General features: G+C 59.5%; 56 protein-coding genes, 2 pseudogenes and 1 other annotated feature (2 of these 59 cut by a window edge). Of the genes and pseudogenes, 33 read left to right on the top strand and 25 right to left on the bottom strand.

Annotation, left to right across the window (positions count from 1 at the left end; all coding sequences use genetic code 11):
• From yidA to N438_RS18995, 4 genes are all read left to right on the top strand, one after another.
• Nucleotides 1-393, top strand: partial view of a sugar-phosphatase gene (yidA, locus tag N438_RS19010; protein WP_008806746.1) — the end only. The gene continues 420 nt to the left of window position 1, outside the view; the window shows 393 of its 813 coding nt (coding positions 421-813); its start codon lies off the left edge, out of view; the stop codon is at nt 391-393.
• A gap of 149 nt (nt 394-542) precedes the next feature.
• Nucleotides 543-1,625, top strand: coding sequence for a hypothetical protein (locus tag N438_RS19005; RefSeq protein ID WP_116696417.1), 1,083 nt, complete (start codon nt 543-545; stop codon nt 1,623-1,625).
• Nucleotides 1,622-2,755 (top strand): BamA/TamA family outer membrane protein, encoded by a 1,134-nt coding sequence (locus N438_RS19000; RefSeq protein WP_008806748.1) that lies wholly within the window; start codon nt 1,622-1,624, stop codon nt 2,753-2,755. The genes N438_RS19005 and N438_RS19000 overlap by 4 nt, the downstream gene beginning before the upstream one ends.
• A gap of 77 nt (nt 2,756-2,832) precedes the next feature.
• On the top strand, nt 2,833-4,059 hold the full coding sequence (locus N438_RS18995; protein WP_016162020.1) for a DUF3748 domain-containing protein: 1,227 nt from the start codon (nt 2,833-2,835) through the stop codon (nt 4,057-4,059).
• A 1-nt stretch (nt 4,060) separates the two neighbouring features.
• On the opposite strand, the gene N438_RS18990 is transcribed toward N438_RS18995, so the two are convergent.
• Nucleotides 4,061-4,393, bottom strand: coding sequence for a YceK/YidQ family lipoprotein (locus N438_RS18990; RefSeq protein WP_004151524.1), 333 nt, complete (start codon nt 4,391-4,393; stop codon nt 4,061-4,063).
• A 245-nt stretch (nt 4,394-4,638) separates the two neighbouring features.
• Nucleotides 4,639-4,714: a sequence feature (ROSE (Repression Of Heat Shock gene Expression) occurs in the 5'-region of heat shock genes and acts as an RNA thermometer to modulate expression.), on the top strand.
• On the opposite strand from N438_RS18990, the gene ibpA reads away from it, so the two are divergent.
• The 3 genes from ibpA (at nt 4,708) to N438_RS18975 (ending at nt 7,473) form a co-directional block, all read left to right on the top strand.
• Entirely contained in the window at nt 4,708-5,121 is a 414-nt protein-coding gene (gene ibpA / locus N438_RS18985) for a small heat shock chaperone IbpA (RefSeq protein ID WP_004151523.1), read from the top strand. It overlaps the preceding feature by 7 nt.
• Before the next feature lie 116 nt (nt 5,122-5,237).
• Nucleotides 5,238-5,666 (top strand): small heat shock chaperone IbpB, encoded by a 429-nt coding sequence (ibpB, locus tag N438_RS18980; RefSeq protein ID WP_008806750.1) that lies wholly within the window; start codon nt 5,238-5,240, stop codon nt 5,664-5,666.
• A 145-nt stretch (nt 5,667-5,811) separates the two neighbouring features.
• Nucleotides 5,812-7,473: a putative transporter gene (locus N438_RS18975; protein WP_008806751.1), complete on the top strand. Its 1,662-nt coding sequence runs from the start codon at nt 5,812-5,814 to the stop codon at nt 7,471-7,473.
• Here N438_RS18975 and N438_RS18970 read toward each other — a convergent pair.
• A complete protein-coding gene (locus N438_RS18970; protein ID WP_008806752.1) occupies nt 7,441-8,187 on the bottom strand; it encodes a GntR family transcriptional regulator in 747 nt (248 codons plus the stop codon). The genes N438_RS18975 and N438_RS18970 overlap by 33 nt on opposite strands.
• A gap of 298 nt (nt 8,188-8,485) precedes the next feature.
• On the opposite strand from N438_RS18970, the gene N438_RS18965 reads away from it, so the two are divergent.
• From N438_RS18965 to N438_RS18945, 5 genes are all read left to right on the top strand, one after another.
• The gene (locus N438_RS18965; RefSeq protein ID WP_008806753.1) at nt 8,486-10,108 is read left to right on the top strand and encodes an alpha-glucoside-specific PTS transporter subunit IIBC; all 1,623 of its coding nucleotides are present in this window, start codon (nt 8,486-8,488) and stop codon (nt 10,106-10,108) included.
• On the top strand, nt 10,105-11,427 hold the full coding sequence (locus N438_RS18960) for a 6-phospho-alpha-glucosidase (RefSeq protein WP_008806754.1): 1,323 nt from the start codon (nt 10,105-10,107) through the stop codon (nt 11,425-11,427). Before N438_RS18965 ends, N438_RS18960 begins: the two co-directional genes overlap by 4 nt.
• Before the next feature lie 100 nt (nt 11,428-11,527).
• On the top strand, nt 11,528-11,875 hold the full coding sequence (locus N438_RS18955; RefSeq protein ID WP_002923305.1) for a DUF202 domain-containing protein: 348 nt from the start codon (nt 11,528-11,530) through the stop codon (nt 11,873-11,875).
• A complete protein-coding gene (locus N438_RS18950) occupies nt 11,865-12,227 on the top strand; it encodes a DUF202 domain-containing protein (RefSeq protein WP_012967012.1) in 363 nt (120 codons plus the stop codon). Before N438_RS18955 ends, N438_RS18950 begins: the two co-directional genes overlap by 11 nt.
• A gap of 74 nt (nt 12,228-12,301) precedes the next feature.
• Entirely contained in the window at nt 12,302-12,724 is a 423-nt protein-coding gene (locus N438_RS18945) for a hypothetical protein (protein WP_032731525.1), read from the top strand.
• Between the two features lie 3 nt (nt 12,725-12,727).
• On the opposite strand, the gene dsdA is transcribed toward N438_RS18945, so the two are convergent.
• Together dsdA and dsdX are read right to left on the bottom strand one after the other, a co-directional pair.
• A complete protein-coding gene (dsdA, locus tag N438_RS18940) occupies nt 12,728-14,056 on the bottom strand; it encodes a D-serine ammonia-lyase (protein ID WP_049163550.1) in 1,329 nt (442 codons plus the stop codon).
• Between the two features lie 16 nt (nt 14,057-14,072).
• Nucleotides 14,073-15,410 carry a D-serine transporter DsdX gene (dsdX, locus tag N438_RS18935; RefSeq protein ID WP_032741473.1) on the bottom strand — a complete coding sequence of 446 codons (1,338 nt, stop codon included), beginning with the start codon at nt 15,408-15,410 and terminating at the stop codon, nt 14,073-14,075.
• A gap of 94 nt (nt 15,411-15,504) precedes the next feature.
• Between dsdX and N438_RS28305 the strand changes: the two are divergent.
• Together N438_RS28305 and dsdC are read left to right on the top strand one after the other, a co-directional pair.
• A pseudogene (locus tag N438_RS28305) lies at nt 15,505-15,621 on the top strand (hypothetical protein); the annotation flags it as partial.
• 13 nt (nt 15,622-15,634) lie between these two features.
• Nucleotides 15,635-16,558 carry a DNA-binding transcriptional regulator DsdC gene (dsdC, locus tag N438_RS18930; RefSeq protein WP_116696416.1) on the top strand — a complete coding sequence of 308 codons (924 nt, stop codon included), beginning with the start codon at nt 15,635-15,637 and terminating at the stop codon, nt 16,556-16,558.
• A gap of 151 nt (nt 16,559-16,709) precedes the next feature.
• Here the strand turns inward: dsdC and emrD are convergent, their stop codons facing one another.
• The 5 genes from emrD to N438_RS28300 all read right to left on the bottom strand — a co-directional run bounded on the left by emrD (nt 16,710) and on the right by N438_RS28300 (nt 20,250).
• Complete coding sequence (gene emrD, locus N438_RS18925; protein WP_012540264.1) at nt 16,710-17,894, bottom strand: multidrug efflux MFS transporter EmrD; 1,185 nt, start codon at nt 17,892-17,894, stop codon at nt 16,710-16,712.
• A gap of 175 nt (nt 17,895-18,069) precedes the next feature.
• Complete coding sequence (locus tag N438_RS18920) at nt 18,070-18,903, bottom strand: DMT family transporter (RefSeq protein ID WP_012967016.1); 834 nt, start codon at nt 18,901-18,903, stop codon at nt 18,070-18,072.
• 70 nt (nt 18,904-18,973) lie between these two features.
• Nucleotides 18,974-19,420, bottom strand: coding sequence for a GNAT family N-acetyltransferase (locus N438_RS18915; RefSeq protein ID WP_012540266.1), 447 nt, complete (start codon nt 19,418-19,420; stop codon nt 18,974-18,976).
• 90 nt (nt 19,421-19,510) lie between these two features.
• On the bottom strand, nt 19,511-19,630 hold the full coding sequence (gene tisB, locus N438_RS18910; protein WP_004145059.1) for a type I toxin-antitoxin system toxin TisB: 120 nt from the start codon (nt 19,628-19,630) through the stop codon (nt 19,511-19,513).
• A gap of 452 nt (nt 19,631-20,082) precedes the next feature.
• Nucleotides 20,083-20,250, bottom strand: a complete 168-nt coding sequence (locus tag N438_RS28300) for a hypothetical protein (protein WP_162535969.1) — start codon at nt 20,248-20,250, stop codon at nt 20,083-20,085.
• Between the two features lie 12 nt (nt 20,251-20,262).
• Between N438_RS28300 and ivbL the strand changes: the two genes are divergently transcribed.
• The 7 genes from ivbL to uhpT all read left to right on the top strand — a co-directional run bounded on the left by ivbL (nt 20,263) and on the right by uhpT (nt 27,567).
• Nucleotides 20,263-20,358: an ilvB operon leader peptide IvbL gene (ivbL, locus tag N438_RS18905; RefSeq protein WP_002923286.1), complete on the top strand. Its 96-nt coding sequence runs from the start codon at nt 20,263-20,265 to the stop codon at nt 20,356-20,358.
• A gap of 104 nt (nt 20,359-20,462) precedes the next feature.
• A complete protein-coding gene (ilvB, locus tag N438_RS18900) occupies nt 20,463-22,151 on the top strand; it encodes an acetolactate synthase large subunit (RefSeq protein WP_012540267.1) in 1,689 nt (562 codons plus the stop codon).
• Between the two features lie 3 nt (nt 22,152-22,154).
• Entirely contained in the window at nt 22,155-22,442 is a 288-nt protein-coding gene (ilvN, locus tag N438_RS18895) for an acetolactate synthase small subunit (protein ID WP_002923283.1), read from the top strand.
• Between the two features lie 152 nt (nt 22,443-22,594).
• Nucleotides 22,595-23,188 (top strand): transcriptional regulator UhpA, encoded by a 594-nt coding sequence (uhpA, locus tag N438_RS18890; protein ID WP_002923282.1) that lies wholly within the window; start codon nt 22,595-22,597, stop codon nt 23,186-23,188.
• A 17-nt stretch (nt 23,189-23,205) separates the two neighbouring features.
• On the top strand, nt 23,206-24,690 hold the full coding sequence (gene uhpB / locus N438_RS18885) for a signal transduction histidine-protein kinase/phosphatase UhpB (RefSeq protein WP_163613483.1): 1,485 nt from the start codon (nt 23,206-23,208) through the stop codon (nt 24,688-24,690).
• 11 nt (nt 24,691-24,701) lie between these two features.
• Entirely contained in the window at nt 24,702-26,030 is a 1,329-nt protein-coding gene (locus tag N438_RS18880) for an MFS transporter (RefSeq protein ID WP_012967017.1), read from the top strand.
• 145 nt (nt 26,031-26,175) lie between these two features.
• Nucleotides 26,176-27,567, top strand: coding sequence for a hexose-6-phosphate:phosphate antiporter (gene uhpT, locus N438_RS18875; RefSeq protein WP_004202242.1), 1,392 nt, complete (start codon nt 26,176-26,178; stop codon nt 27,565-27,567).
• Between the two features lie 47 nt (nt 27,568-27,614).
• Here uhpT and N438_RS18870 read toward each other — a convergent pair whose 3' ends face one another.
• The gene (locus N438_RS18870) at nt 27,615-28,520 is read right to left on the bottom strand and encodes a LysR family transcriptional regulator (RefSeq protein WP_022064559.1); all 906 of its coding nucleotides are present in this window, start codon (nt 28,518-28,520) and stop codon (nt 27,615-27,617) included.
• Nucleotides 28,521-28,625: 105 nt separating this feature from the next.
• On the opposite strand from N438_RS18870, the gene N438_RS18865 reads away from it, so the two are divergent.
• From N438_RS18865 to nepI, 3 genes are all read left to right on the top strand, one after another.
• Nucleotides 28,626-29,078, top strand: coding sequence for a DUF1198 domain-containing protein (locus N438_RS18865; RefSeq protein WP_032691299.1), 453 nt, complete (start codon nt 28,626-28,628; stop codon nt 29,076-29,078).
• 102 nt (nt 29,079-29,180) lie between these two features.
• The gene (locus tag N438_RS18860; RefSeq protein ID WP_016162009.1) at nt 29,181-29,705 is read left to right on the top strand and encodes a hypothetical protein; all 525 of its coding nucleotides are present in this window, start codon (nt 29,181-29,183) and stop codon (nt 29,703-29,705) included.
• 230 nt (nt 29,706-29,935) lie between these two features.
• The gene (gene nepI / locus N438_RS18855; RefSeq protein WP_032736569.1) at nt 29,936-31,129 is read left to right on the top strand and encodes a purine ribonucleoside efflux pump NepI; all 1,194 of its coding nucleotides are present in this window, start codon (nt 29,936-29,938) and stop codon (nt 31,127-31,129) included.
• Between the two features lie 164 nt (nt 31,130-31,293).
• Here nepI and N438_RS18850 read toward each other — a convergent pair whose 3' ends face one another.
• The 4 genes from N438_RS18850 to N438_RS18835 form a co-directional block, all read right to left on the bottom strand.
• A complete protein-coding gene (locus tag N438_RS18850) occupies nt 31,294-32,673 on the bottom strand; it encodes a carbohydrate porin (protein ID WP_116696415.1) in 1,380 nt (459 codons plus the stop codon).
• 144 nt (nt 32,674-32,817) lie between these two features.
• Nucleotides 32,818-33,120: a PTS lactose/cellobiose transporter subunit IIA gene (locus N438_RS18845; RefSeq protein WP_004205145.1), complete on the bottom strand. Its 303-nt coding sequence runs from the start codon at nt 33,118-33,120 to the stop codon at nt 32,818-32,820.
• 97 nt (nt 33,121-33,217) lie between these two features.
• On the bottom strand, nt 33,218-34,540 hold the full coding sequence (locus tag N438_RS18840) for a PTS cellobiose transporter subunit IIC (RefSeq protein ID WP_008806769.1): 1,323 nt from the start codon (nt 34,538-34,540) through the stop codon (nt 33,218-33,220).
• Between the two features lie 11 nt (nt 34,541-34,551).
• Nucleotides 34,552-34,866: a PTS sugar transporter subunit IIB gene (locus N438_RS18835; RefSeq protein WP_004145041.1), complete on the bottom strand. Its 315-nt coding sequence runs from the start codon at nt 34,864-34,866 to the stop codon at nt 34,552-34,554.
• Nucleotides 34,867-35,159: 293 nt separating this feature from the next.
• Between N438_RS18835 and N438_RS18830 the strand changes: the two genes are divergently transcribed.
• From N438_RS18830 to N438_RS18820, 3 genes are all read left to right on the top strand, one after another.
• Nucleotides 35,160-36,101, top strand: a complete 942-nt coding sequence (locus N438_RS18830) for a LacI family DNA-binding transcriptional regulator (RefSeq protein ID WP_032691298.1) — start codon at nt 35,160-35,162, stop codon at nt 36,099-36,101.
• 211 nt (nt 36,102-36,312) lie between these two features.
• Nucleotides 36,313-37,683 (top strand): aromatic acid/H+ symport family MFS transporter, encoded by a 1,371-nt coding sequence (locus N438_RS18825; RefSeq protein ID WP_008806771.1) that lies wholly within the window; start codon nt 36,313-36,315, stop codon nt 37,681-37,683.
• Nucleotides 37,684-37,696: 13 nt separating this feature from the next.
• Nucleotides 37,697-38,959, top strand: a complete 1,263-nt coding sequence (locus N438_RS18820; protein ID WP_008806772.1) for a gallate dioxygenase — start codon at nt 37,697-37,699, stop codon at nt 38,957-38,959.
• On the opposite strand, the gene N438_RS18815 is transcribed toward N438_RS18820, so the two are convergent.
• On the bottom strand, nt 38,956-40,182 hold the full coding sequence (locus tag N438_RS18815) for a LysR family transcriptional regulator (protein WP_116696414.1): 1,227 nt from the start codon (nt 40,180-40,182) through the stop codon (nt 38,956-38,958). The genes N438_RS18820 and N438_RS18815 overlap by 4 nt on opposite strands.
• 127 nt (nt 40,183-40,309) lie before the next feature.
• On the opposite strand from N438_RS18815, the gene galB reads away from it, so the two are divergent.
• From galB to N438_RS18795, 4 genes are read left to right on the top strand one after another with little or no spacing between them, the layout of a single operon-like run.
• Nucleotides 40,310-41,050, top strand: a complete 741-nt coding sequence (gene galB, locus N438_RS18810) for a 4-oxalmesaconate hydratase (RefSeq protein WP_008806774.1) — start codon at nt 40,310-40,312, stop codon at nt 41,048-41,050.
• Nucleotides 41,047-41,760, top strand: a complete 714-nt coding sequence (locus N438_RS18805) for a 4-carboxy-4-hydroxy-2-oxoadipate aldolase/oxaloacetate decarboxylase (protein WP_008806775.1) — start codon at nt 41,047-41,049, stop codon at nt 41,758-41,760. The genes galB and N438_RS18805 overlap by 4 nt, the downstream gene beginning before the upstream one ends.
• A complete protein-coding gene (locus tag N438_RS18800; protein ID WP_016162004.1) occupies nt 41,761-42,846 on the top strand; it encodes a 4-oxalomesaconate tautomerase in 1,086 nt (361 codons plus the stop codon).
• A gap of 2 nt (nt 42,847-42,848) precedes the next feature.
• Entirely contained in the window at nt 42,849-43,712 is an 864-nt protein-coding gene (locus tag N438_RS18795; RefSeq protein ID WP_044649852.1) for an NAD(P)-dependent oxidoreductase, read from the top strand.
• Nucleotides 43,713-43,715: 3 nt separating this feature from the next.
• Here the strand turns inward: N438_RS18795 and N438_RS18790 are convergent, their stop codons facing one another.
• The 8 genes from N438_RS18790 to eefA form a co-directional block, all read right to left on the bottom strand.
• Nucleotides 43,716-44,006, bottom strand: coding sequence for a YicS family protein (locus tag N438_RS18790; RefSeq protein ID WP_002923120.1), 291 nt, complete (start codon nt 44,004-44,006; stop codon nt 43,716-43,718).
• A 106-nt stretch (nt 44,007-44,112) separates the two neighbouring features.
• Entirely contained in the window at nt 44,113-45,015 is a 903-nt protein-coding gene (locus tag N438_RS18785; RefSeq protein WP_002923118.1) for a DMT family transporter, read from the bottom strand.
• Nucleotides 45,016-45,166: 151 nt separating this feature from the next.
• On the bottom strand, nt 45,167-46,597 hold the full coding sequence (gene murP / locus N438_RS18780; RefSeq protein WP_116696413.1) for a PTS N-acetylmuramic acid transporter subunit IIBC: 1,431 nt from the start codon (nt 46,595-46,597) through the stop codon (nt 45,167-45,169).
• Between the two features lie 24 nt (nt 46,598-46,621).
• A complete protein-coding gene (gene murQ / locus N438_RS18775) occupies nt 46,622-47,524 on the bottom strand; it encodes an N-acetylmuramic acid 6-phosphate etherase (protein ID WP_039102660.1) in 903 nt (300 codons plus the stop codon).
• Nucleotides 47,525-47,686: 162 nt separating this feature from the next.
• Nucleotides 47,687-48,850: a multidrug effflux MFS transporter gene (locus N438_RS18770; protein ID WP_022065830.1), complete on the bottom strand. Its 1,164-nt coding sequence runs from the start codon at nt 48,848-48,850 to the stop codon at nt 47,687-47,689.
• Nucleotides 48,851-48,895: 45 nt separating this feature from the next.
• Entirely contained in the window at nt 48,896-50,260 is a 1,365-nt protein-coding gene (gene eefC, locus N438_RS18765; protein ID WP_004889164.1) for a multidrug efflux RND transporter outer membrane subunit EefC, read from the bottom strand.
• Nucleotides 50,261-50,263: 3 nt separating this feature from the next.
• The gene (gene eefB / locus N438_RS18760) at nt 50,264-53,371 is read right to left on the bottom strand and encodes a multidrug efflux RND transporter permease subunit EefB (protein ID WP_004151514.1); all 3,108 of its coding nucleotides are present in this window, start codon (nt 53,369-53,371) and stop codon (nt 50,264-50,266) included.
• Nucleotides 53,371-54,495, bottom strand: a complete 1,125-nt coding sequence (gene eefA / locus N438_RS18755; protein WP_064143084.1) for a multidrug efflux RND transporter periplasmic adaptor subunit EefA — start codon at nt 54,493-54,495, stop codon at nt 53,371-53,373. Before eefA ends, eefB begins: the two co-directional genes overlap by 1 nt.
• A gap of 206 nt (nt 54,496-54,701) precedes the next feature.
• Between eefA and N438_RS28295 the strand changes: the two are divergent.
• Nucleotides 54,702-54,823 (top strand): annotated as a pseudogene (locus tag N438_RS28295) (hypothetical protein).
• Here the strand turns inward: N438_RS28295 and N438_RS28290 are convergent.
• A complete protein-coding gene (locus tag N438_RS28290; RefSeq protein WP_046882556.1) occupies nt 54,783-54,899 on the bottom strand; it encodes a hypothetical protein in 117 nt (38 codons plus the stop codon). The pseudogene N438_RS28295 and the gene N438_RS28290 overlap by 41 nt on opposite strands.
• On the opposite strand from N438_RS28290, the gene N438_RS18745 reads away from it, so the two are divergent.
• Nucleotides 54,874-55,290, top strand: a complete 417-nt coding sequence (locus N438_RS18745; protein ID WP_008806784.1) for a GNAT family N-acetyltransferase — start codon at nt 54,874-54,876, stop codon at nt 55,288-55,290. The two genes, N438_RS28290 and N438_RS18745, sit on opposite strands and share 26 nt — an antisense overlap.
• A 621-nt stretch (nt 55,291-55,911) precedes the next feature.
• Here the strand turns inward: N438_RS18745 and N438_RS18735 are convergent.
• On the bottom strand, nt 55,912-56,136 hold the end of the coding sequence (locus tag N438_RS18735) for a TetR/AcrR family transcriptional regulator (RefSeq protein WP_023298366.1). Its footprint extends 423 nt past the window's final position; only the last 225 of its 648 coding nucleotides appear in the window; its start codon lies beyond the right edge, outside the window — the gene reads right to left on this strand; its stop codon occupies nt 55,912-55,914.

Raw genomic sequence — 56,136 nt, 5'->3', positions numbered from 1 at the left:
GAAGCGGAAAAAATGGACCCTGAGATCCAGCTGCTGAAGGTGATGATGATCGATGAGCCGGCGATCCTGGATAAGGCCATCGCCCGTATCCCGGCGGAAGTGAAAGAGAAGTACACCGTGCTGAAAAGTGCGCCGTACTTCCTCGAAATTCTGGATAAACGCGTCAATAAAGGCACTGGCGTGAAGTCCCTGGCCGATGCGCTGGGTATCAAACCGGAAGAGATTATGGCGATTGGCGATCAGGAAAATGATATCGCGATGATTGAGTTTGCCGGCGTCGGCGTGGCGATGGATAACGCCATTCCCGCGGTCAAAGAAGCGGCGAACTTCATCACCAAATCTAACCTCGAAGATGGCGTCGCCTTCGCCATTGAAAAATACGTTTTAGCGTAAGCGTTCTTCAGGCCCGGCGTTGTCCGGGCCGATCTTCTCTTTTTTCATGAACAGATGTTAATCCGCATTTAAATCCCTTATTCCGTACAGGGGATTCTATAAGCTACCCGCCCTCTTTTTCGCCATGCTTCACTAACATCATAATTTTCATGAATATATACCACCGTTTGATGTTGGTTGCGCTGCCATTCGCCTCTGTACAGATTTGCGTGGCCGCGGAACCAACGGCGCCGCTTGAGCCGGTATACGCCTATCACGGCGCAGAACCGGCGGATCTGTCTGCGCCGGTCAAAACCGAGACCGCAGTAGCGGAACCAACCGCGATATTGCCTTTTTTAGGCGATGAGGCCAGAAAACGCGGCTACGTCCTGCCGCTGCCGTTCGGCGTCAGCATGAACTATATGGATATGCGGCAGAATATTAATGTCGACAGCATTAACTTCACCGGGCTGTCGCTGCATGGCCGTAACATCGATTGCGGTAAGGATCCTGTCTGCAAACACGCCGTGAATAACATTTTCGCTAATGGGCCGGTCTCGCTGGATAACGCCTTCCAGATTGGCGTCGGTAATACGCGGGAAAGCAGCAAAACCGAGACGCTTAAGCTGGATGCCTGGCTGCTGCCATTTATGAACGTTTATGGCCTCGTCGGACACACCGAAGGACATTCGATTTCGCAGATTGCCGTCGGCCTGAAGGGGCCGAATGGTAAAGTGGTCCCCCTGCCGGGGATGCAGGATCTCGACTTTCGTCTCGATTTTAAAGGCACCACCTACGGGATGGGCACCACCCTGGTGGGCGGCGTCGGCAACTGGTTTACGGTGTTCGACGCCAACTACACCCAGACGCGCTTTGATATCCTCGACGGTAGCATCGACGCGTTTACCTTTTCGCCGCGCGTAGGCTATCGTTTTAATACGCCATCGGTCGATACGCTGCATCTCCCCGCCGGAAAGCTGAACCTGTGGGTCGGCAGCATGTATCAGGATGTGCAGCAGGAGTTTAAGGGCAGCCTTAACGATCTCTCAATGCCGTCGCCGATGCTGCAAAATATGGTCAATCTGGCCAATCAGGACAATAACGGCCGCTTCGATGTGAAACAGCATTTACAGTCGCCGTGGAACGTACTGGTGGGCGCGCAGTACGAGCTGACGCAGCATTTCAATATTACTACCGAGTTTGGCTTTGCCGAACGTAACAGTTTTTTTATCGCCGGTGAGTATCGCTTTTGAGCCGACTGTTTATCCTTTTTCTGCTGCTGTTAACCTACCCGATCTGCAGCCAGGCCGAGACGCTCAGCCGCGAGAAAATCGACGGCTGGCTGCAGCATCTCGGCGCCAGCGATAAGTTCGACGCCAGCAAAGGCATCGACTGGGGCGTGATGCCCGGTCCGTTCTATACGCCGGAGCTGGGGCTGGGCATCGGCACCGCGGTCGTCGGCATGTATCGCCCCGATCCGCAGGATACCACCAGCCAGAATTCCACCCTGACGCTCAGCGGCTACGCCAGCTCCACCGGCGCGTTTGGCCTCAGCGTGAAAAACTACGCCTTTTTCGACAACGATCTGTGGCGCGTATTTGTTGAAGGGTCGATGGCCAATACCCCGACTTACTACTGGGGGCAGGGTTTTCACGCCGGAGATAAAGACAACGAGAAGGAAAAATATACCGCCCAGGTGCTGACCCTGCGCCCGACAATCTACCGGCAACTGATCGACAATGTTTATCTCGGCGCGGGGTGGTCGCTGGCGGCGCAGAATGCCGATGAGATGGACCACGACGATTTACCGAAAATAGAAAGTACCCCACAGGGACCGTCGGTATTCAGCTCTGGCGCCAGCATCGATATCAACTGGGACGATCGCGACTTTGTCCCCAACCCGCGCCGGGGCCAGTATGCCAACTTCCGCTACACCCATTACGCCCCCGGGTTAGGCAGCGATACCCGTTTTGATGAATTTCAGCTGCACTATAGTCATTATCATGCCCTGAGCGAGAAAAGCGTGCTCGCCTGGGAGGCCGATGGCGCCTTCACCCAAGGGGATGTACCGTGGAGCATGATGCCCCTGCTGGGCAGCGACGAGCGGATGCGCGGCTACTATCAGGGGCGCTACCGGGATAAAAACGTCGTTAGCAGCCAACTGGAATACCGTCGGCAGCTCACCTGGCGGCACGGGATTGTGGCCTGGGTCGGGGCGGGAACCATGGGGCCGTCGCTGTCATCGCTGAACAATGGCCGCTGGCTGCCTACCGGCGGCGTTGGCTATCGTTTCGAGTTCAAGCCGCGGGTCAATATCCGTCTTGATTACGGCATCGGCAAAGGCAGCAGCGGGTTCTATTTCCAGGTTGGAGAAGCGTTTTAAGCACATTGTCGGGCATTCAACCCCGCGCGGATTGCGGTATGCTAACGCCACTCTTATATCGTCCCGGTCAGCACGCCATGAAACAAGTTACCTTTGCCCCTCGCAACCACCAGCTCACTAACACCCGCACCTGGACCCCCGACAGCCAGTGGCTGGTGTTCGACGTCCGCCCGTCCGGCGCGTCGTTCACCGGTGAAACCATTGAGCGAGTGAACGTAAACAGCGGTACTGTGGAGACCGTCTATCATGCCACGCAAGGCGCGCGCGTTGGCGTGGTGACCGTGCATCCAACCCAGGAGCGCTATGTGTTTATTCATGGCCCCGAGCAGCCGGATGCGCAGTGGCAGTATGATTTTCATCATCGCCGCGGGGTGGTGGCCTTTCAGGGGGCCGTCGAGAATCTGGACGCCATGGACATTACCGCCCCTTACACGCCCGGCGCGCTGCGCGGCGGCAGCCACGTCCATGTCTATAGCCCCAACGGTCAGTTCGTCAGCTTTACCTATAACGACCACGTGCTGCACGAGCGCGACCCGGCGCTGGACTTGCGCAACGTCGGCGTGGCGGCGCCATATGGGCCGGTGACGCCGCAGGGAAAGCATCCGCGCGAATATAGCGGCAGCCACTGGTGCGTGCTGGTAAGCCGCACGACACCGACTCCCGTGCCAGGCAGCGATGAGATTAATCGCGCCTATGAAGAGGGCTGGGTCGGGAACCATGCGCTGGCGTTTATTGGCGATACCCTGGCGGAAAATGGCGATAAAGTGCCTGAGCTGTTTATTGTCGATCTGCCGCAGGATGAAGCCGGCTGGAAGCAGCCTGGCGGGGCGCCGCTGGCCGGTACCGCAACCACAATGCCGGCGCCGCCGGCGGGCGTCAGTCAGCGTCGTTTGACCTTCACCCACCATCGCCGCTACCCGGGACTGGTGAACGTCCCGCGCCACTGGGTGCGCGCCAATCCCCAGGCGACGGCGATAGCCTTTCTGATGTGCGATGACGCCGGCGTGGTGCAGCTGTGGCTTATTTCACCGCAGGGGGGCGAGCCGCGTCAGTTGACGTATCATGCGTCGGGTATCCAGTCGGCGTTTAACTGGCATCCATCAGGAGAGTGGCTGGGCTTTGTGCTGGAGGATCGGATTGCCTGCTGCCATGCCGGCACAGGCGATATCACCTTTTTAACCAAGGTGCATGCGCATGCGCCCTCGGCTGATGCGATCGTCTTTTCGCCAGACGGTAAACAGATTGCCTGGATGGAGGAGGTGGACGGTTATCGCCAGCTGTGGGTCACACAGACCGGACGATAACTTACTGGGCAGGCATCGGCGCTGGCGGTATCACCGAGTTGGTCGCCAGCGTGGCCTTCTCGCTTTTTTCGACCCGTGATTTGATTGAGCTGTCGGTGCGGAACATATCCCACGGCAGCAGCAGGGTATCCATGACGGCGGTGAACGGCATGTCCAGCGCCACCAGTGATTTCACACCCCAGTTGGTATCGCTGTCTCCCAGCGTTTGCGCACTGGATCGCGTGCCCGGATAGGTTCCCTCTTTGCCACCGGTATGTGACATTACGCTGGAGCAACCGCTCAGGCTTATTATCCCGCTGAACAGGACCAGCTTTAACAGTCGTCTGCTTTTCATTGTTCTTCCATCGTCGTTTCGGGCGTTGAGATAACCTTCCAGCGGTTATATCGGGCCAACCCGTGAATGCATAGCGTTATTGCGCCGCACTGTGGCGGGCATCGCACTTTGCTTTTTGTGCTCCTCCCCCCAGTCTAAGCAATCATCGGCAAACTGCAAAAAAATTCGCCCTCAATCCCTTGAAAAGCACGGGGAGAAACCCATTTTATAGGTGTAACCCACTGAGAATACGCCTGAGGGGTATTCCGGATTACCGCGGCCTGTCCACGATGGAAGGTCATTTGATTCTCGCTGATTTTCAGGAGCTATTTACTATGCGTAACTTCGATCTTTCCCCGCTATATCGTTCAGCCATTGGTTTCGACCGCCTGTTCAACCTGCTGGAAAACAATCAAAGCCAGAGCAACGGCGGCTACCCTCCGTATAACGTCGAGCTGGTAGACGAAAACCACTATCGCATCGCTATCGCGGTGGCTGGCTTTGCTGAAAGCGAGCTGGAGATCACGGCCCAGGACAATCTGCTGATCGTCAAAGGCGCCCACGCCGCCGAGCAGAAAGAGCGGACCTACCTGTATCAGGGGATCGCCGAGCGCAACTTCGAGCGCAAATTCCAGCTGGCGGAAAATATTCACGTCCGCGGCGCCAACCTGGTGAACGGCCTGCTGTATATCGATCTGGAACGCGTGATCCCGGAAGCGAACAAGCCGCGCCGCATCGAAATCAACTAATTGTCCGTTTCAGGCCGCGTGGCGGCCTGATGTAACAACCTGCTCGCCGTCAGGGAGCAGATGCGAATTTACAAAATTCGCAGGTATTCACTCGCTTCTTAGAAGGAGAAAACACTATGCGTAACTACGATTTATCCCCCCTGCTGCGTCAATGGATCGGTTTTGACAAACTGGCCAACGCCCTGCAAACCGCCGGTGAAAGCCAGAGCTTCCCGCCCTATAACATCGAAAAAAGCGACGATAACCACTATCGCATTACCCTTGCGCTGGCCGGTTTCCGTCAGGAAGATCTGGATATTCAACTGGAAGGCACCCGTCTGGTGGTGAAAGGCACGCCGCAGCAGCCGGAAAAAGAGACCACATGGCTGCACCAGGGGCTGGTGAGCCAGGCCTTCAGCCTGAGCTTCACCCTCGCCGACAACATGGAGGTCTCTGGCGCGACCTTCACCAATGGCCTGCTGCATATCGATCTGACCCGCAATGAGCCTGAGCAGATTGCCCCGCAGCGTATCGCCATCAGCGAACGACCGGCGCTAAATAGCTAATAAAGTAACCTACTGATAAGGCCCCGTTTTTCGGGGCTTTTTTGTGCCGGTCTGTTTGCTGGTATTGTGCGCCAGGCGGCATACAACCCACCTGGCAGCGGTCATAATCCCTGTAGTTAATGGTGTTATTCACAGGGACGATACCATGAGTGAGATAGCATTGACGGTTAGCGTGCTGGCGCTGGTGGCGGTAGTGGGGTTGTGGATCGGCAATGTCAAAATCCGCGGCGTCGGCTTTGGCATTGGCGGTGTCCTGTTTGGCGGGATTATTGTCGGCCACTTTGTCGATCAGGCGGGTGTCGCCCTCAGCAGCCCAATGCTGCATTTTATTCAGGAATTCGGCTTGATCCTGTTCGTCTACACCATCGGTATTCAGGTGGGGCCGGGCTTTTTCGCCTCGCTGCGGGTCTCAGGCCTGCGGCTCAATCTGTTCGCTATCCTTATCGTTATCCTCGGCGGCCTGGTGACCGCGGTGCTGCATAAACTGTTCAATATTCCTCTCCCGGTGGTGCTCGGTATCTTCTCCGGTGCGGTGACCAACACGCCAGCGCTGGGGGCCGGGCAGCAAATTCTCCGCGATCTCGGCGTACCGTTCGAGGTGGTCGATCAGATGGGGATGAGTTACGCGATGGCGTATCCGTTCGGCATCTGCGGCATTCTGCTGACCATGTGGCTGGTGCGCCTGTTCTTCCGCATCAATGTGGAGAAAGAGGCCCAGCGGTTTGAGGAGAGCAGCGGCAACGGCCACGCGAATTTGCACACCATTAACGTGCGGGTGGAGAACCCCAACCTCAACCAGATGGCGATTCAGGATGTGCCGATGCTCAATAGCGACAACATCGTCTGTTCGCGGCTGAAGCGCGGTGAGCTGTTGATGGTACCTGCGCCGGGCACCCTTATTCAGGCGGGCGACCTGTTGCACCTGGTGGGGCGACCTGAGGATCTGCACAATGCGCAGCTGGTGATTGGCCAGGAGGTGGCCACCTCGCTGTCGACGCGCGGCACCGATCTGAAAGTCGAGCGGGTGGTGGTCACTAACGAAAAAGTGCTGGGGAAGAAAATACGCGATCTGCACGTCAAACAGCGCTATGACGTGGTGATCTCCCGGCTGAATCGCGCTGGCGTCGAGCTGGTGGCCAGCAGCAGCGCCAGCCTGCAGTTTGGTGACATCCTCAACCTGGTCGGTCGTCAGGAGGCGATTGACGCCGTGGCCGCCGAACTGGGTAACGCTCAGCAGAAGCTGCAGCAGGTCCAGATGCTGCCGGTGTTTATCGGCATCGGACTCGGGGTACTGCTGGGGTCTATCCCGTTGTTTATTCCCGGCTTTCCTGCCGCACTGAAGCTGGGGCTGGCCGGTGGGCCGCTGATTATGGCGCTGATCCTCGGGCGTATCGGCAGCATCGGCAAGCTGTACTGGTTTATGCCGCCGAGCGCCAACCTGGCGCTGCGCGAGCTGGGGATCGTGCTGTTTCTGGCGGTGGTCGGGCTAAAATCGGGGGGCGACTTTGTCGCCACTCTGACCCAGGGCGAGGGCCTGAGCTGGATCGCCTACGGCATTTTCATCACCGCCATTCCGCTGCTAACGGTAGGCATTCTCGCGCGCATGCTGGCGAAAATGAACTATCTGACGCTGTGCGGCATGCTGGCCGGCTCCATGACTGACCCACCGGCGCTGGCCTTCGCCAACAATCTGCATGCCACCAGCGGCGCGGCGGCGCTCTCTTACGCCACCGTCTATCCGCTGGTGATGTTCCTGCGGATTATCACCCCGCAGCTACTCGCCGTGCTGTTCTGGGGGCTGAGCTAGCGGGCTTTGCGCCTGGACGCGGCGCAGGTGGTAATCCACCTGATACTCGCTGGCGTTGCGGAACATGACGGAATAGTTAAGAAACTCGCCGCTGTCGCTGTAGGAAAGGGAGGTAATACGCAGCAGCGGCGTCTGCTCAGGGACATTCATTGAGCGCGCCAGCTGCTTGTCCGCCAGCACTGGCGTCAGCGTTTCATAATTCCCGCTGATGATGATCCCGCACTCCTTCTCAATATAATCAAATTTCGAACCCTCCAGATGGCTCAGCGACAGGTTGCGGAACAGCTTCACTGGCATATAGCTATCCTCCAGCATCAGCGGCTTGCCATCGACGTAGCGCACCCGCCGTGAGAAGTAGATCCGTTCATCAATTTTAATCCGCAGCAGGCTGGCGATGGCCGGCGGAGCAGGCATCACCTCGAAGGCCAGCACCTGACTCACCACCTCTTTACCCTGCTTGCGCAGCACTTCCGCCAGGCCAGTGAGATTGCTGGTTTCATGATGGACGTCCTTACGCGCCACGAACGTCCCCGAGCCGTGGCGACGCACAACCAATCCCCAGTCCACCAGCAGGTCGATGGCTTTGCGGATAGTCATGCGCGCCACCCCGAACTCCTCGGCCAGTTTTTTCTCTCCCGGTAGCGGGCTACCGATGGCGAAGTCGGCGGAATTCAGCCGCAGCCGCAGGCGGTCAGCAATGGATTTGTAGATCACCAGTAGTCCTCTTGTGCAGGAAAGTGGAATGTCGCTGTCTTCTCTTTTCGTTAAAAAAATAGATTTATTACAAGTAATTAATACTCATTCATTTCGTTAATTCCACTGTCTGACTTATCGATGTCTAACTTTGGTTATCGAAGTAGACGACTTTGGCCAAATTAAAACCATGAATGGGATCACGAATCGCAACGGCGCGGCATGTTGTCGGACGGGCAAATTTCTATTCTCGAGTCAGGCCGGTAATCAAGAAAAAGAAGGCCACTCACCCTACGAGTTGTTACATGAGGATTTTCAAATGCTCAGTCAAATACAACGCTTTGGCGGCGCCATGTTTACTCCGGTTTTGTTGTTTCCTTTTGCCGGGATCGTGGTCGGTATCGCCATCATGCTGCGCAACCCGATGTTCGTCGGCGAAGCGCTGACCGCACCCGACAGCCTGTTTGCCCAGATCGTTCACATCATTGAAGAGGGCGGCTGGACCGTCTTTCGTAATATGCCGCTGATTTTCGCCGTCGGTCTGCCGATCGGCCTGGCGAAACAGGCCCAGGGCCGGGCCTGTCTGGCGGTGCTGGTGAGTTTTCTCACCTGGAACTACTTTATTAACGCCATGGGGATGACCTGGGGCCACTTCTTCGGCGTCGACTTTTCCGTTGAACCCACGGCAGGCAGCGGCCTGACGATGATTGCCGGGATCAAAACCCTCGACACCAGCATTATCGGCGCCATCGTCATCTCCGGTCTGGTGACGGCCCTGCACAATCGCTATTTCGATAAACCCCTGCCGGTGTTCCTCGGCATCTTTCAGGGATCATCGTTTGTGGTCATTGTCGCCTTCCTCGCGATGATCCCCTGCGCCTGGTTGACCCTGCTCGGCTGGCCAAAGGTTCAGCTGGGCATTGAATCGCTGCAGGCCTTCCTGCGCTCAGCCGGGGCGCTTGGGGTGTGGGTCTACATCTTCCTTGAGCGCATTCTGATCCCCACCGGTCTGCACCACTTCGTCTATGGCCCGTTCATCTTTGGCCCGGCGGTGGTGGAGGGCGGTCTGCAGGTCTACTGGGCGGAGCATCTGCAGGCGTTTAGTCAGAGTACGGAACCGCTGAAGACGCTGTTCCCGGAGGGCGGCTTTGCCCTGCACGGTAACTCGAAAGTGTTTGGTTCGGTGGGGATTGCGCTGGCGCTCTACTTCACCGCCGCGCCGGAAAACCGCGTCAAGGTCGCTGGCCTGCTGATCCCTGCCACCCTGACCGCGATGCTGGTCGGGATCACCGAACCGCTGGAGTTCACCTTCCTGTTCATCTCGCCGCTGCTGTTCGCCGTTCACGCGGTGCTGGCGGCGACCATGGCGACGGTGATGTACATCTGCGGCGTGGTGGGCAATTTCGGCGGCGGCCTGCTCGATCAATTCTTGCCGCAAAACTGGATCCCGATGTTCCATCACCACGCCTCGATGATGTTCATTCAGATAGGCATCGGCCTCTGTTTCACCGCCCTCTACTTCGTGGTCTTCCGCACCCTGATCCTGCGTCTGAACCTGAAGACGCCTGGCCGGGAAGAGAGCGAAATCAAGCTCTACAGCAAGGCCGATTACCAGGCGGCACGAGGTAAAACCACGGCTGCCGCCGCGCCAGAGACCCGGCTGGGTCAGGCCGCTGGCTTCCTGCAGGCCCTCGGCGGCGCCGACAACATTGAAAGCATCAACAACTGCGCCACCCGACTGCGCATCGCGCTGGTCGATATGGCGAAAACGCAAAGTGACGACGTCTTTAAAGCGCTGGGCGCCCACGGGGTAGTACGCCGCGGCAACGGGATTCAGGTCATCGTCGGCCTGCACGTTCCCCAGGTGCGCGACCAGCTGGAAAACCTGATGAAAGATTCTCTTTCGACCGAACATACCACCATGACGGAGGCAGTATCATGAAAAAATTCTCAGTTGTTATCGCAGGCGGCGGCAGCACCTTCACCCCGGGCATTGTTCTGATGCTGCTGGCAAACCAGGATCGTTTTCCGCTGCGGTCGCTGAAATTTTACGACAATGACGGCGCGCGTCAGGAGACCATCGCCGAGGCGTGCAAAGTGATCCTCAAAGAGCAGGCGCCGGAGATTGAGTTCAGCTATACCACCGATCCGCAGGCGGCGTTTACCGATGTTGATTTCGTCATGGCGCATATCCGCGTCGGTAAATATCCGATGCGTGAACAGGATGAGAAAATCCCGCTGCGCCACGGCGTGCTGGGCCAGGAGACCTGCGGTCCGGGGGGGATCGCCTACGGTATGCGCTCTATCGGCGGCGTGCTGGAGCTGGTGGATTATATGGAAAAATATTCGCCGAACGCCTGGATGCTTAACTACTCCAACCCGGCGGCGATTGTGGCGGAAGCCACCCGACGTCTGCGGCCGAACGCCAAAATCCTCAATATCTGCGATATGCCGATCGGCATTGAAGGGCGGATGGCACAGATTGTCGGCCTCAAAGATCGCAAACAGATGCGCGTGCGCTACTACGGTCTCAATCACTTCGGCTGGTGGACATCGATTGAGGACCTCGACGGCAACGATTTGATGCCGAAGCTGCGTGAATATGTGGCGAAATATGGCTATGTGCCGCCCTCTAACGATCCGCACACCGAGGCCAGCTGGAACGATACCTTTGCTAAAGCGAAAGACGTGCAGGCGCTGGATCCGCAGACCATGCCGAACACCTACCTGAAATATTACCTGTTCCCGGACTACGTGGTGGCTCACTCCAACCCGGAGCGTACTCGCGCCAATGAGGTGATGGATCATCGGGAGAAAAACGTCTTCAGCGCCTGCCGGGCGATTATTGCCGCCGGGAAATCCACCGCTGGCGATCTGGAGATTGACGAGCATGCGTCGTATATCGTCGATCTGGCGACGGCCATCGCCTTTAACACGCAGGAAAGGATGCTGCTGATTGTGCCAAACAACGGCGCGATCCATAACTTTGACGCTGACGCGATGGTGGAGATCCCTTGTCTGGTGGGTCACAACGGACCGGAACCGCTGACGGTTGGCGACATCCCGCACTTCCAGAAAGGGATGATGAGCCAGCAGGTAGCAGTGGAAAAACTGGTGGTCGATGCCTGGGAACAGCGCTCTTACCACAAGCTGTGGCAGGCGATTACCCTGTCGAAAACCGTACCGAGCGCCTCGGTGGCGAAAGCGATCCTCGACGACCTGATTGCAGCCAACAAAGATTACTGGCCTGAGCTGCATTAATCCCCGCTGTTTGACCGGCGCCCGCGGGGCGCCGGTTCTTCTCCCCGGTTCCTGATTTACGCTATGCTGAAGCCTGCAGCGCGATGAACAAGGAACTGTAATGAAAATCTCCCGCCTCGGCGAAGCGCCGGATTACCGCTTTTCGCTGGCTAACGAACGCACCTTTCTGGCGTGGATCCGCACGGCGCTCGGTTTTCTCGCCGCCGGCGTCGGCCTTGACCAGTTAGCGCCGGACTTTGCCACGCCGCTGATCCGTGAAATTCTTGCCCTGCTGCTGTGTCTCTTTGCCGGCGGCATGGCCATCTATGGCTATCTGCGCTGGCTGAATAACGAGAAAGCGATGCGTCTGAAACAGGACCTTCCCTATACCCGCACGCTGCTGGTGATTAGCATCCTGCTGTTGGCGGTGGTGGCCGCGGTGATGCTGCTGGTGGTGTATGGCGGATAAACGCCGGGCGCGGCGGGAAGGCGATCCGGGACTACAGCCAGAGCGCACCTCGCTGGCCTGGTTTCGCACTCTGTTGGGCTATGGCGCGCTGATGGCGCTGGCGATTAAACACAGCTGGCACCGCGCCGGCCTGCCGTTCTGGCTGTCGATCGGCGTGTTGGCGATAGTGGCGGTGATCCTCTGGGGCTATACCCGCCGTCGTCATCTGATGGACGTCGATGACAGCGATTTTTTTCAGCCGCGGGCGGTTCGTGACAAATTTTTGATCGCTCTCGCAGTACTTTCTCTGGCATTCCTGTTTGCTGTTACTCACCTTCAACCGATCGTTTTATTCATTAGGGATATGTCATGACAGGATGTCCGGCGAATTTGCCTCTCACTCATGCCCCCGGCCAGCAACATGACACTCCCTTTCAGGCTGTCGTGGTGGAGGCGCATCATTGCCATCAGCCGCAGGCGTTCTATGCACAACTGCGTCAACAGGGTCTCACCGCTATCCATTTTATTCCGCAGCTGGCGGCCGGCGACGCCGCGCTCTGGGGGGAGTTTCTCTGCACTGTCTTTCACCGCTGGGTGCGGGAAGATATTGGGCGCATCCATATTTTGCTGTTTAGTGAGACGCTGAGCGCCTGGTGCGGCGAGACGCTGACCCAGCCAGGCGCGCCAGCGGCCAACAGCACCTGCTACGGCTGCCCGTGGTTGCGCCTGTGCCGCTGCGGCGAACAGGAAGACCCGCTGTGCGCGGGTTACCGGCAGTTCTACGATCTTAGCGGGCCCTATATGCGAGTGATGCGGGACTTGCGCCGACAGCAGCGGCCGCCAGAGGCGCTGATGCCGCTGCTGCGCTGAAGATTAGCGCCCCTTCGCCAGATATTGCGCCATCTCCTCTTCCGGCACCATGCCGCCGCCGGTGGCCCACACCAGGTGGGTGGCCTGCTGCAGCTGTTGTTCACTCAGACCTTGTAGCTGATGGTACGCCTGGCTGGCGCAGACCCGCTGCGGCCCGGCCATTCCGGCCAGCGCGGACGGTTCAAGGCGAATGTTTTCCGCTGTCGCCAGCCAGCCCAGCATGTCGTACATCGTCTGATCATCAAGGGTATAGAACCCGTCGAGCAGGCGCTCCATTGCCCGGCCAACGAACCCGGACGCCCGGCCGACCGCCAGACCGTCGGCGGCGGTCAGGTTATCAATGCCTAAATCCTGCACCGCTATCTGGTCGTGGAGCCCGGTATAGACGCCGAGCAGCATGCAGGGCGAGTGGGTCGGTTCGGCGAACAGGCAGTGAACGTGGTCGCCGAAGGCCAGCTTCAGGCCGAATGCCACGCCGCCGGGGCCGCCGCCAACGCCGCACGGCAGGTAGACGAACAGCGGGTGATCGGCATCGACCACGCGCCCTGCTTTGGCAAACTGCGCCTTCAGGCGCTCGCCGGCTACGGCATAGCCGAGGAACAGCGTGCGCGAGTTTTCATCATCAATGAAAAAGCAGTTCGGGTCGGATTCCGCTGCCTTGCGCCCCTGTTCGACGGCGACGCCGTAGTCCTCTTCGTACTCAACGACCGTCACGCCGTGGCTGCGCAGTTTGGCTTTTTTCCACGCCCGGGCATCCGCCGACATATGTACCGTAACCTTAAAGCCGATGCGCGCGCTCATGATGCCGATCGACATCCCGAGGTTGCCGGTGGAGCCGACAGCGATGCTGTACTGGCTGAAGAACTGTTTAAATTCCGGTGTCAGCAATTTGCGATAATCATCTGCGGTGGTGAGCAGTCCGGCCTCCAGCGCCAGCTTTTCCGCATGGGTCAACACTTCATAAATCCCGCCACGCGCCTTAATGGAACCCGAAATCGGCAGGTGGCTGTCTTTTTTCAGCAGCAGATCGCCGCTAATCGGCTGGCCGAACTTTTGCTCAAGGCTGCGTTTCATTGCCGGAATGGCAACCACTTCCGATTCGATAATCCCGCCGCTGGCGGCCGTTTCCGGGAAAGCTTCCGCCAGATAGGGCGCGAAGCGCTGAAGGCGGGCATGGGCGTCTTGCACATCGTTGGCGGTTAGACCGACGTAGGGTAACCCTTGTGCCAGCGTGGTGGTGGCCGGGTTAAACCAGGTGGTTTCTTTCAGAGCGATCAGATCCTGCACAAGCGGGAAGGTCGCGGTTAATTGGGTCAGGTCAGCGTTTTTCATATTACGTCTCGTTCGCTTAGATGATGAAAGAAAGCAGGAAGGTGGCGGCGAGTGCAAGTAAAGAAGCGATAAATGTCGCTGTCGTGTAGTACTTGAACGTTTCGCTGAGGCTGGCGCCGCAGTACTGTTTTACCAGCCAGAACAGGGAATCGGTGACGATCGTGCAGCCAATGGCGCCGGAACCGATGGCAATGGCGATGATCTCCGGGCTTACGCCAGGATAAAGCGGCAGCATCGGCGCAACGATGGCGGTAGCGCCCATCATCGCCACGGTAGCAGAGCCGACGGCGGCGTGCAGGATAAGCGCCACCAGCCAGGCCAGCAGAATCGGATGCATATCGAGGTTCGACAGGATCACCGCCAGGCTATCGGCCAGGCCGCTGGATTTCAAAATCGCGTTGAACGCGCCGCCGGCGCCGATAATCAGCAGAATGTTGGCGATCGACCCAAAGCCGTTTTCAGTATGAGTCAGCAGGACGCCCATCCCCATCTGCCGACGAATACCGAGAATGTAATAAGCGACAAAGACGGCAATAAACATCGCGGTGATGGGGTTGCCGATAAATTCCAGCACTGTATACAGCGTGCCGCCTTGCGCCATATTCAGTTCAGCGACGGTTTTCACCAGCATCAGCCCAATCGGTAACAACACGGTAAATAGCGTAGCGCCGAGCGAGGGCAGCGTCGATTCTTCGCGTACGTCGAGGTTGGAAAACTCGGCTGGCACAGGTTTAAACGGCAGGCGGTTGCCGAGCAGCCTGAGGAACAGCGGGCCGCCGACCAGCGAGGCGATCAGACCGACCAGCAGGCCATAGACGATAACCGTCCCGATATCGGCGCCCAGTTTATTCGCCACGAACAGCGCAGCCGGATGCGGCGGCACCACGCAATGCACCGCCATCAGGGCCGTACACAGCGGAATAGCCAGCTTCAGCAGCGAGGTATTGGTTTTTTTAGCGATGGAGAACGCCAGCGGGATCAGCAGCACCACGCCGACTTCGACAAACAGGGTAATACCGCAGATCAGGCCGACCAGCACCATAATCACGTCCGCCGACAGCCAGCGGCAGCGCTGCAGCGTCAGGCCGATGCGCTCCGCCGCGCCGGAGACTTCCATCATCTTGCCGAGGATGGTACCGAGACCGATCACCGCCGCCAGGAAGCCCAGCGTGCCGCCGATGCCGCTCTCAATGGCGTTGACCATCTCCAGCGGGCCCATCCCCATCATCGCCCCGACGAAAAAGCTCGCCAGCAGCAGCGCCAGAAACGGATGAAACTTCAGTTTGACGATCGTTAAGACGATTAACACGATGCTAATCAGCAGCGTGCTCACAACCCAGATTTGCGATTCCATACCCCACCTCGCCGTAAGTAACGTGTGGTTATTGAACAGAAACTCGGCATGGGCTGACAAACGATATAAATGGCCTTTCAGGTGAGCCAAATTTAATCAAAAAGGTGATTTAGCTCTAAAAGCGACCTATGAATATGCTATGGGTCAAATTAATTCATCCTTGAGCGGAAGTTCTTGCATTATTTTTTTATCATCCAGATCCCCTTTTTTGCCAGGAGCGCATAATGGATGTACTCAAAACCTTAGGTACCCGGTTGCTCAACGGCTGGCAACTCTCCAGGCTGTCGACGTTTGAGGTGGCGGCGCGGCACGAGTCGTTCGCCCTGGCCGCAGACGAGCTGGCGCTCACCCCAAGCGCCGTCAGTCACCGGATTAATCAGCTGGAAGAGGAGCTGGGGATCCAGCTCTTTGTCCGCTCGCACCGCAAAGTGGAGCTGACGCGAGAAGGGAAGCGCGTTTACTGGGCGCTGAAGTCGTCGCTGGATGGCCTCAATCAGGAGATTCTGGACATCAAAAACCAGGAGCTCTCTGGCAGCCTGACGGTCTATTCGCGCCCGTCGATAGCCCAATGCTGGCTGGTGCCGGCGCTGGGGGATTTCACTCACCGCTACCCGGCCATCTCGCTGACTGTGCTGACCGGCAACGATAACGTCAACCTGCAGCGGGCGGGTATCGATCTGGCAATCTATTTTGATGATGCGCCGTCGTCGCAGCTGAGCCATCATTTTCTGATGGATGAGGCGATCGTGCCGGTATGTACGCCGAATTACGCCCGCCAGCTGCAGTTAACGTCAAATCCTGCCAATCTGCGCCACTGTACGCTGCTTCACGATCGCCAGGCATGGAGCAATGATTCCGGCACCGATGAATGGTTCAGTTGGGCACAGCAATTTGGAATTGAATTGCCGCAATCGTCGGGCATTGGCTTCGATCGTTCTGATTTAGCGGTGATTGCGGCGATGAATCATGTGGGGGTAGCGATGGGGCGTAAACGGCTGGTGCAGCAGCGGCTGGAGAGCGGCGAGCTGATTGCGCCTTTTGGCGACATGACGCTGAAATGCCATCAGCATTATTACGTGACGACCCTGCCGGGCCGTCAGTGGCCGAAAATCGACGCTTTTATCGAATGGCTGCACAGCCTGACCTGAAAATGAGCCGGGCTACCCCTCTGTGTTGTTGGCCAGGGCGGGTAAGGCGTGAGCCGCCACCCGGCAAAATGGCGGCGCTGCGCTTGCGCGGGCCTACAGTCCGGTAGCCCGGATAAGGCGTCAGCCGCCATCCGGGGAACGACCGCCGCGCTTATACCGGCTGCTGATGGTGGGTGAAGCGCGAGGCCAGCGGCAGCCAGCACAGCAGAATCAACAGGCCCATCAGCATCATCAGCAGGCCGAGGCTGCCCTGACCGGTTTGCGGCATCATCGCCGACAACCAGGCCAGCACGCCGGAGCCGATATTCTGCAAGCCGCCCACCAGGGCCCCGGCGGTTCCGGCGAGAAACGGGAACGGCTCCATCGCGCCGCTGGTGGCCAGCGGGAATAACATCCCGGCGCCGAAGAAGAACAGCGCCGCCGGCACCAGCAGGGTCCAGACGGTCATGATGCCCAGCAGTCCAGGGATCCACATCATCAAACCTGCCAGCAGGCAGCAGATCACCGACTGCCACATCAGCGTCGGGAAACGCTTGTTCGGCCGGCCGGCAAACCACGCGCCGAAGAACGCCGCCGGGATCGGCAGAATAAACAGAATACTCACCGCCATGCTGCTCAGGCCGAGCACCGCGCCCATCAGCACCCCGGAACAGGCTTCGAACACCGCAATCCCGGCCAGGCCGCCGATCAGCATCAGCAGATAGCAGTTAAACGCCCCGGTACCGAACAGCGTTTTGTAGCTGGTCAGGAGTTTGGTGCGTGGCGCCCCTTCCGGGCGCGTTTCCGGCATCCACTTCGCCATGCTGAAGGTCACGCCCGCGCACAGCACCAGCAAGAAGGCGTAGCAGGCGCGCCAGCTCCACAGAGTGTCGAGGATGCCGCCGAGCAGCGGCGCAATCAGCGGGCTGACCAGAATACCCATATTTAACAGGCTATTGGCATGACGCAGCTGCGCGCCTTCGTACAGGTCGCGGGGCAGGGTGCGCGCCATTACGCCGCCGACCCCGGTGCCCATCCCCTGCATGGCGCTGGCGGCGATCAGCACCGGCAGGCTATGGGTGGTAATAGCTACCAGCGTCGCCAGCATAAAAATCGACATCCCGACGAGGATCACCGGACGGCGACCGACGCGGTCCGAGAGCGGGCCGTAGAACAGCTGTGAAATACCATAGGTCAGCAGATAGGCCGCCATCACGCTTTGTACCGCTCCTTCGCGGACGTTCAGCGCGACCGCCATGTCGGCGATGGCCGGAATATAAATGGTCTGCGCCATCTGGCCGACGGCCACCAGCAGTACCAGCATCAACAACAAATTGAAGTTCTTATGCCGTTTCATGTCGATGAATACTTTGCGAGTAAAGAGAAATAAAGAATATGTGACTGGCACATCCCGTAAACGATGGAGGAATCTACCATATTAAAATGACAGGACAACTGCAAAGCGCCGATTGTTGAGGGAATTCCAGGCAGATTATGTAAACAGGAACGGCAACTAATGTTGCCATTTCAGGCTACGCCAGGCGCAGGAGGATCGCCCCGGCGGCAATCCCGCAGGCGGCCACGATGCGCAGCGGCATCAGTTGTTCTTTCAGAACGATAAAGGCGATCAGCGCGCCGAACAGAATGGAGGTTTCACGTAGCGCGGCGACCACCGCCAGCGGGGCCTGGGTCATCGCCCATAGTGCCAGGCCGTAGGAGCCCATGGTGCCGACACCGCCGAGGATGCCCTTTTTCCAGTGCTGACGTAAATAACGACTGGCCTCTCGCCGTCGCGCCACCATGGCCCAGCACAGCAGGCAGAAACCGTTCATAAAAAAGGTCCACAGGGTGTAGCCTAGCGCCGAGCCCGCCAGCCGGACGCCGGTGCCGTCCACCAGTGTATATCCCGCGATAAAGCAGGCGTTGATGAGCGCCAGCACGATGCCTTTGCGGGAGCTAACGCTGCCGTGAAAGGCCATCGCCAGAATCGCCAGGCAGATAACGCCGATGCCCAGCCAGGCCAGCGGCGACAGACGATCGCCTAGGAACAGCACGCTTATCGCCGCGACCAGCAGCGGCGCGGTGCCGCGCATCAGCGGGTAGGTCTGGCTCATATCCGACACCTGATAGGTCTTCGCCACCAGCACCGTATACACCACCTGTAACGCGCACGACGCCAGCAGATAGGGGGCGCTGGCAAGCGCGGGCTGCGGGGCAAAGGGCAGCATCACCAGGGCGATCAGCGCGGCCGAGCCGCTGACGCCGATCGCCGCGTACATTTTATCGCCGCTGGCTTTGACGATAGCGTTCCAGCTGGCGTGCAGCAGGGCGGCGAACAGCAAAATGCAGAATACGGTGAGGGTCATCGCAGACAGGTTCAACAGTGAAGGTCACCGGAATGTAACACGCGCCCGCGCTGCCTGCCAGCGGGGGGGGTTAAAGCGAACAAAACAGGCGATGTGTCACCCGCGGTTCATCGTACACCGGGCGAAAACCAAGCCTTTCATAAAAGGGCCAGGCCTGCGCCGGGGCATGGGTGTTAAGAAAATCGAACCAGGCGCTGGAGTGGGTAATGACCGAGACCAGCAGCTGCTGGCCGATGCCCCGGCGACGGTAACGTTCGCTAATGTAGAGATGGCGAATGCGCCCAACCCGTGGCTGCGGACTGAAGGGATCGCTATTGATGCCGCATACCCCTACCAGCTGGTGGTTGACGAAGGCGCCCAGCAGCGTTTCGCCCGGCGCGTTAAAGCGGTTTTTGCCGCTCTGCCAGTTTTCCGCCAGGCGGCGCAGCATGTTGAAATGCTGTTCAAGGCTTTCAGTGCGCAGCGCAACGAACCCCGGATCGTCCGGCGTTGTGGCGGCAATTAACAGGGGTGGCATAGTTTCCTCCATCAAGTCATCCCGGGACGCCCGGCGGGCGCCTGCAGGGGGGCGGTTTCCCGCCCCCCTCAGGTGCGACTTGAACCTGAATCAGCGGAACTGTTTCAGGACTGCATCAAGTAGTTGCAACACAGCAACCATGAGTTTCAGGATTAAAATAATAATATCCATTCCGCCCATACGCGCGTCTCCTGTGGTTAAGGAGCACAATAAGCTGACGTACCTTTCCGCTGCCCGTTGCCAGCTTATCCCTGCCTGTCGCCGGCGGCGTCTGCCCTGGCCGATAGTTCATCCTTTCCATGAACGGCTTCCCGGCCCGCCGCCTGCAACGACAGGGGTGCGCAGCGCTGAGCCACGCGTTGCCGCGCGGGCCAGTGACTGCACGTTGTTGACGTAACACAGTGTGCTCTCTCGGGGTTAAGGCACTGACGGCACCACCCGTTTCAGCCAGGACTTCGTTGCGCCGGTCAAACTTGCGGCCCCCGAATGGCACAAAGTGAACACACCCAGTATAGATAAATACTGTATGGATGAACAGTATTTTTTGGACAAATACGCCCCTCTCATCCATACTCTATGACAGAGAAAAACCGACCTTAAATTGCGCGAACTGCAGCGATCGCGTATACTTTTGGCGTTGACGTAATACAGTGTGCTTGCGGCTACCACCTGTAACCATGCTGATAAAAACCTCGCTCCGGCGGGGTTTTTTGTTTTCTGCCCTTTTGCGCCGAATTGTGATCTTTCACGCAAATTATCGTGGATGAAAATAAATCCATTGTGAAATCGTAAAACCTGTGTTTGTATAAATTCAGCTTATTTTTCGACACAACAGGTCCCTAATGAACGCAACCCTGATCGCTTCGACCCTACTAAAAACCGCGCCAGCCGCGGTGGTCGTCGTGTCTGTGGTGGTCGTCGTCGGCAACGCGCCGTAGGGTCCGGAACAACACGAATTCCAAACCCCGCCGGCGCAAACCGAGCGGGGTTTTTTGTTGGCGAGCCCCCCGGAAAAGTCGGCCCAGAATAAAAGGACTGGAGCATGGCAAGTTCGGGCACCACATCAAACACAATGCGCTTTACCGGCGCGCAGCTGGTTGTTCATTTACTGGAACGCCAGGGCATCACTATGGTCAGCGGCATCCCGGGCGGTTCTATCCTGCCCATCTACGATGCCTTGAGCCAGAGCACGCAGATCCGCCACATCCTGGCGCGCCACGAGCAGGGCGCGGGTTTTATCGCTCAGGGGATGGCGCGAACCGAAGGCAAACCCGCAGTCTGTATGGCCTGTAGCGGCCCTGGCGCCACCAACCTGATTACGGCGATCGCCGATGCCCGCCTCGATTCAATCCCGCTGGTCTGCATCACCGGCCAGGTGCCGGCCTCCATGATCGGCACCGACGCTTTCCAGGAAGTGGACACCTACGGCATCTCTATCCCCATCACCAAGCATAACTACCTGGTGCGCGACATCGCCGAGCTGCCGCAGGTGATCAGCGACGCCTTCCGTATTGCCCAGTCCGGGCGTCCCGGGCCGGTGTGGATAGACATTCCTAAGGACGTACAGGCGGCGACCATTGAGCTGGAAACGTTGCCAGAGCCGGGCGAGCGCGCCCCGGCACCGGCCTTCACGCCTGAAAGCGTGCGTGAGGCGGCGGCAATGATTAACGCGGCGAAACGGCCGGTGCTGTATCTGGGCGGCGGGGTGATTAACGCGCCGCAGCCGATTCGGGACCTGGCGGAAAAAGCCAACCTGCCGACCACCATGACCTTGATGGCGCTGGGGATGCTGCCGAAGGCGCATCCGTTGTCGCTGGGGATGCTGGGCATGCACGGCGCGCGCAGCACCAACTTTATTCTGCAGGAAGCGGATTTACTGATTGTTTTAGGCGCGCGTTTTGATGACCGGGCGATTGGCAAGACCGAGCAGTTCTGCCCGAACGCGAAGATTATCCACGTCGATATCGACCGCTCTGAGCTGGGTAAAATCAAGCAACCGCACGTCGCGATTCAGGGCGATGTGGCGGAAGTCTTAGCCCAGCTCATCCCGCAGATTGAGGCGCAGCCGCGCGACGAGTGGCGCCAGCTGGTGGCCGATTTGCAGCGTGAATTCCCCTGCGCCATCCCGCAGGAAAGCGACCCGCTCTCCCATTACGGCCTGATTAACGCCGTGGCCGCCTGCGTTGACGATGAGGCGATCATCACCACCGATGTGGGTCAGCATCAGATGTGGACAGCGCAGGCCTACCCGCTCAACCGTCCGCGCCAGTGGCTGACTTCCGGCGGCCTCGGCACCATGGGCTTCGGCCTGCCGGCGGCCATCGGCGCGGCGCTGGCGAATCCGCAGCGCAAGGTTATCTGCTTCTCCGGCGACGGCAGCCTGATGATGAATATTCAGGAGATGGCTACCGCCGCCGAAAATCAGCTGGATGTCAAAATTATCCTGCTGAACAACGAAGCGCTGGGGCTGGTGCACCAGCAGCAGAGCCTGTTTTATCAGCAGGGCGTGTTCGCCGCCACCTATCCGGGGATGATTAACTTTATGCAGATTGCCGCCGGTTTTGGCCTGCAAACCTGTGATTTAAATAACGAAGCCGATCCGCAGGCGGCGCTGCAGGCGATTATCGACCGTCCGGGGCCGGCGTTGATCCACGTGCGTATCGACGCACAGCAGAAAGTGTATCCGATGGTACCGCCGGGTGCGGCCAATACTGAAATGGTGGGGGAATAAGCCATGCAAAAACAATGTGATAACGTCATTCTGGAACTCACCGTCCGCAACCATCCCGGCGTCATGACCCACGTTTGCGGGCTATTTGCCCGTCGGGCGTTTAACGTCGAAGGCATTCTCTGTCTGCCAATTCAGGGCAGTGAACACAGCCGCATCTGGCTGCTGGTAAATGATGACCAGCGATTGGGGCAGATGATTAGCCAGATTGAAAAGCTGGAAGATGTCACCAAAGTGGCGCGTAACCAGTCCGATCCCACCATGTTTAACAAAATTGCGGTGTTCTTCGAGTAAATCGCGCAAGGCTTGAACGGTAAGGTGCTTATGGTTAAGGTAAGCGCCTTTGCCGGATGGCGCTGCGCTTATCCGGCCTACAGGGAGTGGATCCGTAGGCCGGATAAGGCGTTTACGCCGCCATCCGGCGCTTTCAGGCACCAGGAAACACCATGACTACCATCGCCCTTATTGACGATCATTTGATTGTCCGCTCCGGCTTTGCTCAGCTGCTGGGGCTGGAAGCTGATTTTCAGGTTGTCGCTGAATTTGGTAGCGGCCGCGAGGCGCTGACGGGGCTACCGGGGCGCGGCGTACAGGTCTGTATCTGCGATATCTCCATGCCAGATATTTCCGGGCTGGAGCTGCTCAGCCAGTTGCCGAAGGGGATGGCGACCATCATGCTGTCGGTACACGACAGCCCGGCGCTGATCGAGCAGGCGCTGAACGCCGGCGCGCGCGGCTTCCTGTCGAAACGCTGCAGCCCGGATGAACTGATCGCCGCGGTCCGCACGGTGGCGGCGGGTGGTTGCTATCTCACGCCGGATATCGCCATGAAGCTGGCCGCCGGGCGCCAGGATCCGCTCACCAAACGCGAACGCCAGGTGGCGGAAAAGCTGGCGCAGGGCATGGCGGTGAAAGAGATTGCCGCCGAGCTCGGCCTGTCGCCGAAAACCGTTCACGTTCACCGCGCCAACCTGCTGGAAAAACTGGGCGTCAGCAACGACGTTGAGCTGGCGCGCCGCATGTTCGATAGCTGGCAATGAAGGCTGTCGTCTCACGATTGCTGTCGGTCATCGGCTGCGCCTTTATCTTCGCGGCCGCCTGGTTCTGCCTGTGGAGCATCAGTCTGCATCTGGTGGAACGCGCGGATTTAGCGGTGTTGCTGTTTCCCTTTGGCCTGCGTTTAGGGCTGATGCTGCAATGCCCGCGTGGCTACTGGCCGGTGCTGCTGGGCGCCGAGTGGCTGCTTATCTTCTGGCTGGCGCAGGAGGTGGCGCTGGCGCACCCGATAATTTTGATGACCGGAAGTCTGCTGACTCTGCTGCCGGTGGCATTGATTTCACGCTATCGCCAGCAGCGAGACTGGCTGACATTGTTGCGCCAGGGCGGGGCGCTGATCGCCGCCTCGCTGCTGCAATCGCTGCCGTGGCTGGCGCAAGAAGGCAGTGAGGGACTGACCGCGCTGTTGTTGACGTTGACCGGCGGTCTGACGCTGGCGCCGACCTGCCTGGTTATCTGGCACTATCTTACCAGTACCGTCTGGAGGCCACTGGGGCCCGCGCTGGTCTCGCAGCCGATTAACTGGCGCGGTCGGCATCTGATCTGGTACCTGCTGTTATTCACCATTAGCCTGTGGCTGCAGCTTGGGCTGCCCGCCGAGCTCTCCCGCTTTACCCCATTTTGCCTCGCGCTGCCGATTATTGCCCTCGCCTGGCACTACGGCTGGCAGGGGGCGCTGATCGCCACCCTGATGAACGCGATTGCGCTGATTGCCAGCCAGACCTGGCACGATCACCCGGTCGATCTATTGCTTTCGCTGCTGGCGCAGAGCCTCACCGGGCTGCTGCTGGGGGCGGGGATCCAGCGATTGCGCGAGCTTAACCTGTCGCTACAGAACGAGCTGGCGCGAAATCGGCGGCTGGCGGAACGTCTGCTGGAGACCGAAGAGAGCGTGCGGCGCGACGTGGCGCGCGAGCTCCATGATGATATTGGCCAGACTATCACGGCAATTCGCACCCAGGCGGGGATCGTGCAACGGCTGGCGCCGAATAACGCCAGCGTGCGCCAGAGCGGCCAGCTGATAGAACAGCTGTCGCTGGGAGTTTACGACTCGGTGCGTAGACTGCTAGGCCGTCTGCGTCCGCGTCAGCTCGACGACCTGCCGCTGGAGCAGGCAGTACGTTCGTTGATGCGCGAGATGGAGCTGGAGGACCGCGGCATTGTCAGCCATCTCGACTGGCGGATTAACGAGGCGGGACTGAGCGAGAACCAGCGTGTGACGCTGTTTCGCGTTTGCCAGGAGGGGCTGAATAATATCGTCAAGCACGCCAGCGCCAGCGCTGTTACCCTGCAGGGCTGGCAGCAGGATGAGCGACTAATGCTGGTGCTGGAAGATGACGGTTGCGGCCTGCCGCCGGGGTCGAATCTGCAGGGGTTCGGCCTGACCGGCATGCGCGAACGTGTGACCGCGCTGGGCGGTACGTTAACTATCTCCTGCACACACGGTACCCGCGTGTGCGTCAATCTACCGCTGCGTTACGCCTGAGAGGAGCGCCGATGTTTGCCTTTTTAAAAGCGCCGCCGGACGCCGCGCCAGTTAGCGATAAACGCGAGCTGGACGAGCGTTATCGTTACTGGCGTCGACATATTCTGCTCACTATCTGGCTTGGCTACGCGCTGTTTTATTTCACCCGCAAAAGCTTTAATGCCGCGGTGCCTGAAATTCTTGCCAGCAATGTGCTGACTCGTAGCGATATTGGCCTGCTGGCCACGCTGTTCTATATCACGTACGGGCTGTCGAAATTTTTCTCCGGTATCGTTAGCGACCGCTCCGACGCCCGCTATTTTATGGGCCTGGGGCTTATCGCTACCGGGGTGGTGAATATTCTGTTCGGTTTTTCCACCTCGCTGTGGGCTTTTGCGCTGCTGTGGGCGTTGAATGCCTTCTTCCAGGGCTGGGGCTCTCCGGTCTGCGCCCGGCTACTGACGGCCTGGTATTCGCGGACCGAACGCGGCGGCTGGTGGGCGCTATGGAATACCGCGCATAACGTCGGCGGCGCGCTGATCCCGATGGTAGTGGGGGCGGCGGCGCTGCACTACGGCTGGCGTGCAGGGATGACGATTGCCGGCTGTCTGGCGATCCTCGCCGGGTTGTATCTGTGCTGGCGGCTGCGCGATCGCCCGCAGGCGGTGGGGTTACCCGCCGTGGGCGACTGGCGTCACGATGCGCTGGAAATCGCCCAGCAGCAGGAGGGGGCCGGGCTGACGCGCAAAGCGATCCTGACCCGCTACGTGCTGGCCAATCCCTATATCTGGCTGCTGTCGCTGTGCTATGTGCTGGTGTACGTGGTGCGGGCGGCGATTAACGACTGGGGTAATCTGTATATGTCGGAGACGCTCGGCGTCGATCTGGTGACCGCTAACTCGGCGGTGACCATGTTTGAGCTGGGCGGTTTTATCGGCGCGCTGGTGGCGGGCTGGGGCTCGGATAAGCTGTTTAACGGCAACCGTGGGCCGATGAATCTGATTTTCGCCGCCGGAATTTTGTTGTCGGTTGGCGGCCTGTGGCTGATGCCGTTTGCCAGCTACGTCATGCAGGCGGCTTGCTTCTTCACCACCGGGTTCTTCGTCTTCGGCCCGCAGATGCTGATCGGCATGGCGGCGGCGGAATGTTCGCATAAAGAAGCCGCCGGGGCGGCAACCGGGTTTGTCGGCCTGTTCGCTTATCTTGGCGCCTCGCTTTCCGGCTGGCCGCTGGCGCAGGTGATGGATATCTGGCACTGGACCGGATTCTTCGTGGTGATTGCGATTGCCGCCGGCATTTCCGCGCTGCTGCTGCTGCCGTTTTTAAACGCGCAGGCGCCGCGTACCGCCAGCGAAGCGTGATGTAGCTCACCCTTTGGCCGCGAACGGAGCAAAACTAAGAAATTTTCCCGGTTTCACCTGGACGCCGTCTCAGGCCAGACGGCGCGCTGGTTTTTACAATGCCTGGTTATGACGCAGGCATAAAAAATCAGCTCAGGAGATACCCATGCTGGCCTTTCTGAATCAGGTGCGCAAGCCGACCCTGGATCTGCCGCTCGATGTGCGGCGCAAAATGTGGTTCAAACCTTTCATGCAGTCCTATCTGGTGGTCTTCATTGGCTACCTGACCATGTACCTGATCCGCAAGAACTTTAACATCGCGCAGAATGACATGATCTCCACCTATGGGTTGAGCATGACGCAGCTGGGGATGATTGGCCTGGGCTTCTCCATCACCTACGGCGTGGGCAAGACGCTCGTGTCTTATTATGCCGACGGTAAAAACACCAAGCAGTTCCTGCCGTTTATGCTGATCCTCTCCGCCATCTGTATGCTGGGCTTTAGCGCCAGCATGGGCGCGGGCTCCACCAGCTTGTTCCTGATGATCGCCTTCTATGCGCTGAGCGGCTTCTTCCAGAGCACCGGCGGCTCGTGCAGCTATTCCACCATCACCAAGTGGACGCCCAGACGCAAACGCGGCACCTTCCTCGGCTTCTGGAATATCTCCCACAACCTCGGCGGCGCGGGCGCGGCGGGCGTGGCGTTGTTTGGCGCCAACTATCTGTTCGACGGCCATGTGATCGGCATGTTTATCTTCCCGTCGATTATTGCGCTGATCGTCGGCTTTATTGGCCTGCGCTACGGTAGCGACTCGCCGGAATCCTATGGCCTCGGCACGGCGGAAGAGCTGTTTGGCGAAGCGATCAGCGAAGAGGACAAAGAGACCGAAGAAAATGCGATGACCAAGTGGCAGATCTTTGTTGAGTACGTGCTGAAAAACAAAGTGATCTGGCTGCTGTGCTTCTCCAACATCTTCCTCTACGTGGTGCGTATCGGTATCGATCAGTGGTCCACCGTGTATGCCTTCCAGGAGCTGAAGCTGTCTAAAGAGGTGGCGATTCAGGGCTTTACCCTGTTTGAGGTCGGCGCGCTGGTCGGCACGCTGCTGTGGGGCTGGTTGTCGGATCTGGCCAACGGCCGCCGCGCGCTGGTGGCTTGCATCGCGCTGGCGCTGATTATCGCCACCCTCGGGGTTTACCAACACGCCAGCAACCAGTACGTCTATCTGGCCTCGCTGTTTGCGCTGGGCTTCCTGGTGTTTGGTCCGCAGCTGCTGATCGGCGTCGCCGCCGTCGGCTTTGTGCCGAAAAAAGCGATCGGCGCCGCCGATGGAATCAAGGGCACTTTCGCCTATCTGATCGGCGATAGCTTCGCCAAGCTGGGTCTTGGGATGATCGCCGACGGCACGCCGGTCTTCGGCCTGACCGGCTGGGCCGGCACCTTTGCGGCGCTGGACGCCGCCGCCATCGGCTGTATCTGCCTGATGGCCATTGTGGCTATCTTTGAAGAGCGTAAAATTCGCCGCGAGAAAAAGAACCGTATTTTGCAGACTGCCTGATTTACCAGGTATTTGGTAACCTTGCCCGGCCATTGCGCCGGGCTTTTTTATTGTTCTTGCTGGCTGGATTGCAGGAGTAGCTCCCGCAGCCACTGCTGCGCCGGGTCATGATGGTTACGCTCGTGCCAGGCCATGCTTTTGGTGAAACCCGGGATCGTCAGCGGCGGTGGGGCTATTTTCATGCCGCTGGCTCTTTTCGCCAGTCGGCGCGGTACCACGGCGATCATGTCGCTCACCGCCAGTATTTCCGGCAACACCAGGAAACTGCTCACCGACAATCCCACCCGCCGGGTTCGACCAAGCGCCGCCAGCGCGTCGTCGGTCACGCCGCGAAAGCTATCGCCCTGCCATGAAACCAGCACATGTTCCAGCGCACAGAAGCGGTCGAGCGTCAGCGGCTGGCTGGCCTGCGGATGGTCTTCGCGCATCAGACAGACATAGTCTTCCTGATACAGCGCCCGGCTGTGCAGCGCCGGCGGCGTATCGTGGGGCGTCAATAGCGCAATATCCACTTCACCACGTTCGGACTGTGCCAGCAGCGTGGCCGGTGATTCGGGAATGATGCGCACGCGGATACCCGGCGCCAGTGGCTTCAGCGCGGCGATAAATGGCACGATCACTGCTTTCAACGCATAATCCGTCGCGGCGATGGTCCAGGTAAAATTGGCTTCCAGCGGCTCGAAGATGGCGGGTTGCAGTAGGGTTTCAGCATCGATCAGCAGCTGCTTTACCGGAGCCGCCAGCGCCTGAGCGCGCAGCGTCGGCACCATACCGTGCGGGGCGCGGATAAACAGCGGGTCATTAAAGGCGTCGCGCAGGCGGGTGAGCATGCCGCTGACCGCCGGCTGGGTGAGCGCCAGCCGCGCTGCCGCCCGGGTGACGCTGCGCTCATCGAGCAGCGCATCCAGGGCTTTCAGCAGGTTGAGATCGAGGTTTCTGATATCAGATTTCATGATAGCTATCCGCAAACGCGATAAGTCACATTATGGTATGCCCGGTAGTCGACAGCAGGCAAATTCCCATTATGATAGTGAGGCTGCGATTGGATGAGAGGATGCATGATCTGGATAGGACTGGCCACCCTGGTAGTGGTATTTGTTGTGGGATTTCGGGTGCTTACCTCTGATTCACGCCGCGCGATTCGTCGCCTGAGCGAACGCCTTGGCATAACGCCTGTTCCGCTGGAATCGATGATCGATCAGTTGGGAAAAACCGCCGGTAATGAGTATTTGCGCTACCTGGAGCGGCCGAATGAAGCGCATCTGCAGAACGCCGCACAGGTACTGCTGATCTGGCAGACCGCTATCGTCGATGCCAGCGAAAAAAACCTGCATTACTGGTATCGCCTGATGCAAAAAGCGCGTTTAGCGGCGCCGATTACCGACGCGCAAATTCGTCTTGCGCAAGGGTTTCTGCGCGAGCTGGATCCGGATGCAAGCGATTTGCATAACCTACAGCAGCGTTATAACGCGCTGTTTCTGCCGGAAGACGGCGTGCACTGGCTGCACTGATATCATAATTGCTTATGTGTATTATCAAGGATGGTGATTCGATTTATATCACTCACCGACGCATGATTAACCTCGTTAAAACAATCGTTCACGAGGTTAATCATGAAACAGCCCCTGCTGCAAAGCGCCATCGTCTGGCCGGAAGAGTATCTGCCAGGCACGACCGACAATTTTGCCTCTAATGAAATTATCGTCAGCGGCCTGACGGCAGCTCAGATATGGGCGCAGCTCGATGACACCACGCTGTGGCCGGGCTATTACAGCAACGTTGCCGATATCCATTTCCATGACGGCAGCGGCCCGACCCTCAGCGCCAACGCCCGTTTCCGCTTCAGCACCTTCGGCTTCCCGATTGAGGCGCAGATTACAGAGTATGTACCTCCCGCTGCCGGGCAGGCGGCGCGCGTAGCCTGGCACGGCTGGGCGGAAGGGGATGCAACGACGCGTCTTGATGTGATCCACGCGTGGCTATTTGAAGATTTGCCCGGCGGGCGCGTACGTATCCTCACCCAGGAGTCGCAAAAAGGCGTTCCGGCGCAGGAGTTGGCGCGTACCTTGCCCAATCCGATGATTAACGGTCACCAGGAGTGGATCTGCGGGCTGGTGAAATCGGCTCGCGGTGAGTAAATCCGAGTGCCGGATGGCGGCTGCGCCTTATCCGGCCTACGGTTTCCGCACTCGTCACTTGTAGGCCGGATAAGCGTAAGCGCCATCCGGCAGAATGGCGAAGGCTATATTCTCAGGCTATCCCTTTGTATCATGCCGTGAAAAGCGATGAGAGTTGTGAAAACGTTAAATTCGTCACAAACAAAATGTTACACTGCGCGGCTTTCAGCCACTTTCTTCGCAGGTCACTCATGAGTCATTCAAATGAAGCCAAACCCCATGCACGCGAGCTGGCGCGACCAAACTGGTCGGCGGTTTTCGCGGTTGCTTTCTGCGTTGCCTGCCTGATTACCGTCGAATTTCTACCGGTCAGTCTGCTGACGCCGATGGCGCTGGATTTAGGCATCTCCGAAGGGATGGCCGGGCAGTCGGTGACGACGACGGCATTCGTAGCGATGTTCTCCAGCCTGTTTATCACCTCCATCATTGGCAAAACCGATCGCCGCTACGTGGTGATCCTGTTTTCGCTGCTGCTGACCCTTTCCTGCCTGCTGGTATCGTTTGCCGATAGCTTCACCCTGCTACTGCTGGGGCGCGCCTGTCTGGGCCTGGCGCTCGGCGGTTTCTGGGCGATGTCGGCCTCGCTGACCATGCGGCTGGTGCCGATGCGCGTGGTGCCGAAAGCGCTATCGATTATTTTCGGCGCGGTATCAATCGCGCTGGTGATCGCCGCCCCATTGGGCAGTTTCCTTGGCGGGCTTATCGGCTGGCGCAACGTCTTTAACGGCGCGGCGGTGATGGGCGTGCTGTGTACGCTCTGGGTGCTGAAAGCGCTGCCGTCGCTGCCCGGTGAATCGGCTTCTCAGCAGCAAAATATGTTTGGTCTGCTGAAGCGTCCGGGGGTGATGGCCGGGATGTGTGCCATTTTCATGGCCTTTGCCGGGCAGTTCGCCTTCTTTACCTATATACGTCCGGTGTACATGACCCTCGCCGGGTTTGATGTCGACGGCCTGACGCTGGTGCTGCTGAGCTTTGGTATCGCCAGCTTTATCGGCACCTCGCTCTCCTCGGTGCTTCTCAAGCGTTCGGTAAAAGCGGCGCTGGCGATCGCGCCACTGGTACTGACCACCTGCGCGGTGGCGCTGGTGCTGTGGGGAGAAAGCAAAATCGTCGCCTCGACGGTGGCGATTATCTGGGGCTTCGCGTTTGCGCTGATCCCGGTGGGGTGGTCAACGTGGATCACCCGTTCGCTCTCCGATCAGGCGGAAAAAGCCGGGTCGATTCAGGTGGCGGTGATCCAGCTGGCCAACACCTGCGGCGCCGCGGTCGGCGGCGTGGCGCTCGACCACTTAGGGCTGCTGTCGCCGCTGGTGTTGTCAGGAATATTAATGCTGTTTACCGGGTTGCTGGTGGCGACCAAAGTGAAGGTGAATCCACCCGCTTAAGGCCGCTCGCCTTTTGCCAGCCGGCACTACCGCGGGTACGGCGCCTGACCGCCCGGCGGCGCTGCGCTTGCCGGGCCTACGGGTGGTATCCCGCAGGCCTCCTCAGTCGTAGCCCGGCTAAGCGTAGCGCCAGCCGGGAACGCTCCTTCGACAACGCTATCGCATCAGAACCACGCCTCAAACATTCCACCGACGTTCAGTGAATCCAGCTGCTGGTCCTGGGTGCCGTTAACCTTCGCGGTATGCTCGTTGTCCACCTGGCCGCCGGTCACGTAGAAGCGCAGCATCGGACGGAACTCCGGCCCCATGCCGATGGCGATGTTCTGCGACAGCGTCAGCTTCCAGCCGTGGTTATCCCCGCCCTGGTCGTAATCCACGCGCTGGTAGCCCGCTTCCAGCCAGGTGGAGTGCACGTCGTTCCAGAAGTACATTGGCCGCACGATGGCGCCGTAGTTTTTACGGTTGTCGGTGTTGTCCTTGCCGTTGTCGTAGTCGTGGAAGGCCAGCAGGTATTCGATCTGCGCCTGCTGGGTGAACTTATGGCTGCCCTCGAAGCTGGCGTAGACCGTGGTCAGGTCGTCGGTTTTGTTATAGACGCTGTTATCCGAGTTGTCGGAATAGCGCAGGATCACCTTGTTCACCCCGCTGTCGTTGGTGTGGCTCAGCACCAGCCCGCCCTGCCAGGCTTCGAGACGCGCGTCGCTGTCCACCGCCTTTGAGTCAAAGCCGTAGTTGGCGTACACCTCGACGTCGATCGGCCCGGCCTTGATGTTGTGGGTTTTGGTGGTCAGCGCGTAGTGGCCGTTATCGCCGGTATCGGAGCTGCCGGTACAGGTGATGCGCGACGGGTTGGTCTCATCGGCCATCACTTCCGGACTACAGGATTTCACCTGCGAGACCGTCGCCACGTCGAACTGCACGCCGCCGATATCAAAGTTCTTCACCCCGGCGCCCTGGCCGTCGTGGTTCATCCAGAAGTAGTCGTTGATCCCCTGTTGCGGACGCTGGTGGAAGTCGCGGCCGGCCCAGATATAGGCGTTGGGGTTGGATTCCAGCACGTTGGTGACGCCGACGTAGGCCTTCTTCAGGTTAACTTCGTCGCTCCAGTGGTCGAACATCACGTTAAGATCCCAGATAGCCCCCTGCGCGCTTTTGAAGGCCTTGCTGATCTGGAATTCGCCGCCGTTGCTTTCGTTGCCGAGACGGCCGATCGCCGAGGCGCCGTTATAGGAGCCGTCGACGCCGACATATTTCTGGTCGCCGGTCTGGAAATGGGCGCCATAGCGGGCATAGCCGCTGAACTTGAGGCCGAACGGAATGGCCATATCCGGCGAGGCGGCGGTGGTCTGCGGGTTGGTGATCACGTCGACCTTTTTGTTGGCCGCGGCGTCGATTTTCGCCTGGCGGTCGGCCAGCGCTTTATCAACGGCTTTGGCAACGATGGCGTCGATCTGTTCCTGCGTAAATTCTTGCGCCATGAGAGAAATTGGGCACAGCGCGGCGACAACCGCCATGGCTAAAGGCAGTTTTTTCACAGTATTCATGGTTATCTCGCTTTAATAATTAATATATTTCAGATAATAACCATCCCATTCTGGCTAAAATAAATAACCAAAATAAGCTGATTTGTTTTTTAGGGTACAGCGACGCCGGAGAATAATATTCTCGCTGACGTTATTCCATATTAATTAACGCTGGTACAGATGGATTAATTCTTCTGAGAACTCACGGGCCAGCAGCGAGTTCATCAGATGATCCTGGGCATGTACCATAATCAGCGTCATAGGCTGACGCGCTTCACCGGCATCCTGCTCGATGAGCTGGGTCTGCATCTGATGCGCCCGGCGGGCGTAGCCGTCGGCCTCATTTAAGAGTAAGCGCGCTTCGTCGATATTTCCGGTTCGGGCCGCATGCAACGCTTCAAAACATAATGAGCGTGACTGTCCCGCATTAACGATAATTTCCATTACCGCATCTTCTAATTCAATCATGTGTATTCCTGAGGTATTTATTATTTAATAATGCAGTGAAAGTCCATTTTCTGCATTATTACGCTGTCATCTTATTATCTCTCCGGAAGGGGAGGGATTAGCTAACGGTTTCTGCCACCGGAACGCTATTTTTGGCTTTCTCAACTTCGGTTTTCATTAAGGAACGTTCATAGGCGCGCAGGAACGGCAGGTAAATGACCGCCGACATCACCATGCAGATAACGCACATCACCACCGGACTCAGGGTCCAGTTGGCCGCCCACGACGCGCCAATCGGTGCCGGCGTGGTCCACGGCGTCAGCGACACCACCTGGCTCAGCCAGCCAAGACGCGTCGCGCCGTAAGCCAGCACCGCGTTGACCATCGGCACGCAGACGAAGGGGATAAACATCATCGGGTTCATGATGATTGGCGCCCCGAACAGAATCGGCTCGTTGATATTAAAGAAGCTCGGCACAATGCCCATCTTGCCGATGGTGCGCAGATGCGTGGCCCGGCTACGCAGCAGCAGGAAAGCCAGCGGCAGGGTCGAACCGACGCCGCCAATCAGCAGATAGTGATCCCAGAAGCCCTGCAGATAGACGTGCGGCAGCACCGTACCCGCCGCCAGCGCCGCCTGGTTTGCCGACAGGTTGGCCATCCAGAACGGGTTCATAATGCCGGTAACAATCAGTGAGCCGTGGATCCCGGCGAACCAGAAAATCTGGCACATCAGAACGGAGAGCAAAATCGCCGGCAGCGAGTCGGAGGCGGAAACCAGCGGCTCCAGCAGATGCATGATCGCCTGCGGCAGGATCATCCCGGTCTGCGCTTCGATAAACAGGTTCAGCGGATGCAGAGTCGCAATGACCACCAGCACCGGGATCAGGATTTCAAACGAACGGGCGACGCCGGTGGGGACCTCTTTCGGCAGACGAATCGTAATGTTGTTTTGCTTCAGCCACGCATAAACGCGGGTGGAGTAGATGGCGGTGATCAGCGCGGTGAAAATGCCCTGACCGGACAGATACTGAGTGGAAATTTTGCCATCGGCATAAGGCGCGGCGACCAGCAGGAAGGCCATAAACGCCAGCAGACCGGACATTACCGGATCGAGCTGAAACTGACGACCGAGGCTGGCGCCAATGCCGACCGAGATAAAGAAGGTCATCACGCCCATGCTGAGGTTAAACGGCAGCATCAGCTGTTCGCGGTAGTGCTGGGAGAAATCAAGCCAGCCGCGGGCAAAGCCGTTGGTGGTATCGGGTGAAAACGGCGGAAAGATAAATACCAGCATGAAAGAGCCGATGATCATAAACGGCAAGGCGGCAGTGAAGCCATCGCGGATCGCGATAACGTATTTCTGCTGCCCAAGGCGTCCTGCCAGCGGAGTAATAGATTGCTCGATCACGGCAATCATGGACTGATACAGAGAACTCATTTCAACACCTCTCAGTGCGCCGCTGGGATCAGCGACAGAGCATAATTCAGGACGTTGTCTCCCCGCTGCATACCGTAGTCCATCGTATCGATGGGCTGAACGGGAATGTTCAGGGAAGCCGCTTTGTCAGACAGGGTTTTCAACATGTATTTCACCTGGGGGCCAAGCAACACCACCTGATACTGCGGAAACTGCATGTCAAATTCGGAAACGCCATAGGCATCAATCTGCACCGGCAGGTCACGTTCATTCGCCGCCTCCACCATCTTTCTGACCAGCAGACTGGTGGACATCCCGGCAGAGCAGCACAGCATAATCTTGTACATCGACGACCATCCTCAAAATGTAAAAAGTTATTGCGTGGATGATTTGATATCAGACGGAAACCGGTTTCCATTCATAAAAAGCAGAACTGTGATAGTGGTCAAGATCTCCTGCTTATGGGGCGGATTTATTGGATTTCGCTCACATTATTCTGTCGATTTGGCGATGTTTTGCGCTGAAATGGAAAATCGGTTTCCAAACAAATGGTGAAATGGATATACTGCGCTGGTCACAATTGAAGCGATTCAGGTTTACAGGATTTTGGCGGGACGCGGCGCCCGCGCAGGGGAAAATGATGTCGACAATCAATGATGTTTCACGACTTGCCGGGGTTTCCAAAGCCACGGTGTCGCGAGTGTTGAGCGGCTCACGTGGCGTGAAGGAAGCCAGTCGTCAGGCGGTGCTGCAGGCGGCGGAAGCGCTCAATTACCGGCCAAACATGATAGCCCAGTCGTTGCTCAGTCAGTCCACCGGCTGTATCGGCGTCATCTGCGCCCAGGACAACATCAACCAAACCACCAGCTATCTCTACGCCCTGGAAAAACAGCTCAGCCAGCACCAGAAGCACCTGCTGCTGCGCTTCGCCAACACCAGCAACGGCGTGATGAGCTCGCTGGAGGAGTTGACCTGCGGGTTGTGCGATAACGTGCTGATCATCGGCGCGCGTTTTCCCCTGAATATTAACCGCCCGGACGTGGTGCTGGTGGACTGCCTCGACAGCGAGGGCGACAACAGCATTCAGTTCGATCATGCCTTCGCTGCCGAAACCGCCTGCCACTATCTGATTAGCCAGGGCAGACGGCAGATTGCGCTGATTCATCCGCAGAGCAGCGGCTTTGCCGATCAGGTGCTGCTGGGCTACAAGCACGCGCTGGAAAAAAACTTTTTGCCGTTTAATCGCAACCTGGTGTTTCTGGATAACACCTCGCCGTCGGTGGCGGTCCAGGAGCTGGTCAATAACGCCACGACGCTGAACTTTAACGCGCTGCTGGTGAGCGATGAGCAGCAGGCGCAGCGCGTGGTGCCGCAGCTGCAGGCGTTTAACCGCGCCGTTCCGCAAAATGTGATGGTGTTTAGCCTCGCCGGATCGTTACAGCTGCCCGGTATCCCCACCATTCCGGCCATTGAATATTCCATGGACGCGATGGCGTCGCGGATCGTCAACTGGCTGACCGAGAAAACGGACAACCCGGGCGGCAGCCCGCTGCGCGGCGATTTAATTATTCCGAAGCACTGAACACCGCTCTTGCCCTGACCCGCCGCCGTTGGCTGCGGGTTTTTTGCTGGCTGGTTTTTGTCGTATCCCTCACATTATAAATAAAACTCATATCTGACGCCGGGTTTTCGAACCGGACAGCCTGCGTGACCTGCCTTAAGTTGAGTACGAAAGTTCCACTCAAAAAACACTAACCAGAACATTCGTACCGCCTGCTTAAGGAAGTGACCCTATGAATCACATGAACGTTGTCGATGTGAAAGCGTGGATAGATGCCCGTCCGGTCTCGCGCTTTCAATGGAACGTGCTGCTGCTCTGTTTCATCATCATTATGCTGGATGGGTATGACGCCGCGGTGATGGGCTTTGTCGCCCCGGCGCTCATTGAGGACTGGGGCATCAGCCGGGCTGAAATGGGGCCGATTCTTGGGGCGGCCATGTTCGGCGTCGCCATTGGCGCCCTGGTGGCGGGCCCGCTTTCTGACCGCTACGGCCGAAAACGCATTTTACTCTGGTCGGTGGCGCTGTTTGCGTTGTTCAGCCTGGCCGGCGCCGTGGCGCAAAGCCCATCACAGCTGGCGCTGATGCGTTTTCTTACTGGCCTTGGCCTTGGCGCGGTGATGCCCAACTGCGTCACGCTGGTGGCGGAATATATGCCGGAGCGGCGTAAAGGGGTGATGATCACCCTGATGTACAGCGGTTTTAACGTGGGTTCCGGCCTCGGCGGCTTTATCGCCGCCGGTTTGTTATCGCATTACAGCTGGCACTCGGCGCTGATTTTTGGCGGCGTGCTGCCGCTCGTGGTGCTCCCCTTTATGATCGTGATGTTACCGGAGTCGGCGATGAACATGGTGGCGCGCCGGCTACCGGGCGAGCAGATCGCCAGGGCGCTTAACCGGCTTGGGGGCCAGTTTACGGCGGAAACCGTTTTTCAGTTGAATGCGCCGCCCATCACGCGCAGCAATAAAGTGGCGCAGCTGTTTCGGCATGGCTATGCCCGCGGCACGATAGCGCTGTGGCTGACCTATTTTATGGGGCTGTTCGTGATATATCTGCTGAACGGCTGGCTGCCAACCATTCTCCGCTCCGGCGGGCTGTCGCTGCAGCAGGCGGCGATGATGACCGGCTTGTTCCAGCTCGGCGGCCCGCTGGGCGGGATCCTTGTCGGTATGCTGATGGATCGTGCTTCGGCGAAAGCCGTGATTGCGGCAACCTATTTCCTCGGCTGCCTGTGCCTGTTGTCCCAGGGGTTGATGGATTTCGGATCGGCGGCGCTGTCGGTGCTGATTTTTATCAGCGGGATGTGCATTAACGGCGCGCAGAACGGTCTGCAGGCCTATTCGCCAGCCTATTATCAAACCGAGATCCGTGCTACCGGCGTCAGCTGGATGCATGGTATCGGCCGTACCGGGGCTATTCTCAGCTCCACGCTGGGTGGGATGCTGATGCTGGCCGTGCCGGGACACTCGTCGATCTTTTTGGTGCTTGCGCTGCCGGCCTGCCTGGCGGGGATCTGTATTTTGTTGCACCGTATGAATCACGCTAAGCCTCGACTCACAGAGGCAGAACTGGACGCTTTGTCATCCCCCCTGGAACACCGATAAGTGGAGTTATCTGATGGCTAACATTCTCGGCGGTATCGCCGTCTCTCATACCCCGACTATCGGCTTCGCGGTCGATCATCATAAACAGCAGGATCCGGCGTGGTCGCCGATCTTCCAGAGCTTCGAACCGCTGCAGCGCTGGCTGGAGGAGAAAAAACCGGATGCGCTGGTGTACATCTTTAATGATCATGTGACCGCCTTTTTCTTCGATCACTATTCGACTTTTACGCTGGGAATCGACAGTCAATATGACGTTGCCGATGAAGGCGGCGGACCACGCTGTCTGCCGCCGGTCCAGGGCAATGCGGCGCTCTCAAGGCACATTGGCGCCAGCCTGATGGCCGATGAGTTTGATATGTCGTTCTTTATGGATAAAAAGCTCGACCACGGCCTTTTCTCGCCGCTTTCGGCGCTGCTGCCCTGGGATGAAGCGCAGGGGTGGCCGACGGCGGTGATCCCGTTACAGATCGGCGTGCTGCAATTTCCGGTACCGAGCGCGCGCCGTTGTTACAAACTCGGCCAGGCGCTGCGCCGGGCAATTGAAAGCTTCCCGGAAGATATCAATGTGGCGATTGTCGCGACCGGCGGGCTCTCGCATCAGGTTCATGGCGAGCGCTGCGGATTTAATAATCCCGACTGGGATGCCCAGTTTGTTGACATGCTGGTTAATGACCCGGAAAAGCTCACCGAAATGACCCTTGGCGAATATGCTGAGCTGGGGGGGATGGAGGGGTCCGAAGTGATCATGTGGCTGGTGATGCGCGGCGCGCTATCAGCCAATGTCACCGAAACCTGGCGCGACTATTACCTGCCGTCGATGACCGGTATCGCCACGCTGATCCTTGAGAACAATGCGCGCCTGCCCCCCGTCGATACCCTGACGCGCCATCGCCAGCATATGGCGCAGCAGCTGGCCGGGGTGGAGAAACTGCCGGGAACCTATCCTTTTACCCACGAGCGCAGCCTGAATGGCTTGCGGCTTAACCGTTTCCTGCATCGGCTGATTGAGCCTGCCTGGCGCGAACGTTTTCTGCAGTCGCCTCAGTCGCTTTATGCCGAAGCCGGACTGAGTGAGGAGGAACAGCAGTTGCTCAACGCACGCGACTGGCGGGGATTGATTCAGTATGGCGCCAGTTTCTTCCTGCTGGAGAAAATGGGCGCGGTGGTCGGCGTATCCAACCTGCATATTTACGCCGCGATGCGCGGGCAGACGCTGGAGGCGTTTCAGCAAACGCGCAACCAACAGGTAACCTATTCGGTGGCGGGTAAACGTTAAACGGTCCCGTCCTGAACCTGCTGATAGATAAAACGCAACAGCGCCTGCGTCGCCGGGGAGGGCAGGCTGCCGGCGCGAAACGTCAGCCCGATACGCCGGGTGGTATCGGGCAGGGGGACCGGCAACACGCTGAGCAGCCCATTGTCTGTCTCAAAACGCATCTGGCTGGCGGAGACCGCCGCCAGCATGTCGGAGTCCTGCAGCAATCCTCGCACCATCGCCGCGTCCCCGGTCTCCACCGTCGGCTGGGGCAGCGGCAGCCCCAGGGTGACAAACGCCTTATCCAGCAAATGGCGCGCCGGCGCGTTGGCGCGCGGCAGCACCCATTGCGCGGTCGCCAGCTGGCTGCGCGGATCCGGATGGCGCAGCAGCGGGTGGTTATTACGCAGTAAAATCAACATATCCTCTTCGAATAACGCCTCGCTACAGAGGTCCGGGAGATCTTCATCCTGACGCAGGGCGCCGATAATAAAATCGATATTACCTGCCCGCATATCGGCGACCAGCGACTCATACGGGCTTTCATTGGTCATGAGGGTAATGCCCGGGTGCTGGGCCAGAAAGGCGGCGATGGCGGAGGGCAGTAGCCGGGTCCGGCTCAGCGGCAGGGCGCCAATGCGCACGGTGCCCTCCAGCACCCCGCGACGGGCGGCGATATCGCTCCAGATGTTTTCCAGCTCGTTGAGCGCTCTGCTTACCGGGGGATAGAGTAGCTCCGCGGCGGGCGTGGGGCGCACCCCTTCTGGCGTCCGGCGAAATAGCGCCGAATCCGCCCCTTTCTCCAGGACCTTCAGCGCGGCGCTGACCGCCGGCTGGGTGATCCCCAACTGTTGCGCGACGGTTTGGGTATGGTTGACGTGATAGAGCTGAATAAATATGGCTAACCGGCGGGTATTGAACAGCCAGCCGGCGTCCGCCAGCGGGCCGCTGCTGCGGGTATGGTGTTTCTGCAACAGCGCCGGGATGGCCTGCAGGTCGTCAATCGCCCGCCGGGCGCGCGGCAGGATGCACTTGCCATACTCGGTGGGCACCATGCCGCTGTAATGGCGTTCGAACAGCGTGACGTTCAACGCGGCTTCAAGGTCGCGGATCGCCCGAGTTATCGCTGACTGCGTGCGGAATAAGTCATCGGCCGCACGCGAGACGCTGCCGCGCAGCGCGACCTGACAGAAAAAGCGCAGCTGCATGATATTTATGATTTTATCGTGCTTTTTCTTCAGCATGGTTCGTCAGGCCTGAAACAGTGAGTGAGTCGACAACATAAATAAAAATCATAGCCTTCGCAAGTTAACGAATTACCTCCCTGCGACGGGACATGACAAGCTGAAAAAAACAACAGAGGAAGCCATCATGTCTCATCCGGTTAGCGAAAAAAGTGCCCTTGTCGTCAGCGCCCACTCAGCCGATTTCGTCTGGCGCGCGGGCGGTGCGATAGCGCTGCATGCCCTGCAGGGCTATCAGGTCCATGTGGTCTGTTTATCCTTTGGCGAGCGCGGCGAGTCCGCCAAACTGTGGCGCAAAGGCAACATGACCGAGGAGGCGGTGAAGCAGGTGCGTCGCGAAGAGGCGCAGGCCGCCGCTGAGATCCTGGGCGCCAGCGTCGAATTCTTTGATATCGGCGACTATCCGCTGCGCGCCGATAAAGAGACGCTGTTTCGTCTGGCGGATGTGTATCGCCGTATCCAGCCCCACTTTGTCCTGACGCACTCCCTGCACGATCCCTATAACTACGATCATCCGCTGGCCTCCCATCTGGCGCAGGAGGCTCGGATTATCGCTCAGGCAGAAGGCTATCGCCCCGGCGAGAAAATTGTCGCTGCTCCCCCGGTTTACTGTTTCGAACCGCACCAGCCGGAGCAGTGCAACTGGAAACCCGATGTGTTACTGGACATCACCGCCGTCTGGGAGAAGAAGTATCAGGCCATTCAGTGCATGCAGGGTCAGGAGCATCTGTGGGAATACTACACCCGCGTGGCGCTGCAGCGCGGAGTGCAGGCCAAACGCAATATCGGCATCACGGCCGCGCGCGATATCGTTCACGGCGAAGCCTTCCAGAGCATCTTCCCCCGCGTAACGGAGAACCTGGCATGAACCTGTTAAATAAAAAAGGCCTTGTGATCCGCCATCTGCCGCGCCATGACGAGGCGGTTTTGCGCCGCTGTGAGGCGGCCGGGGTGGCGACGCTCCATGAAGCCTGGGATCGTCAGGGGCTGATGGGGCCGGCAATCCGTCCGATTCAGCAGGGCGTCAGCCGGGCGGGCAACGCGGTAACCGTGCTGGTGACGCCAGGCGACAACTGGATGTTTCATGTGGCGGTCGAGCAGTGCCGCGCCGGCGATATTCTGGTGGTGGCCCCGACGTCGCCGTGCGGCGATGGCTTCTTCGGCGATCTGCTGGCGACGTCTCTCCAATCGCGCGGCGTGGTCGGTCTGGTGGGCGATATCGGCATTCGTGATTCGCAGACTTTGCGGGAGATGGGATTCGCCGTCTGGTCCCGTCAGGTTTATGCCCAGGGAACGGTGAAAGAGAGCCTCGGTTCGGTTAACGTCCCGGTGATTTGCGCAGGCCAGCTTGTGCAGCCGGGCGATGTCGTGGTGGCCGACGACGATGGCGTCGTGGTGCTGCCTCACGCGCAGGTCCGTGATGTGCTCGATAAAGCGGAAGCCCGTATGAGCAATGAGCTTGCGAAGCGTGAGCGGATGCGCCATGGCGAGCTGGGGCTGGATATTTACGCGATGCGCCCGCGTCTGGCGGAAAAGGGGCTGCGGTATTACGACCGCGCAGACGAGGTGGAGGAATAAATGGCGCAACGCGGAATCCCCTGTCTATGGATGCGCGGCGGCACCTCGAAGGCAGCCTGTTTTCTGGCTGACGATCTGCCTGCCGATCCGGTGCAACGTGATGCGGTGCTGCTGGCGGTGATGGGCTCGCCTGATCCCCGGCAAATTGACGGGATCGGCGGCGCCGATCCGCTGACCAGTAAAGTGGCGATTATCCGCCGCTCCGCACGGCCTGACGCCGATGTGGACTATCTGTTTGCCCAGGTGAACGTGGCGGCGGCCACCGTGGATTACGGCCAAAACTGCGGCAATATTCTCGCCGCCGTTGGCCCTTTCGCCATCGAGCGTGGTCTGGTTCGCCACGATGCGCCGCTCACTCGGGTGCGTATTTATATGGAGAACACGGGGCAACTGGCGGTGGCAGAGATCCCCTGCGATGCCGACGGGGTCGACTACGCCGGCGAGAGTCGTATCGATGGCGTGCCGGGCAGCGCCAGCCCGATCCTGCTCCATTTTCTTGATGTGGCGGGCTCCAGCTGCGGGGCGCTGCTGCCGACCGGCCGGGTTCGTGACCGTTTTGACGGCGTTGAGGTGACCTGCATCGATAACGGTATGCCGGTGATCCTGCTGCGCGCTTCCGACCTCGGTTGCACCGGCTATGAGACGCGCGAACAGCTGGATAATGACGATGCGCTTAAACGTCGCCTGGAGTCGATTCGCCTGCAGGCCGGGCCGCTGATGCAGCTTGGCGACGTCAGCCAGCGCACGGTGCCCAAGATGACCCTGATCGCCGAACCGCGACACGGCGGCGCCATCAGCAGCCGCACCTTTATCCCGCACCGCTGCCACGCGTCAATCGGCGTGTTTGGCGCGGTGAGCGTGGCCAGCGCTTGTCTGCTCCCCGGCTCTGTCGCGCAGGGCCTGGCGCAGGTAGCGCCAGGCGATACGCCGCTGCTCAGCGTTGAGCATCCGACAGGCGAATTTAGCGTAACGCTTCAGCTTGATGCTGACGGCGCCCTGGCTGGCTGCGGCCTGTTACGCACGGCGCGATTGCTGTTTGCTGGCGAGGTTTTTATTCCGGCCCGCGTCTGGCCGCGTGAGGAGTAATGATGACGATCGCGTTTATTGGTTTTGGCGAGGCGGGTGGCATTCTGGCGGCGGATCTGGCCCGTGAGAATACGGTGACCATTTGGGATTGCAAGCTCAATGGCCCGGCGCGAGAGGCGATGGGCAAAAAAGCCCGTGACTCGCGCGTTCAGGTGGGAAGTTCGCTGGCGCAGGCGCTGGAGGGGGCCACGCTGGTTTTTTCTACTGTGACCGCGGGTGAGGCGCTAAAGGTGGCGCAGCAGGCGGCCGCGCTGCTGCAGCCGGGGCAATACTTCCTCGATCTCAACTCCGTGGCGCCGGAGACGAAACGGCAGGCGGCTGAACATTTTCTGCCCGGCGCCTACATCGATGTCGCGGTGATGGCGCCGGTACCGCCGGCCCGATTGCAGACACCGTTATTGATCGGCGGGCCGCAGGCGGAGGCGATCGCGCCGCGTCTGCAGGGGCTGGGGCTGAATGCCCGCTATGGCGCCAGTACGGTGGGCCAGGTGTCGGCGATAAAAATGTGCCGTAGCGTGATGATCAAAGGTCTTGAAGCGCTCACCACAGAATGCCTGTTCGCGGCCCGTGAATATGGCGTCGAGGAGGAGGTGCTTAGTTCCTTGCATCATAGTTTCCCCTCTCTGGGCTGGACAGGAGCGTTCCCCGACTATCTGATCAGCCGGGTGGCGGAACATGGCATTCGGCGCAGCGAAGAGATGGAAGAGGTGGTGAAAACCCTGCGTGACGTGGGGAGCGCCGGGATAATGAGCGAGGCGATCGCGAAAAGCCAGCGCCAGCTGCCGGAGCAGATGGCCGCCCGTAGCCTGAGCTACAGGCAGCTGACGCCGTTTGACTGGAAAACGCTGGTCGCCAGGCTGAAATAACCGCTATTTGGCCGGACAGACGATTTTGTCGATTGCGGCCTGGTAGCTTTTTTGGTTATTGCGCTCTTTCGCCAGCGTTGCTTCGCGGACCGCGTTCTTGTTACCGTCGGTCGCCAGCACTTTATTGGCAAAATCGTTATCGCTGAGGTGGCTTGCTGGCGCGCATTTTTCCTTCACCGCTTTGAGCACCTGCTGTTTTTGCTGCTCGAACTGCAGGCTTTGCAGCGGTGATTCGGCCCACGCCGACGTGGCGCTCAGGGCGGTGACCAGGCATACCATCCAACATGCTTTCATCAGGCTTCTCCTTCCGTAATCGCTTCCGTCAACTATATGCGCAGGCGCGAAAACACGCAAATAGTGGTCAGTTTAACTTATTGAAAATGCAATTTTTATCGCCTGCTCAGGCGGCTCTCACCCGCCGCCGCGAGTCGATGGCGATCAGCACCACCGACGCGAGGATCAGCAGAGTGCCCAGCCAGTCCGGCAGCGTGAAGGTGATCCCCAGCAGCAGGAGCGACAGCAGGGCGCTGCTCAGCGGTTCGGCGCAGCTGAGGATCCCGGCCTTCGCGCCGCCAATTTTCTGCGCGCCGTTAAGATAAAGGCTGAAGGTCAGCGAAGTACCGATCACCACCAGGTAGAAAAAGGCTAACAGCAGGCTACCGTTCACCACAAAATCGGTGCCCTGGCCGCCGTAAAACGGCAGCAGCATCGCGCCGCCGAACAGCATGCTCCAGCCGACGATCGGCAGCGTCCCGTAGCGGGCAATCAGCGTCGAGGGATAGGTGGTATAAAACGCGGCGGCAAACGCCGAGGCGATCCCCCAGAACAGCGCCGCCGGCGAAATCGACAGCGTCGTTGGGTTGCCGTGGGTCACCAGCAGAAAGGTGCCCGCCAGCGAGGTGCAGATAGCTCCCAGCACCAGCGGAGTGGGACGCGCTTTGCGGGCGAGGGCGAACCAGGCGACGATGATCGTAGGCGACAGGAACTGCAGCACCGTGGCCGTGGCGGCATTGGATTTTTCAATGGTCATCAGAAAGGTGAACTGCACGGTTAACGCGCCAAACAGCGAGAAAAACAGCAGGCTGAGGGCGTCGCGGCGGTTTTGCAGCACGCGGAAAATGCGGTCGCCGTGAACAAAGCCGAGCATCAACAGGATCAGCCCGGCGAACAGCAGACGCGTCATGGTCAGAAACGGCGACGACATCTGGCTTTCCTGCATAATAAACTGCGCACACACCCCGGAACTGCCCCACAGCACGGCGGCAATCAGTACGTTCAGCATCCCTTTTTTGCTGGAGCCCATCTTTTCCTCAAGCGAAATATGACAAAGGGGAATCATAGCATGCGCCAGCCCGGGCGGCGGGGCAGGAAATGGTAGTCGGGCGCGGCGGCGTAACGATGTTGCAGGCCCGGTAAGGCGAAGCCGCCACCGGGCACTACCCGACAGTCGCGTTCTAACTTAAATCGACATTTTTACTGCCGAACAGCCAGGTGAGGACAAAGCCACACAGGTAGGAGACCGCCAGCCCGCCGGCGTAGACCGCCATCCCGGCGTAAATTCCGCTGCCGGAGGTCATCAGCGGCAGCGCCACCAGCCCGGACGGGCCGAACACCGTGTTCAGGCCGACCGGCAGCCCCAGCCAGGCGATCAGTCCGACGAAGAACCCGCCGCAGGCGCCGCCGAGGCAGGCGGTGACAAACGGCTTCATCCGCGGCAGGGTGACGCCGTAGATCAGCGGCTCGCCAATCCCGAGGAAGCCCGGAATAATCGCCCCTTTAATCTGGGTTCGCAGCAGCGAATCGCGCTTCGCCCGCCAGAATAGCGCCAGCGCCGCCCCCACCTGCCCGGCCCCGGCCATCGCCAGGATCGGGAACAGCGAGTTAAAGCCCTGGGCGTCCACCAGCGCAAAATAGACCGGGACAAACCCCTGATGGACGCCGAACATCACCGCCAGCAGGAACAGGCCGGCCAGCACCGCCGAGCCAAACGGGTTGCCGTTAAGATGCAGGAACAGCCACGACATGCCGGTAAACAACCAGCCGCCAATCGGCATGATCACCGTAAAGGTCACCGCGCCCATGATCAGCAGCGTCACCGCCGAAGTGAGGATCATATCGAGGTTGGCCGGCATTACCCGCCGCACCTGGCGTTCAACCCACGCCCCAAGGATAGCGGCGATCAATACGCCGATGATATTGCCGCGCGGATCGATGCCGTGGCCGAAGAAGGTGGAAATGCCGGCGTAGAAGCCGCTGGTCGCCTCCGGGTTGTAGCCCAGCACGAACAGCGAGGCGATAATTGCGCCGTTCACGCCGGAGCCGCCGAACGCCTTCTGCGCGTTATAGCCAATCAGGATACTCAGGAAAGTGAACATCCCTTTGCTGAAGACCTTCATATAGCCAATCAGCGCCACCAGGCTGGCGTTCGGATGGGCGTTCTCCAGCACGAAAACCTGTTCCGCCAGGGTGGCGAAGCCCAGCAGCAGCCCGACGGCGATAAAGCCGGGGATCAGCGGCGTAAAGATGATGGCGAATTTGGCGAGAAACTTCTGCACCGCGCTGGTCTGCTTGCCCTTCAGCGCCTGCTTTTTCTCTGCCGCGACGTCGGCCAGCGACGGCGCGGCGGGCGCCTCCTCCAGCTGGACGTTCATCATCTCGGCGGCGGTTTGCGCCTTGCCGGGGCCGAGCACCACCTGGAACTGCTCGTCGCTGACGATCACCCCCATTACGCCGTCAATCTGGCGGATGGCGGCGCTGTCGGCCAGACTTTCATCGCGCAGGGTCAAGCGCAGGCGCGTCATGCAGTTGCCCGCCTGCGCGACGTTTGCGGCGCCGCCTACGTGGGCGAGGATCCGCGCTATCATCTCTTTCGTTATTTTTGCCATTGCCCGTTACCTGTCTGTCGGTGCTCAGGTGTTGCTGAGCGCCTTGCGGATATAGCCGTTGTTTTTCGTCAGCAGCGACTGCGCCTCTGCGGCGCTTAAGTCCGCCAGCACCATCACGATCGCCGTTTTACAGTGGCGGCCGCAGGCCTCCAGCGCCTTCCGGGCAGTGGGACGATCGCAGTCGGTCGCCTCCATCACGATAGAGACCTGGCGCTCAATCAGCTTGGCGTTGGTCGCTTCGACGTCGACCATCAGGTTGCTGTACACCTTGCCGACGCGGATCATCGCCCCGGTGGAGATCATGTTCAGCACCAGCTTCTGCGCGGTACCGGCTTTCAGGCGGGTAGAGCCAGTGACCACTTCCGGGCCGACCACCGGGGTGATCGCCACATCCGCCAGCTGGGCCATTTCGCCATGCGGGTTACAGCTGACGATGGCGACAAAGGCATTCTGACTATGGGCGTATTCCATGGCGCCAATGACGTACGGCGTGCGTCCGCTGGCCGCCAGTCCCACCAGCACATCGCGGTGGCTGAAGTTCAGGTTCTGCAGATCCATCGCCCCCTGCGCTTTGTTGTCTTCCACGTTTTCCACGGCGCTGAGAATCGCTTTATGTCCGCCGGCGATGATCCCCACCACCTGCTCCGGGCGGGTGCCGAAGGTTGGCGGGCATTCGCTGGCATCGAGGATCCCCAGACGCCCTGAGGTACCCGCGCCGATATAAATCAAGCGGCCACCGGCCTGCAGCGCCGTCGCGACCTTATCCACCACCTCGGCAATCTGCGGCAGATAGGGCGTAATCGCCTGGGCTACCTGCTGGTCTTCCTGGTTTATCACCGTCAGCATGTCGAGGGTGGAGAGGGTGTCAATGTTGGCGCTGTTGGCGTTGCGTCGCTCGGTCAGCAGTTTGCTCAGGTCGATACTCATAGAAACCTCGTTATTCTCAGTGGCGCGCAGTATAAGGAATTATTTATTCCTTGCCTGTGAAGAGTATCACGATTAGTACGCGGAGAATAATAGGAGAATGGTAGGTATGGCGGGAAATAGTGCGGTAATAAATCTGGAATATTTTATTACCGCAGCAGGAGATTAGCGCGCGCTGCGCGGTTTGCTGAGGCCCAGCAGCAGCGCCAGCAGGTAGCAGATGGCCATCGCGAGGCTCATTTTCAGCATCGTTTCACCGCCGAGGCCTGCCAGCGGCGCGGCGATGCCGCCGAAGACAAACATCAGGGTGCCCATCAGCGCGGACGCGGTCCCGGACTGCGCGGCATCGACGGCGCTCATCGCCTCCGCGCCAGCGACGGTGCTGATGCCGCTCATCAGCGACACGGTAAAGAACAGGCCGACCAGCGCCAGCACCGGCAGCTGCAGCCAGGCAAACAGCAGCATGATCGCCGCACAGCTCACGGCCAGCGTCAGGCCGCCGCGCAGCAGGCTTTCGGCGTTAAAGCGGCGCGCCAGGCGGGAAAAGATCATTGCCGCGATAATCAGCCCGATACCGTTCAGACCGAACAGCAGGCTGAACTGCATGGCGCTCATGCCGTATTCGCTCTGCATCACGAAGGAAGAGGAGCCGATGTAAGAGAACAGCCCGGCCATCATAAAGGCCTGAATCAGGCAGAAGCGCAGAAAGCGGCGATTTTTCAGCACCGGCTGGCCGCGTTGCTGGCGGGCGGCATGCGTTGCTGTGGCCGGGCGCGTTTCCCGCAGGATCGTCAGGCTCATCACCAGCAGCACGCCGCCGATGGCGGCCATCGTCCAGAAGAGAATTCGCCAGTCGAAGGCGGTGATAACGTAGCCGCCCAGCACCGGGGACAGCACCGGCGCAATGCCGTTCACCGTCATCAGCAGGGCGAAAAATTGGGTCAGCAGGGTGCCCTGGTATTTATCGCGGGCGATGGATCGCGACAGCACCGAGCCGCCGGCGCCGGCGAAGCCCTGTAAAAAGCGCCAGACAATCAGCATGTTGATATCCCGGGTCAGGGCGCACATCGCTGAAGCAAAGATAAACAGCAGCAGAGACAGCGCCAGCGGTTTCAGGCGGCCAATGCGATCGCTCAGCGGGCCGAAAAACAGCTGACCCAGGCCGAGGCCAATCAGCGCGGCGGTCAGCGACAGCTGGGTCTGGGTGCTGGTGGCCTGCAGCTGCTGAGTGATCTCCGGCAGCGCCGGCAGATAAAAATCCGTGCACAGCGGGCCGATACCTGACAGCAGGCCGAGGATCAGCGCCCAGGAGAGGGAAACACGTGGCATAACGATTCCTTACAGAAGCCGGGCGCGGCCGCCCGGCGGGTGAAATTAACTGGCGCCGCCGCCCAGCGACTGCCAGAGGGTGATCCGGTTATTGAGGTCGGTCTGCTGCAGGGACAGCAGCGTCGTCTTCGCCGACCACAGCGTGCGCTGGGCCGTAAGCACCGACAGATAATCGCCGACTCCGGCCTGATAGCTCTTCATGGCGATATCCAGCGATGTCTGCTCGGCGGCGACGTACTGCCGCTGGGCATCGAGCTCTTCGCTCAGCGTTTCCCGGCGCGCCAGCGCATCGGCAACGTCCTTAAAGGCGCTCTGAATCGATTTCTCGTAGGTGGCGATCAGCCCCTTTTTCTCCGCTTCCGCATAGCGCAGCTGCGCCAGGTTGCTGCCGCCGGTGAACAGCGGCAGGCTGATGGAGGGGGCGAACGACCACACCTGCATCCCGTGGCTGAACAGCGACGACAGCGAGTCGCTGCCGACCCCGGCGCTGGCGGTCAGGGAAATCGACGGGAAGAAGTTCGCCCGCGCCGCGCCGATATCGGCATTGGCGCTCTTCAGATTGTGCTCCGCTTCCTGAATGTCCGGCCGGCGCAGCAGCACCGACGACGACACGCCCGCCGGCACCAGCGCGATGCTGTTATCCCCGAGGCTCTCGAGGGTGCCGGGCAACAGGCTCTCCGGCACGGTTTCCCCCGCCAGCAGGTTAATGGCGTTTTTATCCTGCGCCACCAGCGTGCGATAGCTGGCGACGCTGGCGCGGGCCTGCTGATAGACGCTTTCCGCCGAGCTTACATCGCCGGCGGAAGCGGTACCCACCGCCATCTGGCGGGCGACGATGTTGCGCGAGTTTGCTGCGCTGTCCATGGTCTGCTGCGCCAGCGCCAGATTGCTGTTATCCGTCGCCAGCGTCACCCAGGCGGTGGTCAAATCGGCAATCATCGTCAGCCGGGTATTCTGCGCGGTGAATTCGCTGGCAAGCCAGGTTTCGCGCGCCGCGCGCGACAGGCTCTGGTTCTTGCCGAACAAGTCCAGTTCGAAGCTGGAGACCGCGCCGTCGGCCTGCGAAGCGGAGCTCAGGCCGCTGGCTACCGTTTTGCTGCGGGTATGGCTCAGCTCGGCATCGACAGTGGGAAACAGCGACGCCCGCGTCTCGCCGTACTGGGCGCGCGCGGCCTCGATATCGGCCAGCGCTTTTTGCACATCGCGGTTGCTGTTTAGCGCGATGCTGACCACTTTTTTCAGCCGCGCGTCATTGACCACTTTCTGCCAGTCGCCGACCACCGCCGTCGATTCGCCGTGCGCCCCGGGCAGGGTGGCCGGCACCGGCGCGGCCGGGCGATCATAATGCGGGTCAAGCGAGACGCAGCCCGCGGTCAGGAGCGCGATAAACATAAAACTCAAACGAAACATACCTTACTCCTGAGAAGGACGTTGGCGGGTGAAGAGACGTTTCACCAGCACGAAGAACAGCGGTACGAAAAACACCGCCAGCAGGGTGGCCGTCAGGGTGCCGCCGATGATGCCGGTGCCGATCGCCACGCGGCTGTTGGCTCCGGCGCCGGTGGCGATGGCCAGCGGCAGTACCCCGGCGATAAACGCCAGCGAGGTCATGACAATCGGGCGCAGACGGGTCTGCGCGGCACGGATCGCCGCCCGGGAGAGCGAATACCCCTCATCCACGGCGGATTCAGCGAACTCCACGATCAGGATGGCGTTTTTCGACGACAGGCCGATGGTGGTCAGCAGCGCCACCTGGAAGTAGACGTCGTTGCTTAAACCGCGCAGCGTCGCCGCCAGCGCCGCGCCGAGCAGGCCGAGCGGGATAACCATGATCACCGAGAACGGCACCGACCAGCTCTCATACAGCGCCGCCAGGCACAGGAACACCACCAGAATCGAGATGGCGTAGAGGCTCATCGCCTGGCCGCTGGCGAGCTTTTCCTGCAGCGAAATGCCGCTCCACGCCCAGGTGGAGCCCGCCGGCAGGCTGTCGGCCAGCTTTTCCATCTTGTCCATCGCCGCGCCGGAGCTGAAGCCGGCGGCGTTTTCGCCCTGGATCTCAAAGGCGGCGGAGCCGTTGTAGCGCACCAGGCTTTCCGGGCCGTATTGCCAGTGGGTGGTGGCGAAGGCGGAGAACGGCGTCATGCTGTTATCGCTGCCGCGAACGAACCATTTGCCGAGGTCCGACGGCACCGCGCGCGCGTCGCTTTCGCCCTGGATATAGACCTTTTTCACCCGGCCGCGATCGATAAAGTCATTCACGTAGGTACCGCCCCAGGCGCTGGAGAGCGTATCGGTCACATCGCTCAGCGACAGCCCCAGCGAGACGGCTTTGTTATTATCGATATCCACCTGCAGTTGCGGCATCTGCGGCAGATCGTTAGCGCGCACCGACTGCAGCTCGCTGCTCTGGTTGGCCGCCGCCAGCAGCTGGCTGCGCAGCTTCATCAGACTGTCGCGGTCGGTACCGCCGCTGGCCATCAGTTCGAAGGTGAAGCCGTTGCTCTGCCCGAGACCGTCCACTGACGGCGGGGTCATGGCGAACAGGGTGGCGTCGCGGATCGTCCCCAGCTCTTTGGTGGCGCGCAGGGCAATGGCCTGGGCGGTATTGTCGTCCCCTTTGCGCTGCGACCAGTTTTTCAGCGACACGAAGGCCATCCCGGCGTTCTGGCCGCTGCCGCTAAAGCTGAAGCCGTCGACGGTGAAAATGACGTCGGTATTGGCTTTCTCTTTGGTGAGGAACCAGTCGGTCACCTGGCGGCGCACCTCAGCGGTACGCACCGCGGTGGCCCCGGCGGGCAGGGTGTACTGGACCATGATCTCCCCCTGGTCCTCCACCGGCAGGAAGCTGCCCGGCAGCTTCCACATCGCCAGCGCCATCGCCCCGCAAATCAACGCGTAAGCGCCCATCATCACTGCGCCCCGGCGCAGGCCGCCGAGTACGCGGCGCTGGTAGCCTGCTTCCGTGCGCCCCCACAGGCGGTTAAAGGCGCCAAAGAACCCTTTGGTGTGTGGTTTGGAGTGGCTGAGCAGCGCGCCGCACAGCGCCGGGGTGAGGGTTAGCGCCACCACCACCGACAGCATCATTGCCGAAATAATGGTTACCGAGAACTGGCGATAGATGACCCCGGTCGATCCGCCGAAGAAGGCCATCGGCAGGAACACCGCCGACAGCACCAGGGCGATCGCCACCAGCGCGCCGGAGATTTCGCCCATCGATTTTTCGGTGGCTTCGCGGGCGGGGAGCCCTTCGTCGCGCATAATGCGCTCGACGTTTTCCACCACCACGATGGCGTCATCCACCAGCAGGCCGATCGCCAGCACCATGGCGAACAGCGTCAGGGTGTTAATCGAGTAGCCGAACAGCGCCAGCACCCCAAAGGTGCCAAGCAGCACCACCGGCACCGCCACCGCCGGAATGAGCGTCGCGCGGAAGTTCTGCAGGAACAGATACATCACGCAGACCACGAGAATGATCGCTTCGAACAGGGTCTGAATCACATCCTCGACCGAGATTTTGATGAACTCGGTGCTGTCCTTCGGATAGGCGATATCGTAGCCCTGCGGCATCTGACGCTGGAATTCGGCGATTTTGCTTTTCACCAGGGTCGCGGTGTCCAGCGCGTTGGCGCCGGGGGCCATCATCACCGCGATCCCGGCGGCCGGATGGCCGTTCAGATTGGCGGTGGCGGTATAATCCTCGCTGCCCATCTCCACCCGCGCGACATCGCTCAGGCGCACTACCGAGCCGTCGGCCTGGCTTTTCACGATGATCGCTTTGAACTGGTCAGGGGTTTGCAGCCGGGATTGCGCGCGCACGGTGGCGGTCAATTGCTGGGCATTGGACGACGGTAGCGCGCCGATTTTACCGGCGGAAACCTGCACGTTCTGCGCCTCAATCGCCGACTGAACGTCGGAAGGCATCAGCGAGTAGGAGGCGAGTTTGGTCGGGTCCATCCAGACGCGCATCGCGTATTCGGCGCCGAATACCTGCAGGCTGCCGACACCCTCCACGCGCGCCAGCGGGTCCTGCATATTGCTGACCAGCCAGTCGGAGATATCGGAGCTGGTGGCGCGATTGGTTTTGTCATACACCGCGAGGATCAGCAGGAAGCTGCTCTGCGATTTTTCCACCGTTACGCCGGACTGCTGGACTTCGCTCGGCAGCCGCGATTCCGCCTGCTGGACTTTGTTTTGCACCTGCACCTGGGCGGTGTCCGGGTCGGTCCCTTGCTCAAAGGTGACGGTGATGCTGACCGAGCCATCGGAGCTGCTGGTGGAGCTGAAGTAGAGCAGATGGTCGAGGCCGGTAAGCTGCTGCTCGATCACCTGGGTGACGCTGTTCTCCAGGGTTTCGGCGGACGCCCCGGTATAGGTGGCGGAGATTTTCACCGCCGGCGGGGCGACGTCAGGATACTGGCCTACCGGCAGAGTGCGGATCGCCAGCACCCCGGCGAGCATAATCAGAATGGCGATCACCCAGGCAAAGACCGGGCGACGCACGAAGAAACGGGAGAACATCAGGCATTGCCTCCGTTATTGTTGACGGCAACGGCCTTCACTGTCTGTCCGGGGGCCACTTTACTGGTGCCTTCGACAATCAGCTTATCGCCTGCTTTCAGGCCGCTCAGCACCAGCCATTTATCGCCATAGGTGTCGCCGGTTTCCACGGTACGCTGCTCAACTTTGTTGGCGGCATCGACCACCAGCGCCGTGGCGTCGCCTTTGGCATCGCGGGTGATCCCCTGTTGTGGGGCGAGGATCGCGTCGTTCATGATGCCTTCATCGATGCGCGCGCGGACGAACATCCCCGGTAGCAGGACGTGCTGCGGGTTGGGGAAGATAGCGCGCAGGGTCACCGAGCCGGTGGATTCATCGACGGCGACTTCGGTGAGCGCCAGACGCCCTTTTTCCTGGTAGGTACTGCCATCTTCCAGGGTTAACGTCACGCTGAGGGTGTCGCTGTTGCTGGCCAGGCTTTGTTTGCGTAAACGCAGGAGATCGACGCTGGATCGCGTCAGATCGACATACATGGTGTCGAGCCCGCGGATCGTCGCCAGCGCGGTATCCTGATCGGCGGAGACCAGCGCCCCCGGCGTAACCGACGAGATGCCGATGCGCCCGGCTATCGGTGCGGTGACGGTGGTCCAGTTCAGGTTGATGCGCGCGCTCTCCAGCGCCGCTTTCTTCGATTCCACGCTGGCCTTGTCCTGGGCGCAGGTGGAGGCGGCGTCGTCGGCATCCTGGCGGGAAACGCCGTTATCCCTGACCAGCGACGCGTAGCGCTGGGCCTTCTGGCAATCGGAGACCACCAGCGCCTGGGCCTGTTTCAGCGCGGCCGCCGCTTCGTTCCAGGTCGCGCGATAGCTGGAGGGATCGATCTGGTAAAGGGCCTGCCCGGCCTTCACCATATCGCCTTCGGTAAACAGGCGCTTCTGGATGATGCCGCTCACCTGGGGGCGAACTTCGGCGCTGAGCGAGGCGGTGGTGCGGCCGGTGAGCTGGCTGACTACCGGCACCGGCTGGCTTTGCAGGGTGACCACGCCCACTTCCGGCGTGGGTTGCTGCGGGGCAGATGTCTGCGCATTATCGCATCCGCTAAGGAGAAATAATGCTGTCGCGATGGGAGCTATGATGTATTTCATTATATTTTCTCAAGATATAAGACGTCCGCCCCGTTTATTTAAAAACGAGGGAATAGGTTGGGCGCTGAGGCATTTTCGGGTGAGCGAAAATGACAAAAAAGGAACACAGATGTTCCTGAACGTGATTGTTATTGTGTCTCCGTTGAAGCCAACCTCTTCGGTCTTCAGGAGGTGAAAAGCGCATCTCCTCTGGTTTTGTGGTGAGAATGATCATTCTCATTTTCTCCATTATACGATCCGCCGCGATAATGGAAAGGTTTTTTTGCTTACTTTTAGAACGCAAAAAATTAAGGCAAATAATCATGGAGAAAATAAGAATATTTTGTGAAAGTGGAGTGGGAAAATAACCATTCGGCATCGCGATACTGGAGATAGTTAATGACACTAATCATTACAAAAAGCATTAATCCCGACGATCAACAAGAATTGTTTGCCGGTCTGCGGCAGTATAATCAGCAGTATCTCGATGCGGCGCAGTTTGGCGATCTGGGGGTTTACTCCCGCGATGCGCAAGGGGTGATGCAGGGCGGGCTGATTGCCAAACGCAAGGGCAACTGGCTGTGCATTGAGTATCTGTGGGTTAGCGAGGCGACGCGCGGGCGCGGGCTGGGGAGCGAGCTGATGCAGGAGGCGGAACAGCAGGCGCAGGCGCTAGGTTGCAGCCATCTGCTGGTGGATACCTTTAGCTTCCAGGCGCTGCCGTTTTATCAGAAATTAGGCTATCAGCTGCAGATGTCGTTGCCCGACTTCCCCCACGCGGGCATGCAGCGCCACTATTTGTCGAAGGCGCTGTAACGATCCTGGTATCCCCGGGCGGTCAGGTACCCTACCTGTGGTTGTGCCGGATGGCGGCATAAATGCCTTATCCGGCCTACGCAGTCCTCCCGTCGTTTCGCCCCACCCAGGACCGGCAAGCGCAGCGCCGCCGGGCAGGATATCAGGCACGGCACCAGTATTCTTGCCGGGTGGCGCCTGTCGCCTTACCCGTCCTGGGGTTCGTGCGGCCTGTTATTGATATACCCACTTGCGCGACTGAAACTGCCGGTGCTGGCGGCCTCAAAATCGCTGAGACGTTCCCGGAAGGCCGGGGCAGCCCGCATGGATGCGGGCTGAGGGCCGTGTTTTGCACGGACGCTGCCTCGGCCCGACCCGAAGCCTGCAGGGATAAGTCGAAGGGACCGCGTAGCGGCGATTTTGCTGGCCGGAGCCCGGGGGTACAGGGGGCGGCGGCGACTGGCCGCCCCCTGTGCGCTCCCTGCGGCATAAGAGACATAACGCAGAAGATCAACCGGGAGCGCAATCTGCCGGGAATTAACATAGAAGTTGTAGCCCTGCTAAGCGTAGCGCGAGCAGGGAAACTCCCGGATGGCGGCGCGTGGCGCCTTATCCGGGCTACAAAAGCGTCAAAACCACGCCTTAACCTCCGACGCCGTGGCCCATTAACGCCAGCGCGTGGCTGATGATGGTCTGGCGGTTGACCGCCTGTAAACGCGGATCGCTGTGAATGCGTGAAAATGGCACCAGCACCAGGCTAATCACCGTGGTAAACAGCAGCTCCGGCGACAGCGCCGGATTGATCTTGCCCTCCAGCTGCCAGCGACGCACCGTCTCCAGCATCACCTGAAAACGCTCCTCGCCGAA

Source organism: Klebsiella sp. GL120222-02 (assembly GCF_003097195.1).
In the GTDB taxonomy this organism is placed as follows: Bacteria; Pseudomonadota; Gammaproteobacteria; order Enterobacterales; family Enterobacteriaceae; genus Klebsiella; species Klebsiella variicola.
Note: the sequence above shows the minus strand (reverse complement) of the source record. Positions and strands in the feature narration are given on the sequence as shown.

Excerpts from the sequence above, each read along its gene's own strand:
- N438_RS19005 (WP_116696417.1), top strand. The coding sequence starts at position 543 with ATGAATATATACCACCGTTTGATGTTGGTTGCGCTGCCATTCGCCTCT.
- N438_RS18995 (WP_016162020.1), top strand. The coding sequence starts at position 2,833 with ATGAAACAAGTTACCTTTGCCCCTCGCAACCACCAGCTCACTAACACC.
- N438_RS18990 (WP_004151524.1), bottom strand. The coding sequence starts at position 4,393 with ATGAAAAGCAGACGACTGTTAAAGCTGGTCCTGTTCAGCGGGATAATA.
- ibpA (WP_004151523.1), top strand. The coding sequence starts at position 4,708 with ATGCGTAACTTCGATCTTTCCCCGCTATATCGTTCAGCCATTGGTTTC.
- ibpB (WP_008806750.1), top strand. The coding sequence starts at position 5,238 with ATGCGTAACTACGATTTATCCCCCCTGCTGCGTCAATGGATCGGTTTT.
- N438_RS18975 (WP_008806751.1), top strand. The coding sequence starts at position 5,812 with ATGAGTGAGATAGCATTGACGGTTAGCGTGCTGGCGCTGGTGGCGGTA.
- N438_RS18965 (WP_008806753.1), top strand. The coding sequence starts at position 8,486 with ATGCTCAGTCAAATACAACGCTTTGGCGGCGCCATGTTTACTCCGGTT.
- N438_RS18960 (WP_008806754.1), top strand. The coding sequence starts at position 10,105 with ATGAAAAAATTCTCAGTTGTTATCGCAGGCGGCGGCAGCACCTTCACC.
- N438_RS18955 (WP_002923305.1), top strand. The coding sequence starts at position 11,528 with ATGAAAATCTCCCGCCTCGGCGAAGCGCCGGATTACCGCTTTTCGCTG.
- N438_RS18950 (WP_012967012.1), top strand. The coding sequence starts at position 11,865 with ATGGCGGATAAACGCCGGGCGCGGCGGGAAGGCGATCCGGGACTACAG.
- dsdA (WP_049163550.1), bottom strand. The coding sequence starts at position 14,056 with ATGAAAAACGCTGACCTGACCCAATTAACCGCGACCTTCCCGCTTGTG.
- dsdX (WP_032741473.1), bottom strand. The coding sequence starts at position 15,410 with ATGGAATCGCAAATCTGGGTTGTGAGCACGCTGCTGATTAGCATCGTG.
- dsdC (WP_116696416.1), top strand. The coding sequence starts at position 15,635 with ATGGATGTACTCAAAACCTTAGGTACCCGGTTGCTCAACGGCTGGCAA.
- emrD (WP_012540264.1), bottom strand. The coding sequence starts at position 17,894 with ATGAAACGGCATAAGAACTTCAATTTGTTGTTGATGCTGGTACTGCTG.
- N438_RS18920 (WP_012967016.1), bottom strand. The coding sequence starts at position 18,903 with ATGACCCTCACCGTATTCTGCATTTTGCTGTTCGCCGCCCTGCTGCAC.
- N438_RS18915 (WP_012540266.1), bottom strand. The coding sequence starts at position 19,420 with ATGCCACCCCTGTTAATTGCCGCCACAACGCCGGACGATCCGGGGTTC.
- ivbL (WP_002923286.1), top strand. The coding sequence starts at position 20,263 with ATGAACGCAACCCTGATCGCTTCGACCCTACTAAAAACCGCGCCAGCC.
- ilvB (WP_012540267.1), top strand. The coding sequence starts at position 20,463 with ATGGCAAGTTCGGGCACCACATCAAACACAATGCGCTTTACCGGCGCG.
- ilvN (WP_002923283.1), top strand. The coding sequence starts at position 22,155 with ATGCAAAAACAATGTGATAACGTCATTCTGGAACTCACCGTCCGCAAC.
- uhpA (WP_002923282.1), top strand. The coding sequence starts at position 22,595 with ATGACTACCATCGCCCTTATTGACGATCATTTGATTGTCCGCTCCGGC.
- N438_RS18880 (WP_012967017.1), top strand. The coding sequence starts at position 24,702 with ATGTTTGCCTTTTTAAAAGCGCCGCCGGACGCCGCGCCAGTTAGCGAT.
- uhpT (WP_004202242.1), top strand. The coding sequence starts at position 26,176 with ATGCTGGCCTTTCTGAATCAGGTGCGCAAGCCGACCCTGGATCTGCCG.
- N438_RS18870 (WP_022064559.1), bottom strand. The coding sequence starts at position 28,520 with ATGAAATCTGATATCAGAAACCTCGATCTCAACCTGCTGAAAGCCCTG.
- N438_RS18865 (WP_032691299.1), top strand. The coding sequence starts at position 28,626 with ATGATCTGGATAGGACTGGCCACCCTGGTAGTGGTATTTGTTGTGGGA.
- N438_RS18860 (WP_016162009.1), top strand. The coding sequence starts at position 29,181 with ATGAAACAGCCCCTGCTGCAAAGCGCCATCGTCTGGCCGGAAGAGTAT.
- nepI (WP_032736569.1), top strand. The coding sequence starts at position 29,936 with ATGAGTCATTCAAATGAAGCCAAACCCCATGCACGCGAGCTGGCGCGA.
- N438_RS18850 (WP_116696415.1), bottom strand. The coding sequence starts at position 32,673 with ATGAATACTGTGAAAAAACTGCCTTTAGCCATGGCGGTTGTCGCCGCG.
- N438_RS18845 (WP_004205145.1), bottom strand. The coding sequence starts at position 33,120 with ATGATTGAATTAGAAGATGCGGTAATGGAAATTATCGTTAATGCGGGA.
- N438_RS18840 (WP_008806769.1), bottom strand. The coding sequence starts at position 34,540 with ATGAGTTCTCTGTATCAGTCCATGATTGCCGTGATCGAGCAATCTATT.
- N438_RS18835 (WP_004145041.1), bottom strand. The coding sequence starts at position 34,866 with ATGTACAAGATTATGCTGTGCTGCTCTGCCGGGATGTCCACCAGTCTG.
- N438_RS18830 (WP_032691298.1), top strand. The coding sequence starts at position 35,160 with ATGTCGACAATCAATGATGTTTCACGACTTGCCGGGGTTTCCAAAGCC.
- N438_RS18825 (WP_008806771.1), top strand. The coding sequence starts at position 36,313 with ATGAATCACATGAACGTTGTCGATGTGAAAGCGTGGATAGATGCCCGT.
- N438_RS18820 (WP_008806772.1), top strand. The coding sequence starts at position 37,697 with ATGGCTAACATTCTCGGCGGTATCGCCGTCTCTCATACCCCGACTATC.
- N438_RS18815 (WP_116696414.1), bottom strand. The coding sequence starts at position 40,182 with ATGCTGAAGAAAAAGCACGATAAAATCATAAATATCATGCAGCTGCGC.
- galB (WP_008806774.1), top strand. The coding sequence starts at position 40,310 with ATGTCTCATCCGGTTAGCGAAAAAAGTGCCCTTGTCGTCAGCGCCCAC.
- N438_RS18805 (WP_008806775.1), top strand. The coding sequence starts at position 41,047 with ATGAACCTGTTAAATAAAAAAGGCCTTGTGATCCGCCATCTGCCGCGC.
- N438_RS18800 (WP_016162004.1), top strand. The coding sequence starts at position 41,761 with ATGGCGCAACGCGGAATCCCCTGTCTATGGATGCGCGGCGGCACCTCG.
- N438_RS18795 (WP_044649852.1), top strand. The coding sequence starts at position 42,849 with ATGACGATCGCGTTTATTGGTTTTGGCGAGGCGGGTGGCATTCTGGCG.
- N438_RS18790 (WP_002923120.1), bottom strand. The coding sequence starts at position 44,006 with ATGAAAGCATGTTGGATGGTATGCCTGGTCACCGCCCTGAGCGCCACG.
- N438_RS18785 (WP_002923118.1), bottom strand. The coding sequence starts at position 45,015 with ATGGGCTCCAGCAAAAAAGGGATGCTGAACGTACTGATTGCCGCCGTG.
- murP (WP_116696413.1), bottom strand. The coding sequence starts at position 46,597 with ATGGCAAAAATAACGAAAGAGATGATAGCGCGGATCCTCGCCCACGTA.
- murQ (WP_039102660.1), bottom strand. The coding sequence starts at position 47,524 with ATGAGTATCGACCTGAGCAAACTGCTGACCGAGCGACGCAACGCCAAC.
- N438_RS18770 (WP_022065830.1), bottom strand. The coding sequence starts at position 48,850 with ATGCCACGTGTTTCCCTCTCCTGGGCGCTGATCCTCGGCCTGCTGTCA.
- eefC (WP_004889164.1), bottom strand. The coding sequence starts at position 50,260 with ATGTTTCGTTTGAGTTTTATGTTTATCGCGCTCCTGACCGCGGGCTGC.
- eefB (WP_004151514.1), bottom strand. The coding sequence starts at position 53,371 with ATGTTCTCCCGTTTCTTCGTGCGTCGCCCGGTCTTTGCCTGGGTGATC.
- eefA (WP_064143084.1), bottom strand. The coding sequence starts at position 54,495 with ATGAAATACATCATAGCTCCCATCGCGACAGCATTATTTCTCCTTAGC.
- N438_RS18745 (WP_008806784.1), top strand. The coding sequence starts at position 54,874 with ATGACACTAATCATTACAAAAAGCATTAATCCCGACGATCAACAAGAA.
- N438_RS28290 (WP_046882556.1), bottom strand. The coding sequence starts at position 54,899 with ATGCTTTTTGTAATGATTAGTGTCATTAACTATCTCCAGTATCGCGAT.